The sequence below is a fragment of the Geodermatophilus sp. FMUSA9-8 genome (assembly GCF_037034165.1).
In the GTDB taxonomy this organism is placed as follows: Bacteria; Actinomycetota; Actinomycetes; order Mycobacteriales; family Geodermatophilaceae; genus Geodermatophilus; species Geodermatophilus nigrescens.
Genome location: NZ_JBAGKE010000009.1, coordinates 114,548 through 172,218, shown reverse-complemented (window position 1 = coordinate 172,218; position 57,671 = coordinate 114,548). Strand labels below are relative to the sequence as shown.

The 57,671-nt window shown below is 75.6% G+C and carries 50 protein-coding genes and 3 tRNA genes (2 of these 53 running past the window's edge); 12 read left to right on the top strand and 41 right to left on the bottom strand.

Annotated elements, in window-relative coordinates; all coding sequences use genetic code 11:
- Positions 1-316, bottom strand: the 5' portion of a protein-coding gene (leuD, locus tag WA616_RS18485; RefSeq protein ID WP_336032167.1) for a 3-isopropylmalate dehydratase small subunit. 293 nt of this gene lie to the left of the window's left edge; the window shows 316 of its 609 coding nt (coding positions 1-316); it begins with the start codon at positions 314-316; its stop codon lies off the left edge, out of view.
- Between the two features lie 5 nt (positions 317-321).
- The gene (leuC, locus tag WA616_RS18480; protein WP_336032165.1) at positions 322-1,734 is read right to left on the bottom strand and encodes a 3-isopropylmalate dehydratase large subunit; all 1,413 of its coding nucleotides are present in this window, start codon (positions 1,732-1,734) and stop codon (positions 322-324) included.
- A 58-nt stretch (positions 1,735-1,792) separates the two neighbouring features.
- On the opposite strand from leuC, the gene WA616_RS18475 reads away from it, so the two are divergent.
- Entirely contained in the window at positions 1,793-2,494 is a 702-nt protein-coding gene (locus WA616_RS18475) for an IclR family transcriptional regulator (protein ID WP_336032162.1), read from the top strand.
- A 19-nt stretch (positions 2,495-2,513) separates the two neighbouring features.
- Here WA616_RS18475 and WA616_RS18470 read toward each other — a convergent pair whose 3' ends face one another.
- The 10 genes from WA616_RS18470 to WA616_RS18425 all read right to left on the bottom strand — a co-directional run bounded on the left by WA616_RS18470 (position 2,514) and on the right by WA616_RS18425 (position 10,883).
- Entirely contained in the window at positions 2,514-2,822 is a 309-nt protein-coding gene (locus WA616_RS18470) for a hypothetical protein (RefSeq protein ID WP_336032160.1), read from the bottom strand.
- Positions 2,823-2,835: 13 nt separating this feature from the next.
- Complete coding sequence (locus WA616_RS18465; protein WP_336032158.1) at positions 2,836-4,518, bottom strand: sodium:solute symporter family protein; 1,683 nt, start codon at positions 4,516-4,518, stop codon at positions 2,836-2,838.
- 23 nt (positions 4,519-4,541) lie between these two features.
- Positions 4,542-5,705, bottom strand: coding sequence for a galactokinase (galK, locus tag WA616_RS18460; protein WP_336032156.1), 1,164 nt, complete (start codon positions 5,703-5,705; stop codon positions 4,542-4,544).
- Positions 5,702-6,793: a galactose-1-phosphate uridylyltransferase gene (gene galT, locus WA616_RS18455; protein WP_336032154.1), complete on the bottom strand. Its 1,092-nt coding sequence runs from the start codon at positions 6,791-6,793 to the stop codon at positions 5,702-5,704. Before galT ends, galK begins: the two co-directional genes overlap by 4 nt.
- 133 nt (positions 6,794-6,926) lie before the next feature.
- Positions 6,927-6,999, bottom strand: a tRNA-Glu gene (locus tag WA616_RS18450).
- Positions 7,000-7,097: 98 nt separating this feature from the next.
- Positions 7,098-7,170: transfer RNA gene (locus WA616_RS18445), tRNA-Glu, on the bottom strand.
- Positions 7,171-7,220: 50 nt separating this feature from the next.
- Positions 7,221-7,292: transfer RNA gene (locus tag WA616_RS18440), tRNA-Gln, on the bottom strand.
- A gap of 62 nt (positions 7,293-7,354) precedes the next feature.
- The gene (locus WA616_RS18435; RefSeq protein WP_336032152.1) at positions 7,355-8,602 is read right to left on the bottom strand and encodes a CPBP family intramembrane glutamic endopeptidase; all 1,248 of its coding nucleotides are present in this window, start codon (positions 8,600-8,602) and stop codon (positions 7,355-7,357) included.
- On the bottom strand, positions 8,602-10,074 hold the full coding sequence (gene gltX, locus WA616_RS18430) for a glutamate--tRNA ligase (protein WP_336032149.1): 1,473 nt from the start codon (positions 10,072-10,074) through the stop codon (positions 8,602-8,604). The genes WA616_RS18435 and gltX overlap by 1 nt, the downstream gene beginning before the upstream one ends.
- On the bottom strand, positions 10,071-10,883 hold the full coding sequence (locus WA616_RS18425; protein WP_336032147.1) for a fumarylacetoacetate hydrolase family protein: 813 nt from the start codon (positions 10,881-10,883) through the stop codon (positions 10,071-10,073). The genes gltX and WA616_RS18425 overlap by 4 nt, the downstream gene beginning before the upstream one ends.
- A 55-nt stretch (positions 10,884-10,938) precedes the next feature.
- Here WA616_RS18425 and WA616_RS18420 point away from each other — a divergent pair, with 55 nt between their 5' ends.
- Together WA616_RS18420 and WA616_RS18415 are read left to right on the top strand one after the other, a co-directional pair.
- Positions 10,939-11,319: a VOC family protein gene (locus WA616_RS18420; protein WP_336032145.1), complete on the top strand. Its 381-nt coding sequence runs from the start codon at positions 10,939-10,941 to the stop codon at positions 11,317-11,319.
- A gap of 16 nt (positions 11,320-11,335) precedes the next feature.
- A complete protein-coding gene (locus WA616_RS18415; protein WP_336032144.1) occupies positions 11,336-11,665 on the top strand; it encodes a putative quinol monooxygenase in 330 nt (109 codons plus the stop codon).
- Between the two features lie 57 nt (positions 11,666-11,722).
- On the opposite strand, the gene WA616_RS18410 is transcribed toward WA616_RS18415, so the two are convergent.
- From WA616_RS18410 to serA, 4 genes are all read right to left on the bottom strand, one after another.
- On the bottom strand, positions 11,723-12,634 hold the full coding sequence (locus tag WA616_RS18410; RefSeq protein ID WP_336032141.1) for a DUF559 domain-containing protein: 912 nt from the start codon (positions 12,632-12,634) through the stop codon (positions 11,723-11,725).
- Between the two features lie 138 nt (positions 12,635-12,772).
- The gene (gene cimA / locus WA616_RS18405; protein ID WP_336032139.1) at positions 12,773-14,368 is read right to left on the bottom strand and encodes a citramalate synthase; all 1,596 of its coding nucleotides are present in this window, start codon (positions 14,366-14,368) and stop codon (positions 12,773-12,775) included.
- A gap of 177 nt (positions 14,369-14,545) precedes the next feature.
- The gene (locus WA616_RS18400; RefSeq protein WP_073421770.1) at positions 14,546-15,568 is read right to left on the bottom strand and encodes a 3-isopropylmalate dehydrogenase; all 1,023 of its coding nucleotides are present in this window, start codon (positions 15,566-15,568) and stop codon (positions 14,546-14,548) included.
- Positions 15,569-15,583: 15 nt separating this feature from the next.
- Entirely contained in the window at positions 15,584-17,185 is a 1,602-nt protein-coding gene (serA, locus tag WA616_RS18395) for a phosphoglycerate dehydrogenase (protein WP_336032136.1), read from the bottom strand.
- 171 nt (positions 17,186-17,356) lie between these two features.
- Here serA and WA616_RS18390 point away from each other — a divergent pair, with 171 nt between their 5' ends.
- From WA616_RS18390 to WA616_RS18380, 3 genes are all read left to right on the top strand, one after another.
- Positions 17,357-18,172, top strand: a complete 816-nt coding sequence (locus WA616_RS18390) for a hypothetical protein (RefSeq protein ID WP_336032133.1) — start codon at positions 17,357-17,359, stop codon at positions 18,170-18,172.
- 2 nt (positions 18,173-18,174) lie between these two features.
- Positions 18,175-18,600, top strand: a complete 426-nt coding sequence (locus WA616_RS18385; RefSeq protein WP_336032131.1) for a hypothetical protein — start codon at positions 18,175-18,177, stop codon at positions 18,598-18,600.
- A 120-nt stretch (positions 18,601-18,720) separates the two neighbouring features.
- On the top strand, positions 18,721-19,296 hold the full coding sequence (locus WA616_RS18380; protein WP_336032128.1) for a hypothetical protein: 576 nt from the start codon (positions 18,721-18,723) through the stop codon (positions 19,294-19,296).
- A gap of 66 nt (positions 19,297-19,362) precedes the next feature.
- Here the strand turns inward: WA616_RS18380 and ilvC are convergent, their stop codons facing one another.
- From ilvC to ilvD, 6 genes are all read right to left on the bottom strand, one after another.
- Positions 19,363-20,391, bottom strand: a complete 1,029-nt coding sequence (gene ilvC, locus WA616_RS18375) for a ketol-acid reductoisomerase (protein ID WP_336032125.1) — start codon at positions 20,389-20,391, stop codon at positions 19,363-19,365.
- Positions 20,392-20,434: 43 nt separating this feature from the next.
- Complete coding sequence (gene ilvN / locus WA616_RS18370) at positions 20,435-20,962, bottom strand: acetolactate synthase small subunit (RefSeq protein WP_336032122.1); 528 nt, start codon at positions 20,960-20,962, stop codon at positions 20,435-20,437.
- Between the two features lie 15 nt (positions 20,963-20,977).
- Positions 20,978-22,846 (bottom strand): acetolactate synthase large subunit, encoded by a 1,869-nt coding sequence (locus tag WA616_RS18365; protein ID WP_336032119.1) that lies wholly within the window; start codon positions 22,844-22,846, stop codon positions 20,978-20,980.
- A gap of 247 nt (positions 22,847-23,093) precedes the next feature.
- Positions 23,094-25,778, bottom strand: a complete 2,685-nt coding sequence (locus tag WA616_RS18360) for a putative bifunctional diguanylate cyclase/phosphodiesterase (protein WP_336032117.1) — start codon at positions 25,776-25,778, stop codon at positions 23,094-23,096.
- Positions 25,771-28,476, bottom strand: coding sequence for a putative bifunctional diguanylate cyclase/phosphodiesterase (locus WA616_RS18355; protein ID WP_336032116.1), 2,706 nt, complete (start codon positions 28,474-28,476; stop codon positions 25,771-25,773). Before WA616_RS18355 ends, WA616_RS18360 begins: the two co-directional genes overlap by 8 nt.
- Positions 28,477-28,557: 81 nt before the next feature.
- Positions 28,558-30,261, bottom strand: a complete 1,704-nt coding sequence (gene ilvD / locus WA616_RS18350) for a dihydroxy-acid dehydratase (protein WP_336032114.1) — start codon at positions 30,259-30,261, stop codon at positions 28,558-28,560.
- A gap of 81 nt (positions 30,262-30,342) precedes the next feature.
- On the opposite strand from ilvD, the gene WA616_RS18345 reads away from it, so the two are divergent.
- Positions 30,343-31,215, top strand: coding sequence for a helix-turn-helix transcriptional regulator (locus WA616_RS18345; protein WP_336032328.1), 873 nt, complete (start codon positions 30,343-30,345; stop codon positions 31,213-31,215).
- On the opposite strand, the gene WA616_RS18340 is transcribed toward WA616_RS18345, so the two are convergent.
- Together WA616_RS18340 and WA616_RS18335 are read right to left on the bottom strand one after the other, a co-directional pair.
- Positions 31,197-31,577, bottom strand: a complete 381-nt coding sequence (locus WA616_RS18340) for a PH domain-containing protein (RefSeq protein ID WP_336032112.1) — start codon at positions 31,575-31,577, stop codon at positions 31,197-31,199. The genes WA616_RS18345 and WA616_RS18340 overlap by 19 nt on opposite strands.
- 16 nt (positions 31,578-31,593) lie before the next feature.
- Entirely contained in the window at positions 31,594-32,550 is a 957-nt protein-coding gene (locus tag WA616_RS18335) for a 2-hydroxyacid dehydrogenase (RefSeq protein WP_336032111.1), read from the bottom strand.
- Between the two features lie 65 nt (positions 32,551-32,615).
- Here WA616_RS18335 and WA616_RS18330 point away from each other — a divergent pair, with 65 nt between their 5' ends.
- A complete protein-coding gene (locus tag WA616_RS18330) occupies positions 32,616-33,788 on the top strand; it encodes a PQQ-dependent sugar dehydrogenase (protein ID WP_336032109.1) in 1,173 nt (390 codons plus the stop codon).
- Positions 33,789-33,917: 129 nt separating this feature from the next.
- On the opposite strand, the gene gatB is transcribed toward WA616_RS18330, so the two are convergent.
- From gatB to gatC, 4 genes are read right to left on the bottom strand one after another with little or no spacing between them, the layout of a single operon-like run.
- Positions 33,918-35,429, bottom strand: coding sequence for an Asp-tRNA(Asn)/Glu-tRNA(Gln) amidotransferase subunit GatB (gene gatB / locus WA616_RS18325; protein WP_336032107.1), 1,512 nt, complete (start codon positions 35,427-35,429; stop codon positions 33,918-33,920).
- On the bottom strand, positions 35,426-35,608 hold the full coding sequence (locus WA616_RS18320) for a hypothetical protein (RefSeq protein WP_073421756.1): 183 nt from the start codon (positions 35,606-35,608) through the stop codon (positions 35,426-35,428). The genes gatB and WA616_RS18320 overlap by 4 nt, the downstream gene beginning before the upstream one ends.
- Positions 35,605-37,101, bottom strand: coding sequence for an Asp-tRNA(Asn)/Glu-tRNA(Gln) amidotransferase subunit GatA (gene gatA / locus WA616_RS18315; RefSeq protein ID WP_336032106.1), 1,497 nt, complete (start codon positions 37,099-37,101; stop codon positions 35,605-35,607). Before gatA ends, WA616_RS18320 begins: the two co-directional genes overlap by 4 nt.
- Positions 37,098-37,430 carry an Asp-tRNA(Asn)/Glu-tRNA(Gln) amidotransferase subunit GatC gene (gatC, locus tag WA616_RS18310; RefSeq protein WP_073421754.1) on the bottom strand — a complete coding sequence of 111 codons (333 nt, stop codon included), beginning with the start codon at positions 37,428-37,430 and terminating at the stop codon, positions 37,098-37,100. The genes gatA and gatC overlap by 4 nt, the downstream gene beginning before the upstream one ends.
- A 217-nt stretch (positions 37,431-37,647) precedes the next feature.
- On the opposite strand from gatC, the gene WA616_RS18305 reads away from it, so the two are divergent.
- The 3 genes from WA616_RS18305 (at position 37,648) to WA616_RS18295 (ending at position 41,341) form a co-directional block, all read left to right on the top strand.
- Entirely contained in the window at positions 37,648-38,316 is a 669-nt protein-coding gene (locus WA616_RS18305; RefSeq protein WP_336032103.1) for an ACT domain-containing protein, read from the top strand.
- Between the two features lie 62 nt (positions 38,317-38,378).
- Positions 38,379-40,517 (top strand): HNH endonuclease signature motif containing protein, encoded by a 2,139-nt coding sequence (locus WA616_RS18300; RefSeq protein ID WP_336032101.1) that lies wholly within the window; start codon positions 38,379-38,381, stop codon positions 40,515-40,517.
- A 53-nt stretch (positions 40,518-40,570) separates the two neighbouring features.
- Positions 40,571-41,341: a class I SAM-dependent methyltransferase gene (locus WA616_RS18295; RefSeq protein WP_336032100.1), complete on the top strand. Its 771-nt coding sequence runs from the start codon at positions 40,571-40,573 to the stop codon at positions 41,339-41,341.
- On the opposite strand, the gene WA616_RS18290 is transcribed toward WA616_RS18295, so the two are convergent.
- From WA616_RS18290 to WA616_RS18250, 9 genes are all read right to left on the bottom strand, one after another.
- Positions 41,322-41,717, bottom strand: a complete 396-nt coding sequence (locus tag WA616_RS18290) for a PPOX class F420-dependent oxidoreductase (RefSeq protein WP_336032098.1) — start codon at positions 41,715-41,717, stop codon at positions 41,322-41,324. The genes WA616_RS18295 and WA616_RS18290 overlap by 20 nt on opposite strands.
- 80 nt (positions 41,718-41,797) lie before the next feature.
- Positions 41,798-43,948 carry an NAD-dependent DNA ligase LigA gene (ligA, locus tag WA616_RS18285; protein ID WP_336032097.1) on the bottom strand — a complete coding sequence of 717 codons (2,151 nt, stop codon included), beginning with the start codon at positions 43,946-43,948 and terminating at the stop codon, positions 41,798-41,800.
- A 94-nt stretch (positions 43,949-44,042) separates the two neighbouring features.
- Complete coding sequence (locus tag WA616_RS18280; protein WP_336032096.1) at positions 44,043-45,029, bottom strand: methionine synthase; 987 nt, start codon at positions 45,027-45,029, stop codon at positions 44,043-44,045.
- Positions 45,026-46,093 (bottom strand): tRNA 2-thiouridine(34) synthase MnmA, encoded by a 1,068-nt coding sequence (mnmA, locus tag WA616_RS18275; RefSeq protein WP_336032093.1) that lies wholly within the window; start codon positions 46,091-46,093, stop codon positions 45,026-45,028. Before mnmA ends, WA616_RS18280 begins: the two co-directional genes overlap by 4 nt.
- A complete protein-coding gene (locus tag WA616_RS18270) occupies positions 46,093-47,280 on the bottom strand; it encodes a cysteine desulfurase family protein (protein ID WP_336032088.1) in 1,188 nt (395 codons plus the stop codon). The genes mnmA and WA616_RS18270 overlap by 1 nt, the downstream gene beginning before the upstream one ends.
- Positions 47,277-48,665, bottom strand: a complete 1,389-nt coding sequence (locus WA616_RS18265; RefSeq protein WP_336032086.1) for an MFS transporter — start codon at positions 48,663-48,665, stop codon at positions 47,277-47,279. The genes WA616_RS18270 and WA616_RS18265 overlap by 4 nt, the downstream gene beginning before the upstream one ends.
- 148 nt (positions 48,666-48,813) lie before the next feature.
- Positions 48,814-49,779 carry an electron transfer flavoprotein subunit alpha/FixB family protein gene (locus WA616_RS18260; RefSeq protein WP_336032084.1) on the bottom strand — a complete coding sequence of 322 codons (966 nt, stop codon included), beginning with the start codon at positions 49,777-49,779 and terminating at the stop codon, positions 48,814-48,816.
- Positions 49,780-49,817: 38 nt separating this feature from the next.
- Positions 49,818-50,597, bottom strand: coding sequence for an electron transfer flavoprotein subunit beta/FixA family protein (locus WA616_RS18255; RefSeq protein ID WP_336032081.1), 780 nt, complete (start codon positions 50,595-50,597; stop codon positions 49,818-49,820).
- A gap of 118 nt (positions 50,598-50,715) precedes the next feature.
- Positions 50,716-51,822 (bottom strand): PLP-dependent cysteine synthase family protein, encoded by a 1,107-nt coding sequence (locus tag WA616_RS18250; protein WP_336032079.1) that lies wholly within the window; start codon positions 51,820-51,822, stop codon positions 50,716-50,718.
- A 213-nt stretch (positions 51,823-52,035) separates the two neighbouring features.
- Here WA616_RS18250 and WA616_RS18245 point away from each other — a divergent pair, with 213 nt between their 5' ends.
- Positions 52,036-54,171 (top strand): serine/threonine-protein kinase, encoded by a 2,136-nt coding sequence (locus WA616_RS18245; RefSeq protein WP_336032077.1) that lies wholly within the window; start codon positions 52,036-52,038, stop codon positions 54,169-54,171.
- 4 nt (positions 54,172-54,175) lie between these two features.
- Here the strand turns inward: WA616_RS18245 and WA616_RS18240 are convergent, their stop codons facing one another.
- The 4 genes in view from WA616_RS18240 to WA616_RS18225 are tightly spaced (at most 26 nt apart) and all read right to left on the bottom strand, a layout consistent with a single transcriptional unit that may run on beyond the window.
- Positions 54,176-55,264, bottom strand: a complete 1,089-nt coding sequence (locus tag WA616_RS18240; RefSeq protein WP_336032076.1) for an ABC transporter ATP-binding protein — start codon at positions 55,262-55,264, stop codon at positions 54,176-54,178.
- A complete protein-coding gene (locus tag WA616_RS18235; RefSeq protein WP_336032075.1) occupies positions 55,261-56,154 on the bottom strand; it encodes an ABC transporter permease in 894 nt (297 codons plus the stop codon). Before WA616_RS18235 ends, WA616_RS18240 begins: the two co-directional genes overlap by 4 nt.
- A complete protein-coding gene (locus WA616_RS18230; protein WP_336032073.1) occupies positions 56,151-57,023 on the bottom strand; it encodes an ABC transporter permease in 873 nt (290 codons plus the stop codon). The genes WA616_RS18235 and WA616_RS18230 overlap by 4 nt, the downstream gene beginning before the upstream one ends.
- Positions 57,024-57,049: 26 nt before the next feature.
- Positions 57,050-57,671: the 3' portion of an ABC transporter substrate-binding protein gene (locus WA616_RS18225; protein ID WP_336032072.1), read on the bottom strand. Its footprint extends 530 nt past the window's final position; only the last 622 of its 1,152 coding nucleotides appear in the window; its start codon lies beyond the right edge, outside the window; its stop codon occupies positions 57,050-57,052.

Here is a 57,671-nt window from a genome sequence, read left to right as displayed (position 1 = left end):
AGTTGTTCTTGAAGATGTCGGCGAAGCGCGAGCTGATGACCACGCGGAACCCGCCGTCGAGCAGCGCCCAGCAGGCGTGCTCGCGGGATGAGCCGGTGCCGAAGTCCGGGCCGGCGACCAGGACGGTCGCGTCGGCGTACTGCGGTTGGTTGAGCACGAAGTCGGGCTCGTTGGTGCGCCAGGCGACGAACAGGCCGTCCTCGAAGCCGGTGCGGGTGATCCGCTTGAGGTACTCGGCCGGGATGATCTGGTCGGTGTCGACGGCGCTGCGCCGCAGCGGGGCCGCCGTGCCGGTGTGCGTGGTGAAGGGCTGCATCGGACTCAGACTCCAGCCATCTCGAGGTCGGCGGGGGCGGTCAGCCGCCCGGTGAGCGCGGTCGCGGCGGCGACGGACGGCGACACCAGGTGGGTGCGCCCGCCCTTGCCCTGCCGGCCCTGGAAGTTGCGGTTGCTGGTCGACGCCGACCGCTCCCCCGGCTTGAGCTGGTCGGGGTTCATGCCGAGGCACATGGAGCACCCGGCGCCCCGCCACTCGGCGCCGGCCTCGGTGAACACCCGGTCCAGGCCCTCGGCCTCGGCCTGCTGCTTGACGCCGATGGACCCGGGGACGACGAGCATCCGGGTGTTCGCGTCGATCCGCCTGCCGCGCAGCAGCTCGGCGGCGGTGCGCAGGTCCTCGATGCGGCCGTTGGTGCAGGAGCCGAGGAAGACGGTGTCCACCTCGATCTCGCGCAGCGGCGTGCCGGGGGTCAGGCCCATGTAGGCCAGCGCCTGCTCGGCGGCGCGCCGCTCGTTGTCGTCGGCGAGGTCGGCCGGGTCGGGCACCCGCCCGGTGATCGGCAGGCCCTGGCCGGGGTTGGTGCCCCAGGTGACGAACGGCGCGAGCTCGGCGGCGTCGAGGACGACCTCGGTGTCGAAGGCGGCGCCCTCGTCGGTGTGCAGCGTCCGCCAGTACTCGACGGCGGCGTCCCAGTCGGCGCCCTGCGGGGCGTGCGGGCGGCCCTGCAGGTAGGCGAAGGTCGTCTCGTCGGGGGCGATCATCCCGGCGCGGGCGCCGGCCTCGATCGACATGTTGCAGATCGTCATGCGGGCCTCCATCGACAGGGCCCGGATGGCGCTGCCGCGGTACTCGATGACGTGCCCGGCGGCGCCGTTGGTGCCGATCCGCGCGATGACGGCGAGGATCACGTCCTTCGCCGAGACGCCCTCGGGCAGCTCGCCCTCGACGGTGACCGCCATCTGCTTCGGCCGGTACTGCGGCAGCGTCTGGGTGGCCAACACGTGCTCGACCTCGCTGGTGCCGATGCCGAAGGCCAGCGCGCCGAAGGCGCCGTGGGTGGAGGTGTGGCTGTCGCCGCAGACGATCGTCAGGCCGGGCTGGGTGAGCCCGAGCTGCGGGCCGATGACGTGCACGATGCCCTGGTCGCGGTCGCCCATCGGGGCCAGCCGGATGCCGAACTCGGCGGCGTTGCGGCGCAGCGCCTCGACCTGCGCCCGGCTCACCGGGTCGGCGATCGGGGCGAGGACGTCGAGCGTCGGGACGTTGTGGTCCTCGGTGGCCATGGTGAGGTCGGGCCGGCGCACCGGGCGGCCGGCCGCGCGCAGGCCGTCGAACGCCTGGGGGCTGGTGACCTCGTGCACGAGGTGCAGGTCGATGTAGAGCAGGTCCGGCTCGCCCGCGGTGCTGCGCACCACGTGGGCGTCGTAGACCTTCTCCGCCAGGGTCTTCGGCACGTTCCCTCCAGGTCCCACCGAGCGCACATCCCATTGCGTGGGATGAGAGTATCGCTGTGTGGGACAGCCTAACCCCGTTGCCGTGCTGGACAAAGCAGTGGCCATCCTCCGCGCTGTGGCGCACGAGCCGGCCACCCTCGCCGACCTCGTGGAGCGCGCCGCGCTCCCCCGCGCCACCGCGCACCGGCTGGCCGTCGCCCTCGAGGGCCACCGCCTGCTGCGCCGCACGCCGGCGGGCGCGTGGGCGCCCGGCCCGGCGCTGGCCGAGCTCAGCCACGGCAGCGTCGACCTCGCCCAGGTGGCCGGCCGGCACCTCATCGCCCTGCGCGACGCGAGCGGCGAGAGCGCGCAGTTCTACGTCCGCGAGGGCGGCTCGCGGGTGTGCGTCGCCGCCGCCGAGCGCACCTCGGGGCTGCGCGACACCGTCCCGGTGGGCGCCCGGCTGCCCATGACGGCGGGCTCGGCGGCGCACGCGCTGCTGGCGTTCGCGCCCGCCGAGGAGGTCACCCCGCTGCTGCCCAGCGCGAGCTTCACCGCGCGCACGTTGCTCGACGTCCGCCGGCGCGGGTGGGCGCACAGCGTGGCCGAGCGCGAGGCCGGCGTCGCCTCGCTGTCCGCACCGGTGCGCGACCCCGCGGGCGCCGTCCTGGGCGCGGTCTCGATCTCCGGCCCGGTCGAGCGGCTCGGCCGCCGGCCGAGCCCCGAGGTGGTCGGCGCGGTGCTGGAGACGGCCGCCGCCATCGGCCGCGCCGCGAGCTGACCGGCGGGCCGGACCCCGGCTAGTGCGCCGCGGTCCGGCCGCTGCCGTCGTCCTCGGGGTCCTGCCGGCCGGCCGGCTCCTCGACGACGACCGGCCGCAGCCGCGACCACAGCAGGAAGACCAGGGCGAACACCAGCATCGCGATGCCGGCCCAGAGGTTGGCGTTGGTGCCGCCGGTCTTCTCCTGCTCGGCCGGGGTGTTGCCGAACAGCCCCATCAGGACGAGCACGACGCCGTAGAACCCGATCAGCGCCGCGATGACGTTGCGGACGTCGAACGCGCCCGCCGAGTGCTTCGACCCGCCGGCGCGGGTGGTGCTGCTGCTCATGACCGCACTCCTGTCAGCGGAAGATCACGTTGAGGGCGATGACCATGACCAGCGCGATGCCGGCCAGCTTGGTCGGCGACTGGTACCAGGGCAGCCGGTGGGCGTCGGGGTCGGTGCGCTGCTCCTTGGGCGTCTCGGAGTAGACGAGCCCGGCGAGCTGGGCGACCGGCTTGGGCGCGGTGACCATGCTGACCGCGACGCTCACGACGATGTCGACGACGAACGCCGCGCTCGCCGCGACGAAGCTCGCGCCCTGGCCGCCCAGCGGCAGCACGCCCAGCGACGCCGCCCCGAAGGCGTCCTCGCTGAGGAACGCCACCGCGACCGCGGCCAGCGTGCCCGACACCAGGCCCGTCCAGCCCGCGGTCGGCGTCATCCGCTTCCAGAACATGCCGAGGATGAACGTGGCGAACAGCGGGGCGTTGAAGAACCCGAACAGCGTCTGCAGGTAGTCCATCAGGTTGCTGTAGCCCGAGGCGATGATCGCCGTCCCGATCGCCACCACGGTGGCGCCGACGGTCGCCCAGCGGCCCACCGCCAGGTAGTAGGAGTCGGGCCGGTCCTTCTTCACGTACTGCTGCCACAGGTCGTAGCTGAAGACGGTGTTGAAGGCGGAGATGTTGGCCGCCATGCCGGCCATGAACGCCGCCAGCAGGCCGGCGAGCGCGACGCCGAGCAGGCCGTTGGGCAGGGTGTCGCGGATCAGCAGGAGCAGCGCGTTGTTGTAGTCGAAGTCGGGGTCGGCGCTGGCCCGCGCGGCGGCGACGTCGTCGACCAGGACCGTCGCGATGATGCCCGGGATCACCACGATGAACGGGATGAACATCTTCGGGAAGGCGCCGATGATCGGCGTGCTGCGCGCGGCGGACATCGACTTGGTCGCCATGGCGCGCTGGACCTCGACGAAGTTCGTCGTCCAGTAGCCGAAGGACAGCACGAAGCCCAGGCCGAAGACGATGCCGATGACCGACAGCACCGGGCTGCCGATGCCCGACAGCTCGGTGGCCGGCCAGGAGGTGAGCTCCTCGCCGCGGCCGGCGCCGCGGACCTCGTCGATGAGCCCGCCGACGCCGCCGACGCGGTGCAGGCCGATGAGGGTCAGCGGCAGCAGCGCCGCGACGATCACGAAGAACTGCAGGACCTCGTTGTAGATCGCGGCCGACAGCCCGCCGAGGGTGATGTAGCTGAGCACCACGGCCGCGGCCACGATCAGCGACACCCACAGCGGCCAGCCCAGCAGCGCGTTGACGATGGTGGCCAGCAGGAACAGGTTGATGCCGGCGATGAGGATCTGGGCGACGGCGAAGCTCAGCGCGTTGACCAGGTGGGCGCCGGTGCCGAACCGGCGGCGCATGAACTCGGGGACGCTGCGGACCTTCGACCCGTAGTAGAAGGGCATCATCACCACGCCGAGGAACAGCATGGCCGGGACCGCGCCGATCCAGAAGTAGTGCATGGTGCTCATGCCGTACTGGGCGCCGTTGGCCGACATGCCGACGATCTCGACGGCGCCCAGGTTGGCGGAGATGAACGCCAGGCCGGTCACCCACGCGGGCAGCGACCGGCCGGACAGGAAGAAGTCCAGGCTGTCGGAGACCCGCCGCCGCGCGGCGAGTCCGATCAGCAGCACGACGGCGAAGTAGGCGGCCACCAGCAGGTAGTCGACGAACCCGGCGTCCAGTCTCAGATCGCCCACTCAGGCCTCCACTCGGTTGTGCGTCACTGCAGCCGCCGGGCGCCCGCTGCGGGGACCACGACGTAGGAACGGGGGGCGCCGGCGCGCTCGGCGACGGCGGCGGACACGGCCTCGACGGCGCCGGCGTCGACCAGGGCGACGGCGCTGCCGCCGAAGCCGCCGCCGACCATCCGGGCGCCGTACGCGCCGGCGGCCAGCGCGGCCTCGACGACGGCGTCGAGCTCGGGCACCGACACCTCGAAGTCGTCGCGCAGCGAGGCGTGCCCGGCGGTGAGCACCGGGCCGGTCCCGCGCGGGTCGGCGCCGGCGCGCAGCAGGTCGACCACCTCGGCCACGCGGGCGTCCTCGGTGACCACGTGCCAGGCCCGGCGCAGCAGCACCGCGCCCTCGTCGGTGCCGTCGTCGAGGGCGGCCAGCGCGTCGGTGCCGGGCAGGTCGCACAGGTAGTCGACGCCGAGCCGGCGGGCGGCCTCCTCGCACTGCCGCCGGCGCTCGCCGTAGCCGCTCTCGGCGTGGCTGTGCGTGGTGCCCGAGTCGACGACGAGCAGCGCCAGCCCGGCGGCCTCGAGGTCGAGGGGCACCTGGTCCCAGGAGCGGTCGCGGGTGTCGAGGTGCAGCGCGTGCCCGGCGGTGCACAGCACCGAGGCGGACTGGTCGAGGATGCCGGTGGGGGCGCCGACGAAGTCGTTCTCGGCCCGCCGGGCGACGTCGACCAGGTCGTCGGGACCCCAGCCGAGGCCGAGCAGGTCGCGCACGGCGAGCGCCACGGCGCACTCCAGCGCCGCCGACGACGACAGCCCCGCGCCGGCCGGCACGTCGCCGTCGACCAGCAGCGACAGCCCGCCGGCGGCCGCTGCGCGCACCTGCTCCACGACGCCGGCCGGGTAGCCGGCCCAGCCGCCGGGGGTGCCGGGCGCGAGGTCGGCGACCGCGACGTCGGCGTCCTCGCCGGGGTGCTGCGCGGAGACGAGGACCAGCCGGCCGTCGTCGCGGCGGGCGGCCGCGGCGCGGACGGTGTGCGGCAGGGCGACCGGGAGCACCGAGCCGCCGTTGTAGTCGGTGTGCTCGCCGATCACGTTCACCCGGCCGGGCGCGGCCCACACGCCCTCGGGGGCGGCGCCGAAGCGGGCGGCGAAGGCCTCCGCCGCGCCGGCCGCGGCCTCCTCGTCGGGGAGCACCCCGCTCACGGGACGACCACCGCCCGCAGCTGCTCGGCGACGTCCTCGGGGTTGGTGTCGGTGATGAACGCGCCCATGCCCGACTCCGAGCCCGCCAGGTACTTGAGCTTGCCGGGGGCGCGGCGCAGCGAGAACAGCTGCAGGTGCAGCCACCAGTCCTCGCGGCCCTCCCGCACCGGCGCCTGGTTCCAGGAGGCGATGTAGGGCATCGGGGTGTCGAAGCGGTGCGCGAACCGGCCGAGGACGTCGAGGTAGAGCGCGGCCAGGTCGTCGCGCTGGGCGTCGTCGAGGGCCGGCAGGTCGGGCACCCGGCGGGTGGGGAACAGCTGCACCTCGTAGGGCCAGCGCGCGGCGGCGGGCACGAACGCGACCCAGGAGTCGTTGGCGGCCACCACGCGCGGGCCGGTGCGCTCGGCCTCGACGACCTCGGCGAACAGGTCGCCGCCGGTGGTCTCGCGGTGCCGGCGCACCGAGGCGAGCACCCGCTCCACGCGCGGGGTCACGAACGGGTAGGCGTAGATCTGCCCGTGGGGGTGCGAGAGCGTCACCCCGATCTCCTCGCCGGAGTTCTCGAAGCAGAACACCTGCGCGACGCCGTCGATCGCCGACAGCTCCGCCGTCCGCTCGGCCCAGACGTCGACCACCAGCCGGGCGCGGTCGCGGCCGAGGCCGGCGAAGTGCTGGTCGTGGTCGCTGGTGAACAGCACGACCTCGCAGCGCCCGAAGCCGGGGCGCAGCTCGGCGAACGGGGCGCCGGGGGCGGTGGGCGGCACGTCGGTGTCGACCCCGGTGGCCAGCGACGGGAAGCGGTTCTCGAAGACGACGACCTGGTAGTCGCCGTCGGGCACCTCGCTGGGCCGGCCGGGCCGCGAGGGGCACAGCGGGCACTGGTCGGCGGGCGGCAGGAAGGTGCGCGTCTGCCGGTGCGCCGCGACGACGACCCACTCGCCGAGCAGCGCGTCGTAGCGCAGCTGCGACCGGGTGCTGACCGGCGGGAGGTCCCGGGTGTCCTCGGCGTCGTGGGCGGCGGTGCTGCCGTCGGCGTCGAAGTAGAGGATCTCCCGGCCGTCCGCCAGCCGGCGAGTCGTCCGGTTCACCGTTGCCGCGCCTCCGTTCCCGGCCCGAGGAGGGGCCCCGGGAACGCTACGTCCGCTGGCGATCATGGGCCACTCGGGGGGCCCGGGAACGCAGCAGGGCCCCCGGCCGGGAGCCGGGGGCCCTGCTGTGGTGTAGCCCCGAAGGGATTCGAACCCTCGCTACCGCCGTGAGAGGGCGGCGTCCTGGGCCGCTAGACGACGGGGCCGGACGAGCACGATTCTGCCACACCACGGCGGCCGCCCCGTGGCAGGGGCCCGGGAACGGCGAGAGCCCCCGGTCCGGGGACCGGGGGCTCTCGGTGCGTAGCCCCGAAGGGATTCGAACCCTCGCTACCGCCGTGAGAGGGCGGCGTCCTGGGCCGCTAGACGACGGGGCCGTGCAGTGGTGCGGGTCGTGCGGTGGTGCTGAGGAGGTGGTGCTTCCTCGCTGGGGTACCAGGACTCGAACCTAGACTAACGGAGCCAGAATCCGTCGGGCTGCCAATTACCCCATACCCCAAGGTCTTGGCCGGCACCTCGCGGCGCCGGGGAGAACGATACCCGACGTCCCCGCGGGACGTGTCACCACCCCCCGGCCCGCGGGTCGCCCGAGGGGACGCGCAGGTCGAGGGCGGGGGTGAGCACCTCCGGGCGGAGCCGCCGGCGCGAGGTCGCCACCAGCGCCACGTAGGCGCCCATGGCCACCAGCGAGACCGCCAGCGACAGCAGCCCGATGCCGGCGGGGAGCTCCTGGGTGGCCACGCCGTCGCCGAGCGAGCCGGCCAGCAGGAAGACCAGCACGTTGTTGACCGCGTGCAGCACGATCGCCGCCTCCAGCCCGCCGGTGAGCCACACGACCGCCGAGGCGGCCAGGCCGAAGGCGAACCGGTCGAGGAAGGTGGCGACGTCGCCGGGCGCGTGCGCCAGCGAGAACAGCGCCGCGGTGAGCACCGCCGCCGTCAGCGCCCCCGCCCGCGGGTCGCGGACCCACCCGGCGACCGCCTGGCTCAGGTACCCGCGGAACACGTACTCCTCGGCCGCCGACTGCAGCGGCGTGGTGAGCACCACGACGAGCAGCAGCCAGAGCAGGTCGTCGACCGGCCCGGTGGCCTCGGCGTCGCCGAACGCGAAGCCGAGCACCACCGACAGGGCGATGCCGACGCCGAGGGTCGCCAGCGCGCGCAGCGTGTACGGGGCGAACAGCCGCCAGCGCAGCCGCGCCAGCACCGACGACGACCAGCCCGGGCGCATCCCGTGCGCGACGGCCCACAGCAGCCAGACGATCGGGATCGCGACGATCAGCGAGAGGTTGGTCACGAGCAGGACGCCGGGGTCGACCAGGTCGAGCAGCGCCAGGTCGGGCTCGATGCCGGTGAGCAGCACGAGCAGGACGACGACGAACGCGGCCACCGAGTAGGCGACGACGAACAGCAGCAGGCCCAGCAGCGGCCGCCACCACGCCCAGTCCCGCGAGCGCATGGCCCGCAGGAAGGGCACCGGCTCGTCGTGCGGCGGGGTGCCCGGCGGCGGCGCCAACCGCAGCCCCGGCGGCAGCGGCCCCGGCCCGGACGCGCCGGGCGGGTACGCGCCGTGCGGCACCGGCACCGGCACCGGCAGCGGCCCCGGGCCGGCCGGCCCGTGCGGGCCCGGCGGCAGGGGCACCGGGCCGAGCGGCCACGGCACCGGGCCGGCGGGCGCGCCGGCCCAGTGCGGGGCGTCCGCGCCGAGGAGCCCGGGCACCCGCGGCGGCGCCGCGTAGGGCCCGGTGGGCGGCGGGCCGGTGTACGGCTCGTCGGCGGCCCAGGGCGCCGGGCCCTCCGGGGCGGTCATCAGCGCGCGGTGTGCTCGCGGGCGGCCTCGAGGCGGCGCACCGTCCGCTCCCGGCCGAGCAGCTCGATGGACTCGTAGAGCGGCGGGGACACCGTGCGGCCGCTGACCGCGACCCGCACCGGCCCGAACGCCTGGCGCGGCTTGCGGCCCAGCCCCTCCACGAGGGCGTCCTTGAGCGCCTGCTCGATCGCCGGCGTGCTCCACTCGGGCAGGTCGCGCAGCGCGGTGGCCGCGGCGGCGAGCACCTCGCCGTCCTCGGGGCGCAGGTTCTTCGCCGCGGCGGCGGGGTCGACCTCGACGTCCTCGGTGAACAGGAAGCCGAGCAGCCCGACGACGTCGGACAGCACCACCGTGCGCTCCTGGGCCATCGGCGCGATGGCCCGCAGCACCCGCTCCTGCTCGGCCGTCGGCGGGTCGGCGACCAGCCCGGCGCCGGCGAGGACAGGCAGTACGGCGGCGACGTAGTCGTCGGCGGGCAGCGCCCGCACGTGCTGGGCGTTGATCGCCTCGGCCTTCTTGACGTCGAAGCGGGCGGGGTTGGCGCTCACCCGCGTGACGTCGAAGGCCGCGGCCATCTCGGCCATGGAGAACACGTCGCGGTCCTCGGCGATGGACCAGCCCAGCAGCGCCAGGTAGTTGGCGAAGCCCTCGGGCAGGAAGCCGCGCTCGCGGTAGACGTCGACGTTGGACGTGGGGTCGCGCTTGGACAGCTTCTTGTTGCCCTCGCCGGTGACGTAGGGCAGGTGGCCGAAGCGCGGGGTGCCGGCGGCGACCCCGACGTCCTGCAGCGCGGCGTAGAGCGCGAGCTGGCGGGGCGTGGAGGGCAGCAGGTCCTCGCCGCGGAGCACGTCGGTGATGCCCATCAGGGCGTCGTCGACGGGGTTGACGAACGGGTACAGCGGCGCGCCGTTGGCCCGGACGACGACGAAGTCGGGCACCGAGCCCGCGGCGAACCGCACCTCGCCGCGGACGAGGTCGGTCCAGGCGAGGTCCTCGTCGGGCATCCGCAGCCGCAGCACCGGCTCGCGGCCCTCGGCGCGGAGGGCGGCCTTCTGCGCGTCGGTGAGGAACCGGTCGGCGTTGTCGTAGCCGAGCTTGGGGTCCTGCCCCGCGGCCAGGCGCCGCGCCTCGACCTCCTCGTTGGTGGAGAAGGACTCGTAGAGGTGCCCGGCCTCGAGCAGCGTCGCGGCGACCTCGCGGTAGACCTCCGAGCGCTCGGACTGCCGGTAGGGGCCGTGCGGGCCGCCGACCTCGGGGCCCTCGTCCCAGTCCAGGCCGAGCCAGCGCAGGCTGTCGAGCAGGTGCCGGTAGGACTCCTCGGAGTCGCGGGCGGCGTCGGTGTCCTCGATGCGGAAGACGAACGTGCCGCCGGTGTGCCGCGCGTGCGCCCAGTTGAACAGCGCGGTGCGCAGCAGGCCGACGTGCACCATGCCCGTCGGCGAGGGGCAGAAGCGGGTGCGGACGTCCGTCATCGCGCGCCGCCCGCCGTGGAGGCGGTGTCGGCGCCGCTGACGCCGTTGGTCAGCGAGCCCAGGCCCTCGATCGCGCACTCGACGCGCTGACCGGGCCGGATCGGGCCGACGCCCGCCGGGGTGCCGGTGAGCACGACGTCGCCGGGCAGCAGCGTCATGACCTGCGAGATGTAGGAGACCAGCGTGGGGACGTCGAACAGCAGCTGGCTGGTGCGCCCGGCCTGGCGCTGCTCGCCGTCGACGGTGCAGGTGATCTCCAGGTCGGCCGGGTCCTTGCCCAGGCCGCGCAGGTCGGTCTCGATCCACGGGCCGAGCGGGCAGAACGAGTCGAAGCCCTTGGCGCGGGTCCACTGCCCGTCGGCCTTCTGCATGTCCCGCTCGGTGACGTCGTTGCCGATCGTGTAGCCGAAGACGCTGCCCGGGACCTGCTCCGGGGTGAGGTTGCGGGCGCCGCGGGCGCCGATGACGACGGCGAGCTCGACCTCGTGGTGCACGTTGGTGCTGCCGGCCGGGATGCGGATGGCGTCGCCGGGGCCGATCACCGACGTCGAGGGCTTGAGGAACAGCAGCGGGCGCTCGGGGGCGTCGCCGGTGTTCATCTCCTTCACGTGGTCGGCGTAGTTCTTGCCGACGCAGACGACCTTGCTCGGCAGGATCGGCGAGAGCAGCCGGACGTCGGCCTGGGCGAAGCGCTGGCCGGTGAAGGAGATCGTGCCGAACGGGTGGCCCTCGATCTGGGCGACCTGGCCGTCGCCGTCGAGGACTCCGAAGGACATGCCCGAGGGCGAGGCGAAGCGGACGATGCGCACGGGGTCGAGGCTACTGACCCCGCGCGCGCCCGCCGCCCGCCCTACGGTGACCGGTGTGGCCTGCCGCCTGAGCGAGATCGTCGTCGACAGCCGGGACCCCGAGGCGCTCGCCGCCTGGTGGGCGCAGGTGCTCGGCTACCGGGTGCTCGGGCGCGACGAGGACGGCGCCGTGGAGATCGGCCCGGAGGCCGGCTTCGGCGGCCCGGCGCCCACGCTGGTCTTCACCCCGGTGGAGCACTGGGAGCCCGCCAAGCCGCGGCTGCACCTCGACGTCAACGCCACCGACCGCGACCAGGACGCCGAGCTGCAGCGGCTGCTCGACCTCGGCGCCACGCGCGCCGACGTCGGCCAGACCGGCGAGGAGTCCTGGCACGTGCTCGCCGACCCGGAGGGCAACCCGTTCTGCCTGCTGCGCCGCCGTCTCGACCCGCTGTGACACCGAGGAGAGTCCCGTGATCCTGATCGTCATCAAGTTCCCCGTCCGGCCGGACCGGATCGACGAGTTCCGCGCCAAGGCCGACGAGTACGCCGCGGCGGTGAACGCCGAGGAGGGCAGCCTGTTCTTCGAGTGGTCGCGCAGCGTGCTCGACCCGAACACCTTCGTCTGCATCGAGGGCTTCCGGGACTCCGACGCCGGCGCCTCGCACGTGGCCACCCCGCACGCGAAGGCCGCCTTCGACTGGATGTCGGACCTGGTGGCCGAGCAGCCGCAGATCATCTACGTCGACGAGCCGTCGGTGCCCGGCTTCGGCCCCATGGGCGAGGTCCAGCCGAGGAGCTGACCCGCCGACGGGCGACAGCGTGCGCGGAGGTGCAGCACGGACCGCGATGGGTGCACGTCAGCGCACGCCGTCGCCGCCCAGCAGCCGCCGCCGGGCCCGGTACACCGCCAGGACGTCGCGCCGGCACTCGTCGGGAGCGGTCGTGAGCCGGCGGTAGCCGTAGCGCAGGGTCTGCCAGCCGGCGGTCGCGACGAGCGAGTCGCGGCGGATGTCGGACTCGCGCCGGTCCCTCGAGCCGTGCCAGGCGGCGCCGTCCATCTCCACCGCGAGCAGCGCGTCGTCGTAGGCGGCGTCCAGGAAGAAGGTCGCGCCGCCCACCGTGAGCCGGCGCTGCTGCGTGAACGGCGGCATGCCCGGCGCCCGGAGCACCTGGAGGCAGCCCCAGATCTCCAGCTCGCTGCGGCAGCCGTCGGCCAGCAAGCCGACCAGCGCCGCGAGCTCGGCCCGCCCCCGCAGCCGGGTGCTCCGCTCCAGCTCGTACGCCAGGTCGGCGGGCCGGCAGAGCCGCTGCCGGACGGCGGTGATCGCGGCGGCGCGGACGTCGGTGCGCGTCGGCGGGCCGGCGCCCCAGGAGTCGACGACGGCCCGCTCGACCGACGTCACCGGGAGGCCGCCCGCCCGGCGCCGGTCGGCGACCGCCGCCGCGTTCCGGTGCACCACCACACCGGACGGCCCGCGCGCGCTGCGGCCGTCCGCGACCGTCACGTGCACGGGGCCGGGCGGCGGCGCGAGGAGCTCCCACAGCGCCAGCGCCGTCCCGTGGCTGGCGACGGCACCGCGTCCGGCCAGAGCCGCGGCCACCCGCACCCGCCACCGCTGCGCCGCGGCGGGGGTGGCCAGGACCCCGGGCGCCAGGCGCACGAGGCGGCTCCCGGTGACCCAGGTGGACAGGGTCCGTGCGCTGATGTGCCGGAGCAGCTCCGCGCGGGTGGCCCAGCCCTCCGGGCCGACGACGAGGTCCACGTCCATGCCCGTGACCCTGCGGGCCGGTCACGCCGACGGTCGCATCCCCACCGGATCTGTGGACGGACGGCGACACCGTGCGCGGAGGTGCGGTCGAGCGCGCCGGGGCCGCACCTCGGCGCACGCTGTCGGGCAGCGACGCGCCTACCGGCAGTGGACGGCGTAGGTGAGCGCGTCGACCAGCGCGTGCCAGGAGGCCTCGACGATGTTGTCGTGGACGCCGACGGTGGTCCACTCCCCCACGCCGTCGGTGGTGTCGACCAGTACCCGGGTGGTGGCGCTGGTGCCGCCCTTCCACCCGAGGATGCGGACCTTGTAGTCGGCCAGCGAGACGTCGGCGAGGCCCGGGTGGCGGCCGACCAGCGCCTGGCGCAGCGCGTTGTCCAGCGCGTTGACCGGGCCGTTGCCCTCGGCGGTGCTGATGACCCGCTCGCTGCTGCCGTCGTCGTTGGGCAGGTGCACCTTCACCGTCGCCTCGCTGACGACCACGCCGTTGCCCCAGTGCTCGACCGTCGTCCGGTAGCTCTCCAGCCGGAACAGCGGCGCGGGCGCACCCGGGAGCTGGGAGCGCAGCAGCAGCTCGAAGGAGGCGTCGGCCGCCTCGAACGACCAGCCGTCGGCCTCCAGCACCTTCACCCGGTCGACGACGCGGCCCACGACGTCGGCGTGCCCGTCGAGGTCGACGCCGAGTTCGCGGCCCTTGAGCTCGACCGACGCCCGGCCGGCCATCTCGGTGACCAGGATGCGCATGTCGTTGCCGACGACGGCCGGGTCGAGGTGGTTGTAGAGCTCGGGGCTGACCTTGATCGCGCTGGCGTGCAGGCCGGCCTTGTGCGCGAACGCCGACGCCCCGACGAAGGGCTGGTGGTCGTCGGGCGCGATGTTCGCGAGCTCGGCGATCGCGTGGCTGACCCGCTGGAGCTCGGCCAGGCACTCCGCGGGCACCACGGGCAAGCCCATCTTGGTCACCAGGTTGGCCACGAGCGCGAACGTGTCGGCGTTGCCCGCCCGCTCGCCGTAGCCGTTGGCGGTGCCCTGGACGTGCGTCACGCCGGCCTCGACGGCGGCCAGCGAGTTGGCGACCGCGCAGCCGGTGTCGTCCTGGCAGTGGATGCCCAGCCGCCCCTCGACCCGCGAGCGCACGTCGGCCACGACCCGGCCCACGCCCATCGGCAGCATGCCGCCGTTGGTGTCGCACAGGACGCCGACCTCCGCGCCCGCGCCGAACGCCGCGCGCAGCACCGCGACGCCGTAGTCGGGGTCGGCGGCGTAGCCGTCGAAGAAGTGCTCACAGTCGACGAACACCCGCCGGCCGTGCGCGACCAGGTGGGCCACGGTGTCGGCGACCATCGCGAGGTTCTCCTCGAGCGTGGTGCGCAGCGCGTCGCGGACGTGCCGGACGTCGGACTTCGCGACCAGGCAGACCACCGGCGTCTCCGCATCGAGCAGGGCCCTGACCTGCGGGTCGTCCTCCACCCGGACGCCGGCCTTGCGGGTGGCGCCGAACGCCACGAGCACCGCGTGCCGCAGCTTGAGCTCGGTGCGCGCGCGGGCGAAGAACTCGGTGTCCTTGGGCAGCGCCCCCGGCCAGCCGCCCTCGATGTAGCCGACGCCGATCTCGTCGAGCAGCCGCGCGACGGCGAGTTTGTCCGCGACGGAGAAGCTGATCCCCTCGCGCTGGGCGCCGTCGCGGAGCGTCGTGTCGAAGACGTGCAGGTCGGTGCCGAGGTCGGTGGCCACGGGCTCTCCCGGGGGTTCGACGCCGATCAGGCCCCTCACACGAAGAAGACCCCCCGGGAACGGGAGGTCGGCGCGCGGTCGGGGGTGCTGACCGCGCGCTAGACGATGATGAGGGTGGTGCCGGGGACGTGCATCGCCGCGGAGTCTAACCCCGCGGCGACGCGCCGCTCAGCCCCGTCAGCCTCCCGCGAGGGCGGCGAGCCGGTCGCCGACCTCCGCGGTGCGCACCTGGGCGCGCGGGTCGCGGGTGGACAGGTCGAAGGCGACGGCGGCGTTCACCTTGCGGGCGAGGTCGGCGTGGCCGAGGTGGTCGAGCAGCAGGCCCACCGACAGCACGGTCGCCGTCGGGTCGGCGATGCCCTGCCCGGCGATGTCGGGCGCGGAGCCGTGCACCGGCTCGAACATCGACGGGTTGGTGCCCGAGGCGTCGAGGTTGCCGCTGGCGGCGAGGCCGATGCCGCCGGTGACCGCGGCGGCGACGTCGGTGACGATGTCGCCGAAGAGGTTGTCGGTCACGATGACGTCGTAGCGGCCCGGGTCGGTGATGAAGAACATCGACGCGGCGTCGACGTGCTGGTAGGCGACGGTGACCTCGGGGAACTCGGCGGCCACCTCCTCGACGGTCCGCGACCACAGCGACCCGGCGTGGGTGAGGACGTTGGTCTTGTGGATGAGCGTGAGGTGCCGGCGCGGCCGGGCCGTGGCGCGCTCGAAGGCGTAGCGGACCACCCGCTCGACGCCGAACGCGGTGTTGAGGCTCACCTCGGTGGCCACCTCGTGCGGGGTGTCGCGGCGCAGCACGCCGCCGTTGCCCACGTAGGGGCCCTCGGTGCCCTCGCGCACGCACAGCATGTCGATCTCGCCGGGCTCGGCCAGCGGGCTGCGGACGCCGTCGTAGAGCTTGGCCGGCCGCAGGTTGACGTGGTGGTCGAGCTCGAAGCGCAGCCGCAGCAGCAGCCCGCGCTCGAGGATGCCCGGCGGCACGCTGGGGTCGCCGATGGCGCCGAGCAGGATGGCGTCGTGCCCGCGCAGCTCGTCGAGCACGCTGTCGGGCAGCAGCTCGCCGGTGCGCTGCCAGCGGGCGGCGCCCAGGTCGTAGGGCGTCGTCTCGAGGCCGGGGGCGACCGCCCCGAGGACCTTGAGGCCCTCGGAGACGACCTCCGGGCCGATGCCGTCTCCCGCGATCACAGCCAGGCGCATGGCGAGGACCCTAGGTCAGCGGGGGTCGAGGTCGGCGGAGCGGGCCTCGCGCGCTCCGATGCGGCCGGCGATGTCGGCCAGCAGCTCGGGGGCGACCGGGCTGTCGACGACGACGGCCATGAGCGCCTCGCCGCCGCGCGTGGTGCGGCTGACCTGGGCGCCGGCGATGTTGACCCCGGCCTCCCCCAGCGCCGCGCCGACGGTGCCGACGACGCCGGGCCGGTCGGTGTAGACGAAGAACAACAGGTGCCCGGACAGGTCGAGGTCCATGTCGAAGCCGTCGACCTCGACCAGCTTGGGCACCTGGTTCTTGCCGAACAGGGTGCCCGAGACGCACACCTCGCGGCCGTCGGCCATCGCCCCGCGCACCCGGACGAGGTTGCGGTAGTCGGGGCTCTCGACGTCGCTGGTCAGCGCCACCTCCAGGCCGCGCTGCCCGGCCAGCAGCGGCGCGTTGACGTAGGTGACCTGCTCCTCGACGACGTCGGCGAAGACGCCCTTGAGCACGGCCAGCTGCAGCACCGAGTCGTCGAACTCGGCGAGCTTGCCGCGCACGTCGACGGTCAGGGACTGCGCGAGCCCGCCGGCGACGGCGGTGAAGACCGTGCCCAGCCGCTCGGCCAGCGGCAGGCCGGGGCGCACGTCCTCGGCGACGACGCCGCCGGCCTGCACGTTGACCGCGTCGGGCACGAACTCGCCCTGCAGTGCCAGGCGGACCGAGTGGGCGACGGCGGTGCCGGCCTTGTCCTGCGCCTCCGTGGTGGAGGCGCCCAGGTGCGGGGTGACGACGGTGGTGGGCAGGCCGAACAGCGGGCTGTCGGTGGTGGGCTCGGTGGCGAACACGTCGATGCCGGCGGCGGCGACCTGGCCCGAGCGCAGGGCGTCAGCGAGCGCCGCCTCGTCGACCAGCCCGCCGCGGGCGGCGTTGACGACGATCACCCCGCGCTTGGTGGTGGCCAGCTGCTCGGCGCCGATGAGTCCGAGGGTCTCCGGGGTCCTCGGCAGGTGGACGGTGATGAAGTCGGCCTCGCGGAGCAGCTCCTCCAGCGACACCATCCGGACGCCGAGCTGCGCGGCGCGGCCGGGCTGGATGTAGGGGTCGTAGGCGATCAGCGTGGTGCCGAAGGCGGCCAGCCGCTGCGCGACGAGCTGGCCGATGCGGCCCAGCCCGACGACGCCGACGACCTTCCCGCTGACCTCGACGCCCGTGAACCGCGACCGCGCCCACCGGCCCTCGCGCAGCGACGCGTCGGCGGCCGGGATCTGCCGGGCGGCGGCCAGCAGCAGCGCGACGGCGTGCTCGGCCGCGCTCACGATGTTCGACGTCGGGGCGTTGACCACCAGGACGCCGCGCTCGGTGGCCGCGGCGACGTCGACGTTGTCCAGGCCGATGCCGGCGCGGGCGACGACCTTGAGCTCCGGGGCGGCGGCGAGGGCCTCGGCGTCGATGCGCGTCGCGCTGCGGACCAGCACCGCGGCCGCGTCGGCGAGGGCCGGCAGCAGGGCCGCGCGGTCGGCGCCGTCGACGTGGCGGACCTCCACGTCGGAGCCGAGCACCTCCAGGACGCTCGGCGCCAGCTGCTCGGCGATCAGGACGACGGGCGCGCTCCGGTTCACGGGGGTACAGCCTAGGGACGCGCAGGTCACGGGGCGGGGTCACGGGGCGGGCACGCGGCGCCCCACGGGCCCCAGCACCGGCCCCCGCCGGGTGGCTCGCTTGATGTGGGTAGGGGTGCCCCGCATCCTGGCCGCGACCAGCCGGCACCAGCCGGCGACCCGGAGGAGACCATGACCGACTTCAGCAAGGACAGCGGCGGGGCCTCGGCCTCCGGCCAGGGCGGCTCCCAGGACCCCCAGCAGGCGGGCCCGTACGGCGGGCAGCCCCAGGGCCAGCCGTACGGCCAGCAGCAGGGCCAGCAGGGCTACGGCCAGACCCAGCCCTACGGCCAGCAGTACGGCCAGCAGGGGTACGGCCAACAGCCCCAGCAGTACGGGCAGCAGTACGGGCAGCAGTACGGCCAGCAGGGTTACGGGCAGCAGGGGTACGGCCAGCAGCCCCAGCAGTACGGGCAGTACGGCCAGGACCCGCAGTACGGCCAGTACGGCTACGCCCAGCAGTACGGCGCCGGCGCGGTGCCGGCCAAGCCCGGCGGCGTGGTGACGGCGGCGGTCCTCGGCTTCGTCTTCGGCGCCATCGGCGTGCTGCTGAGCTTCCTGCTCCTCTTCGCCGGGGCCGTGGCCAGCGGCGCCGGCGGCGGGCTGAACGACGAGATCCCCGGCTTCGGCGCCGTCGCCGGCGCGGTCGGCGGGGTGATCCTGGTCTTCGGCCTGGTGGTGCTGATCTGGACCGTCGTCATGATCTGGGGCTCGGTGTGGGCGCTGTCCGGCCGCAGCCGGGTCATGCTGCTCGTCGGCGGCTCCATCGCGCTGGCCTTCACCCTGCTCGGCTTCATCGGCAACCTGTCGGACGCCGACACCGCGGGGGCCGGCGGGATCATCACCAGCCTGCTGTTCTTCCTCGCCGCGCTGGCGATCGTCGTCCTGCTGTCGCTGAAGCCGGCCGCCGCGTTCTTCGCCGCGCACCGCGCCCGGCGCGGCCGCTGACGATGTCCTCGGGTGCGCCGGGTGGGGACGGGCCGGGGCGCGGCGGGCGCCCCGTCCCGCGCCCGGCCCCGCTGCTCGTCGCGACGCTGCTCGGCTTCCTGCTCGGCCTCTGGGCGCTGCTGTACGCGGCGCTGCTGTTCTCGGCGGCCCGGGCCGACGGCGTCCTCGCCGCGATCGCGGCCGTGTGGCTCGGCATCACCGTGCTGTGCGTGGCGGGCGGCGTGCAGGCGCTGACCGGGCGGGGCGGCCGCCTGCTCGCGGCCGGCGGCCTGGCGGTCGCCGCCCTGTCGCTGCTGGGGGTCGTCACCTCGGTCATGGACGGCACCCTCGCCGTGTGGCCGCTGGTCCTGGCGGCGGCCGGCGCGGGCGTCGTCGTGCTGCTCAACCGGCCGGCGTCGCGGGAGTTCCTCACCCGGCCCCGCGCCTGACCTCCCCGCGTCTGACCTGCACCGATCCCCCGCCCGGGCGACGACCCGGGCCGCCGCCGGCCCCTACACTGCGCCGTCGACCGCCGACCCGGCGCGCCGGCCCTCCCGGAAGGAACCCCCATGACAGGCCCCAGCTTCGACAAGGACTCCCCCTACGGGGGCCAGCCCGCGCCGGGTCAGCCGCCCTACGGCCAGCAGCCCGGCTACGGCCAGCAGCAGCCGTACGGCCAGCAGCCCTACGGCCAGCCGCAGCCGTACGGCCAGCAGCCGGGCGGCTTCGGCGGCCCCTCCCCCTACGGCGCGCCGGCCGGCAAGCGCCCGGGCGTCGTCACCGGCGCCGCGGTCGTCGGCATCGTCTGGGGCGGCCTCGGCACGCTGTTCGGGATCATCAGCCTGTCGCTGGCCTTCCAGATCAACGCGCTGGTGGGGCTGCTCGTGCTCCTGTCGACCGCGCTGTCGATCGGCCTGCTCGTCGGCGGCATCCAGACGCTGCAGGGCAAGTCGCCGCGGCTGCTGCTGCTCATCAGCTACGTGGCCATCGGGATCAACGTGATCTCGCTGCTCCTGTCGCTGATCAGCGACGGCGCCTCGGCGGCCAACGGCCTGCTCGGGTTCATCCTGCCGGTCGTCGTCGTGGCGCTGCTGCGCCAGCCGCAGGCCCGGCAGTACTACGCCTCGCGCGGCATCAGCTACTGATCCCCGCACGCACGCGAACGGCCCCCGCTGCCATCGGGCAGCGGGGGCCGTTCGCGTGTGCGGACGCTACGAGCGGGCGGCGGTACCGGCGTAGTCGTCGGCGCTGGACACCCAGCTCATCAGGCCGCGCAGCTTGCGGCCGGTCTCCTCGATCGGGTGCGCCTCGGCCTCGGCGCGGCGGCGCTTGAAGTCCGGCGCGCCGGCGTCCTGGTCGGCGATAAAGGCGGCGGCCCAGGAGCCGTCCGTGATCGCGGCGAGGACCTCCTTCATCGACTCCTTGACGCGGGCGTCGATGACCTTCGGGCCGGAGGTGTAGTCGCCGTACTCGGCGGTGTCCGACACCGACCAGCGCTGCTTGGCGATGCCGCCCTCGTACATGAGGTCGACGATCAGCTTGAGCTCGTGCAGGCACTCGAAGTACGCGATCTCGGGCTGGTAGCCGGCCTCGGTCAGCGTCTCGAACCCGGCGGTGATCAGCGCGCTCGCGCCGCCGCACAGGACGGCCTGCTCGCCGAACAGGTCGGTCTCGGTCTCCTCGGCGAACGTCGTCTTGATGACGCCGGCGCGGCTGCCGCCGATGGCCTTCGCGTAGGACAGCGCGAGCTGCAGGGCCTGCCCGCTGGCGTCCTGCTCGACGGCGACCAGGCAGGGCACGCCCTTGCCGTTCTCGAACTCGCGGCGCACGAGGTGGCCGGGGCCCTTGGGAGCGACCATCGCGACGTCGACGCCGGCCGGGGGCTTCACGTAGCCGAACCGGATGTTGAAGCCGTGGCCGAAGAACAGCGCGTCGCCGTCCTGCAGGTTGGGCTCGATCGACTCGGTGTAGAGGGTCCGCTGCACGTGGTCGGGCGCCAGGACCATCACCAGGTCGGCCTCGGCGGCCGCCTCGGACGGGGTGACGACCCGCAGGCCCTCGGCCTCGGCCTTGGCCCGGCTCTTCGAGCCCTCGGGCAGGCCCACCCGGACGTCGACCCCCGAGTCGCGCAGCGAGAGGGCGTGCGCGTGCCCCTGGCTGCCGTAGCCGATGACGGCGACGGTGCGCCCCTGGATGATCGACAGGTCGGCGTCGTCGTCGTAGAAGATCTCGGCGGCCATGCGGTGGTGCTCCTTCGGTCGGTTCTCTGAGGGGGTCTGGGGATCAGGCGGTGCGGTCGACCGGCCGCAAGGTACCGGCGCCGCTCATCGAGCGCGGTCCGCGGCCCAGGGCGACGGTGCCCGACTGGGCCATCTCCTTGATGCCGAGCGGGGCGAGGACCGCGAGCAGGGCCTGCAGCTTGTCGGGGGTCCCGGTGGCCTCGAGGGTCACCGTGTCGGTGTTGACGTCGACGACGCGGGCGCGGAAGAGCTCCGCGGTCTGCAGCACGGTGGTCCGCTCGGCCAGCGGCGCGCGGACCTTGACCAGCAGCAGCTCGCGCTGGACGGCGGCGCCGCCGTCGAGCTCCACGATCTTGATGACCTCGACCAGCTTGTTCAGTTGCTTGGTCACCTGCTCCAGCGGGGCGGACTCCGCGTCGACGACGATCGTCATGCGGGACAGGTCGGGGTTCTCGGTCGGGCCCACGGCGAGCGACTCGATGTTGAACGCGCGCCGGCTGAACAGCGCCGAGACGCGGGCCAGGACACCGGACTTGTTCTCGACGAGGACCGACAGGGTGTGGCGGGTCATCTCTGCGTCGTCCCCTCAGACCTGGTTCTCGCCGAAGACCGGGCGCAGGTCGCGCGCGGCCAGGATGTCGTCGTTGCTGGCGCCCGCGGCGACCATCGGCCACACCTGGGCGTCGGCGCCGACGACGAAGTCGATGACGACGGGGGCGTCGGTGATCGCCATGGCCTTCTCGATGACGGCGTCGACGTCGGCCTCGGTCTCGCAGCGCAGGCCGACGCAGCCGAGCGCCTCGGCGAGCGCGACGAAGTCGGGGATGCGCACCGGCTTGGGCGTGCCGTCGGCGTTGCGCGCGTGCAGCCTCGTGTTGGAGTAGCGGCCCTCGTAGAAGAGGGTCTGCCACTGCCGGACCATGCCGAGGTTGCCGTTGTTGATGACGGCGACCTTGATCGGGATGCCCTCGATCGCGCAGGTGGCGAGCTCCTGGTTGGTCATCTGGAAGCAGCCGTCGCCGTCGATCGCCCACACCGTGGTGTCGGGGCAGCCGTACTTGGCGCCCATCGCCGCGGGCACGGCGTAGCCCATCGTCCCGGCGCCGCCGCTGTTGAGCCAGGTGCCCGGCTTCTCGTAGCGGATGAACTGCGCGGCCCACATCTGGTGCTGGCCGACGCCGGAGGTGTAGATCGCGTCGGGGCCGGCGATCGCGCCGAGCCGCTCGATGACGTACTGCGGCGACAGCGAGCCGTCCTCGGGCCGGTCGTAGCCCAGCGGGTAGCGGTGGCGCCAGTCGTCGAGCTGGGCCCACCAGGCGGTGAGGTCGGCGCGGCGGCCGGCCTCGTGCTCGGCGCGCAGGGCGGTCACCAGCTCGGCGATCGTCTCCTTCGCGTCGCCGACGATCGGCACGTCGGCCTTGCGGTTCTTGCCGATCTCGGCCGGGTCGATGTCGGCGTGCACGACCAGGGCGCCGGGCGCGAAGGTCGACAGCTGCCCGGTGACGCGGTCGTCGAAGCGGGCGCCGAGGGCGACGAGGACGTCGGCCTTCTGCAGTGCGGTGACCGCGGCGACGGTGCCGTGCATGCCCGGCATGCCCAGGTGCTGCGGCGAGCTGTCGGGGAAGGCGCCGCGGGCCATGAGCGTGGTGACGACGGGCGCGCCGGTGAGCTCGGCCAGCTCGGCGAGCTCGGCGGTGGCGGAGGCCTTGAGCACGCCGCCGCCGACGTAGAGGACCGGGCGGCGAGCGCCGGCGATCAGCGCGGCGGCCTCGCGGACCTGCTTGCCGTGCGGACGGGTGGTCGGCTTGTAGCCGGGCAGGTCCAGCCGCGGCGGCCAGGCGAAGTCGGTGCGGGCCTGCAGCACGTCCTTGGGGATGTCGACCAGGACCGGGCCGGGGCGGCCGGTGGCGGCGAGGTGGAAGGCCTCGGCGATCCGCTGCGGGATCTCGGCGGGGTCGGTGACCAGGAAGTTGTGCTTGGTGATCGGCATCGTGATGCCGCGGATGTCGGCCTCCTGGAAGGCGTCGGTGCCGATCGCGGCGCTGGGCACCTGCCCGGTGATCGCGACGATCGGGACCGAGTCCATGTAGGCGTCGGCGAGCGGGGTGACCAGGTTGGTCGCGCCCGGGCCGGAGGTGGCCATGCAGACGCCGACCCGGCCGGTGGCCTGCGCGTACCCCGTGGCGGCGTGGCCGGCGCCCTGCTCGTGGCGGACCAGGACGTGGCGCACGCGGGAGTCGAACAGCGGGTCGTAGGCCGGCAGGATCGCCCCGCCGGGGATGCCGAACACCACGTCGACGCCGACCGCCTCGAGCGAGCGGACCAGGCTCTGGGCGCCGGTGATGCCGGTCGCGGGGAGGGCGGCGGACTCGGCGGTCGAGCGGGCCGTCGTCTCGACACCGGTGAGCGCCTCGGCGGCCTCTCGGGTGGCGGACTCGCTCGGGGTCGTGGTCATGGGGGGCGTCTCCTGGGCCGGACGTGCGGGGAGGGTGCGGTCGGGTGCCTGCTCGGGCAACAAAAAACCCCTCGTGCCACGGGCACGGAGGGGTCAGCGCGTCGGTCGGGCGACCGGCGCGCTAGGCGAGTACGAGGAGCAGGCAGGCGGAGGGCACGACCACACTGTGCGCCTCCGCCGTCGGGACGTCAACCAGCCCGTCCCACACCGTGGGACCGTGTCGAGCGGAACCTGGGACGGCGGCCCGCTACGGGACGGCGACCACCCCGGGACCGCCGACCAGTGCCGGGTCGAACCCGTCGACCCGGTCGGCCAGGTCCGCTGCGGGCACCGGCCGGCCGATGTGCCAGCCCTGCAGGAAGCGGCAGCCCAGCGCGGTGAGCACCTCCAGCTGGGCGCGGGTCTCCACGCCCTCGGCGACGACGTCCATGCCGAGCGTGCGGCCGAGGTCGACGACGCTGCCGACGAGGGCGGCCACGCGTGGGTCGGTGTCGATGCCGGAGACGAAGCCGCGGTCCATCTTGAGCACCTGGACGGGCAGCCGGGCGAGGTAGGCCAGCGACGAGTAGCCCTTGCCGAAGTCGTCGAGGGAGACCACGCAGCCCAGCGCGGACAGCTCGGCGAGCTCGGCCAGCAGCCGCTCGTCGTCGTCCATGAGGACGCTCTCGGTCACCTCGACCATGAGCAGGTGCGCCGGCAGCCCGGAGCTCTCCAGCGCGCGGGTGACGTCCTCGACCAGGCAGCGGGCCTGCAGGTGGCGCACGGAGATGTTGACGCCGAGCTTGAGGTCGCGGCCGCCGGCGACGAGGCGCGCGTGCTCGGCGGTGGCGGTGGCGAGCACCCAGCGCTGCAGCGGCACGATGAGCCCGTCGTCCTCGGCCAGGCCGATGAACTCCTCCGGCGGCACGGGGCCGAGCCCGGGGTGGTCCCAGCGCACCAGCGCCTCGACGCCGAGGACGCGCCGCTCCTCCGCGCCGGCGACCGGCTGGTAGACCAGCCGCAGCTCGCCGCGGGCGATCGCGCCGGGCAGGTCGCGGGCCAGCCGGCTGCGGCGGGCGGACTCCTCGACGAGGGCCTCCCCCGACGCCCGGACGCCGTTCTTGCCCTGCGCCTTGACGGTGCGCAGCGCGAGGTCGGCCTCCCGCACGGTGGCCGAGGCGTCCGCGCCGGACAGCACCTCGGTGACGCCGACGCTGGCCGACACCCGCAGCACGGGGCCCGCGGTCTCCGGCTCCCCCGGCGCGGCGTGCCGGCTGGTGCGGTCGAGCGTCGCGACCAGCCGCTCGGCCAGGGCGAGGGCCTCGTCGGGGCCGCCGTCGACGACGAGGGCGAACTCGTCGCCGCCGAGCCGGGCCACCAGGTCGGTGCCGCGCGCCTCGGCGCGCAGCGCGGCCGCGACCTCGACCAGCAGCCGGTCGCCGGCGTCGTGGCCGGCGAGGTCGTTGACCGCCTTGAACCCGTCGAGGTCGACGAGCAGCACGCAGGCCCGGGCGCCGCGGCCGGCGCGGGCGAGGGCGCCGTCGAGGGCGGCCATGAACCGGGCGCGGTTGGGCAGGCCGGTGAGCGAGTCGGTGTAGGCCAGCCGCTCGAGCTCGCGGTGGCTGGCGCGGCGCTCGGTGACGTCGCGCAGGTGCAGCACCAGCCCGTCGCCGGTGCGGCGGCCGCCGGTGCGGGCGGCGCCGGACACCTCGACCTCGCGCCACGCGCCGTCGGCGGTGCGCAGCCGGCCGGTGGCGGGCAGGCCGTCGGGGGCGCCGTCGCGCAGGGCCGCGGCGACCCGGACGACGAGGTCGCGGTCCTGCTCGTGCAGCAGCCCGACGAGCAGGCGGCCGCGGAGGTCCTCCTCGGGGCGGCCGAGCTGGGCCTCGACCGCGCCGGTCGCCGAGGTCACCCGCCCGGCGGCGTCGAGCTCGACGGTGACGGCGTCGCCGCTGTGCACCAGCGCGCGGAACCAGCCCTCGGTGCGCTCGAGGCGGCGGGTGAGCCGGGCGGCGTCGAGCACCCAGGACAGGGTGCGGACCGCGGCCAGCAGGAGCAGGACGGTGGCGGCGCCGGCCTCGGCGGCGTGCAGCGGCCGCCCCGCGACGACGCCGGCGGTCAGCCCGACCAGGGCGGCGGTGGCGGCGCCGTGGGCGAGCACGCCCCCGCGCAGGGGCAGCGCCCGCCGCGACCCCGGCGGGAAGTCGGCGGCCGGCGCGGGACGGTCGGCGGCGGCCGCGCCCAGGGCGGTGCCGAGCATGGCGAGCCACGCGAGCACGGTGACCACCCCGGCGACCGGTGCGGCGTCCTCGGCCGTGCGGCCGGCCGCGCCGCCCAGGGCGACCACCGCCATCGCCACGAAGGAGGCGAGCAGCCAGCCGGCGGCGCGGCGGCGGTCCTCCGACACCGCGGTGAGGGTGACCAGGCCGATGCCGCACAGGACGGCGCCGACCAGCGGGTAGCCGACGGCGATCAGGCCCTCGGCGGGGCCGCGGACGGCGGCCAGCAGGTCGGCGAGCAGGACGTCGCCCAGCAGCGCGACGGCGATGGTGACGACGAGGCCGTCGAGCACCACGCGGGTGCCCAGCCGGCGCTCGGCCCGCGGTGGCAGGAGCAGCACGGCGGCCGACACCGCGACCGGGACGGCGAGCAGGGCGGGCAGGTCCTCGACCCCGCCCGCGCGGAGGTCGCGGTCCGGCCGGGCCAGGGCGAGCACCTGACCGAGCGCGAGCAGCGCGCCGGCGGCCGCGAGCGCCTGCCAGGGCCGGCGGGCGGTGCGGGGCAGGCGGGCGGCGCGGCGGGCCAGCACGGCGGCGGCCGCACCGGAGCCGAGCGCGAGCGCGGCCGGGACGAGCCGGGCGGCCGCCTCCGCCCCGGACAGCTGCAGCGCGGTGGTGCCGGCCCCGAGGACGGCGAGCAGGACGACGACGGCGCGGGTGGCGGCGTCAGGCACCGGACGCCTCCCGCAGGACGGAGGAGTCGACGGTCTCCCCGGCGATCAGGGTCGCGGCCGGGCCGGCCGAGGAGCCGACCAGCCCCGGCCACAACGCGCCGGCGTTCTCGCGCAGCACCTGCGCCAGGTCGGCGGCCGGCAGCGGGCGGGCGAGCAGGAAGCCCTGCGCGAAGCCGACGCCGAGACCGCGCAGCACGCCGAGCTGGGCCGGCGTCTCCACACCCTCGGCCACGACGTCGAGACCCAGCGAGCGGCCGATGGTGACCATCGACTCGCACAGCGCCCGGCTGTCCCGGTCGCGGTCGACGCGGGAGACGAACGCGCGGTCGAGCTTGACGACGTCGATGGGCAGGCGGGTCAGGTGCAGCAGCGACGAGGAGCCGGTGCCGAAGTCGTCGAGGGCGACGTGCACGCCCATGAGGCGCAGCGCGGCGATGTCGCCGTCGACGGCGGTGCCGGCCGCGCGCACGGTGGCCTCGGTGATCTCGAGGACCAGCCGCTCGGGCCCGAGGCCGGAGTAGCGCAGCGCGCCCGCGACGTCGTCGACCAGGGTGCGGGCGGCGACGTGCGCGGCGGAGATGTTGACGCCCAGCCGCAGCGGGACGCCGTCGACGGCGGGCAGCCCGGCGACGGTGGTGGTGGCCTCCCGGAGGGCCCAGCGCTGCAGCTCGGCGATGACGCCGGCCCGTTCGGCGACGGGCACGAACTCCCGCGGCGGGACCTCGCCGAGCTCGGGGTGCCGCCAGCGCAGCAGCGCCTCGACGCCGGTCACCCGCTGCTCCCCCATCGACACGATCGGCTGGAACGCCAGCCACAGCTCCCCGCGTGCGGCGGCGCCGGCGACGTCCTCGCGCAGCCGGTCGCGGCGGGCCGCGGCCGCGCCGAGCTCCGGGGTCCACACGGTGGCCCGGGCCCGCCCTGAGGTGCGCGCGGCGGCGACGGCGAGCTCGGCCCGCGCGGTCAGACCGGCGACGTCGAGGCCGTCCTCGGCGACGACGACGCCGACGTCGGCGGTGAGGTCGAAGACGCCCGCGGGCGTGGTCACCGGCTGCTCGAGCGCGGCGAGGCAGCGGTCGGCGAGCAGGGCGGCGGTGTCGGCGTCGCCCTCGGCGAGGATGCCGAAGGTGCCGCCCACGGTGCGGGCCACGACCTCCTCGCCGCGGGTGGTGGCGCGCAGCCGGCGGCCGAGCTCGACCAGGACGGCGGTCACGGTGTCGCGGCCGGCGTGCTCGCGGACGTCGTCGAGCCCGCGGACGTCGACGAGCAGCACCGCGTGGCCGGCGCCCGTGCCGGTCAGCGCGGCCTCCCAGCCGGCCCGGTTGGGCAGGCCGGTGAGGGCGTCGGTGTAGGCGACCTCGGCGAGGGCGCGCTCGCGGGCCTCGCGCTCGGTCACGTCCCGGCAGTGCAGCACGACGGAGCCGACCGCGGCCTCGTCGCGCAGGTCGGCGACGCTGGCCTCCAGGTGCCGGGTGCCGCCGTCGGCGCTGCGGACGCGGAGGGTCAGCAGGCCGGGCACCCCGGCGGGGCCGGCGAGCAGCCGGCGCAGCGCGGCGGCGTCGGCGGGGTCGACGGTGCCGGGGCGGGCGGTGCCGCCGGTGAGCAGGTCGCGGCCGGCCAGCTCGGCGGGCGTGGTGCCCAGCAGGTCGGCCAGCGCCGCGGAGGACCAGCCGACGCGCAGCCGGCGGTCGAGGACGAGCACGGCCTCGCGGGTGGACTGCAGGAGCTTGCGGAAGTACGCCTCGTCCGAGCGCAGGCGGGCGCCGCGCTGGTGGTCCTCGCGGGCGGTGACCCAGCGGTGCGCCGCCGACAGGGCCACGCACAGCAGCGCGCCGGCGAGGGTGACCCGGCTGGGCCGGACGCCGAACGCGAGCGGGCCGACGACGACGCCGACCACGGCGACGAGCGCGAGCTGGGGCAGGACCGAGCGGAGCTGGACGGCGCGGCCGCTGGAGGCGGCGGTCGAGGAGGAGGCGGCGGCGTCGCGGAGGCGGGCCAGCACGACCAGCGCCAGCCCGAGCACCACGGCGATCCGGGTGGCGGCGACGAGGTGGGGCGCGCCGAGCAGCGCGGCGGAGGTGGCGGCGCCGCGGCCCAGGCACAGCAGCACCAGGCCGCCGAGCAGCACCGCGGCCATCCCCTGGCGGTGCGCCGCCACGGAGCCGAGGACGGTGAGCGCGGCGGCCATGACCGCGCCGGTCGCGGCGACGGCGGCGCCGAGCACCAGCTGGGCGCCGACGGTCAGGCCGGCCCAGCTGTTGCCCGGGCCGACCAGCAGCAGCTGCATGACCACGACCGCGGCGGTGCCGAACAGCGCCAGCTCGAGCGACGTGCGCGAGCAGGTGCGGCGCAGGCCGGAGCGCCCGGCCATGTGCAGCAGCGCGACGACGGTGACGGCGTAGCCGGGCACGGTGGGCAGCCAGCGCAGCACGACCTGCTGCAGCACCGTCTCGGGCTGCAGGACCGCGCCCACCGCGAGCGCGAGGACGGGGAACAGCGGGGCGAGGGCGAGCAGCCGCCACGGCCGGTCGCCGGCCGCGCCCGAGCGGCTCGTCGCGAACAGCACGGCCGCCGTCGCCACCCCGGCGAGGGCGGCGACGGCGTCGCCGAGCGGGGTCAGCGGCGGGACGAGCGCGGCGAGCACGCACGCCGCCGCGGCGGGCACGGCAGCCGCGAGCAGCCACCTGGTCCGTCTGTCCACAGTCCCGGTGTCGGCACGGCGGGCGGGCCGGAACAGCGCGGGGCGCCGCCGCTCACCCCATCGGGGGGACTCCCCCGGGTCTCAGCCGCAGATGGCGCCGTTCGCCGCGGAGCCGACGAGCTTGGCGTACTTGCCGAGGACCCCGGTGGTGTAGCGCGGCGGCAGCGGCTGCCAGTCCTGGCGGCGCCGGGCGAGCTCGTCGTCGTCGACCAGCAGGTCCAGCGTGCGGGTGGTCAGGTCCAGCCGGATCCGGTCGCCGTCGCGGACGAGCGCGATCGGGCCGCCGTCGGTGGCCTCGGGCGCGACGTGCCCGACACACAGGCCGGTGGTCCCGCCCGAGAAGCGGCCGTCGGTGAGCAGCAGGACGTCCTTGCCCAGGCCCGCGCCCTTGATGGCGCCGGTGACGGCGAGCATCTCGCGCATGCCCGGGCCGCCGCGCGGCCCCTCGTAGCGGATGACGACGACGTCGCCGCTCCGCAGCGTGCCCTCGGTGACGGCGTCCATGGCGCCCTGCTCGCCGTCGAAGACCCGCGCGGTGCCCTCGAAGACCTCGGCGTCGAAGCCGGCCGACTTGACCACTGCCCCCTCGGGCGACAGCGAGCCGCGCAGGATGGTCAGGCCCCCGGTCTTGTGGATGGGGTTCTCCATCGCGTGCACGATCGTGCCGTCGAGGTCCGGCGGGGCGATCTCGGCGAGGTTCTCGGCCATCGTCTTGCCGGTCACGGTGAGCGCGTCGCCGTGCAGCAGGCCGGCGTCGAGCAGGGCCCGCAGCACCACCGGGACGCCGCCGACGCGGTCGATGTCGGTCATGACGAACCGGCCGAAGGGCTTGACGTCGGCCAGGTGCGGGGTGCGGTCGCCGATCCGGTTGAAGTCGTCGAGCGTGAGGTCGACCTGCGCCTCGTGCGCGATGGCCAGCAGGTGCAGGACGGCGTTGGTGGAGCCGCCGAGCGCCATGACGACGGTGATGGCGTTCTCGAACGCCTCCCGGGTCATGATCTGGCGGGCGGTGATGCCCTTGCGCAGCAGGTTGACCACGGCCTCGCCGGAGGCGACGGCGAACGCGTCGCGGCGGCTGTCGGGGGCCGGCGGGGCGGCGCTGCCGGGCAGCGCCATGCCGAGCGCCTCGGCCACGCTGGCCATGGTGTTGGCGGTGTACATGCCGCCGCAGGAGCCCATGCCGGGGCAGGCGGCCCGCTCGACGGCGGTCAGCTCGTCCTGGGTGATCAGCCCGCGGGCGCAGGCGCCGACGGCCTCGAAGACGTCGATGATCGTGAGGTCGTCGCGGTCGCCGAGCTTCCCGGGCAGCGTCGAGCCGGAGTAGAGGAAGACGCTCGCGAGGTCCAGCCGCGCGGCGGCCATGAGCATCCCGGGCAGCGACTTGTCGCAGCCGGCGAGCAGCACCGAGCCGTCGAGCCGCTCGGCGAACATGACCGTCTCCACCGAGTCGGCGATGACCTCGCGGCTGACCAGCGAGGCACGCATGCCCTCGTGGCCCATGGAGATGCCGTCGGAGACGGAGATCGTGCCGAACTCCAGCGGAAACCCGCCGGCGGCGTGCACGCCCTCCTTCGCCCGCTTGGCCAGCCGGTCGAGGGAGAGGTTGCAGGGGGTGATCTCGTTCCAGGACGAGGCGACGCCGATCTGCGGCTTCTCCCAGTCGTCGTCGCCCATGCCGACGGCGCGCAGCATCGCGCGGGCCGGGGCCCGGGTGATGCCGTCGGTCACCTCGCGGCTGCGCGGCTTGACGTCGGCGGTGGTGCGGGGCTCGTCCACGGTGGTCACGGACGACGAGGGTAGGCGCGTTCGGGAGGCCGTCCCAGACGCGGCTGATACTGGTAGCGCCACCACCACCGAGGAGCACCGCTGTCCGCCACCGCCCGTCGTGAACTCGCCGACTTCCTGCGCTCCCGGCGCGCCCAGCTCGACCCGCGCGACACCGGACTGCCGGCCGGGGGCGCGCGGCGCACACCGGGGCTGCGCCGCGAGGAGGTCGCGCTGCTCTCGGGCGTGAGCTCCACCTGGTACACGTGGCTGGAGCAGGGCCGCGACATCCGGCCCTCCCGGCAGGTGGTCGACGCGCTGGCCGCCACCCTCCGCATGACGCCGGCCGAGCACGGCTACGTGCTGCGGCTGACCGGCCACGGCGGCGCCGCCCCCGGTGACCCGGGCGACGGCATGCCCGGCCACGTGCAGCGGCTGCTCGACGCGCTGGGCCCCTCTCCCGCCTACGCCATCACCGCCGACTGGACGATCGCCGGGTGGAACCGCGCCTACGAGCGGCTCTACCCCGGCGTGGCCGCCGTCGCCCCGGACCGGCGCAACCTGCTGGAGCTGGTCTTCACCGACCCCGCCGTGCGGGCGCTGCTCGGCGACTGGGACACCGACAGCCGCCGGTTCCTCGCCCAGTTCCGCGCCGAGGTGGGGCCGCGGCTGGCCGACCCGCCGGTGGTCGACCTGGTCACCCGGCTGGAGGCGGCGAGCCCCGCGTTCCGCGCCGGCTGGGCCAGCCACGACGTCGACCGGTTCACCTCCGCCGAGCGGCGCTTCGAGCACCCGGAGGTCGGCACGCTGCTGCTCGAGCACCACCAGCTCGCGCCGGCCGACGCGCCGGGTCTGCAGGTCGTCGTCTACACCGCGGCCGCGGGCAGCGAGACCGCCGCGCGGCTGGCCCGGCTCGCCGGCCCGGCCGCGGGTCAGGCCGCCGGACAGGCCGCCGGTCAGGCCGCCGGGGGCTGAGGCACCTCGAAGCGGCCGCCGGACCAGCCGGCCAGCCGCGGCAGGTCGCGGGCGCGCAGCACCGGCAGCGCCACCTCGCCGCCGCCGCGGGTGACCAGCCGCAGCCGCGCGTTGCGCACGACGCGGATCCCGGCCAGGTCGTCCCACGGCACGCGGCGCTGCCCGAGCACGCCGCGGGTGGTGATGGCCTCGTCGTCGACGTCGACGCCCACCCGCAGCACCCACACCGCGGCGGCCAGCGGCAGCAGCAGGACGAGCGCGGCCCACGGGGAGGCCGCGGCGAAGGGCAGCACGCAGACGGCCAGGAAGACGACGGGGACGAGGGCGACCCGGCTCAGCCGCATCCGCGCATGGACAGCCACGTCCGCCGATGATCCCTCAGTAGTCGCCGACGACGTCGGTCAGCGGCTCGCCGGCCAGCACCCGCCGCAGCTGGGCGAGCACGGTCTCCTGCGCGCGGGCCCGCGTCTGCGGCACCGCGCCGCCCACGTGCGGGGTGAGCAGCAGCCCCGGCGCCGTCCACAGCGGGTGGCCCTCGGGCAGCGGCTCGGGCTCGGTGACGTCGAGGGCGGCGCGCAGGCGGCCGGAGGTGAGCTCGGCGACCAGCGCGTCGGTGTCCACGACCACCCCGCGGGCGGCGTTGACCAGCAGCGCGCCGTCCGGCATGGCGGCGAGGAACGCGGCGTCGACCATGCCGGTGGTCTCGGCGGTGACCGGCACGATGAGCACGACGACGTCGGCCGACGGCAGCAGGTCCGGCAGCTCGTCGGTGCCGTGGACGCCGTCGCGGGCGGTGCGGCCGACGTAGGTCAGCTCGGCGTCGAAGCCGGACATCATCGCGCCGATCCGGCGGGCGATGTCGCCGGCGCCGACGACGAGCACCCGCGCGCCGACCAGCGAGCGGTGGGTGCCGGGCGCCCAGCGGCCGGCGTCCTGCGCGCGGACGAACTCCGGCAGGCCGCGCTGCGCGGCGAGGGTGGCGGCGAGCACCCACTCCGCCGTCGACGGGGTGTGCGCGCCGCGGGCGTTGCACAGCACGACGCCGTCGGGCAGCCGGCCGGTGAACCGCTCGGCGCCGGCGCTGAGCAGCTGCACCAGGCGCAGGTCGGGCAGCGCGGCGAGGAACGCCTCGTCCGGCTGCGCGCCGCCGAAGGCCGGCACCCACACGCGCGCGGCCGCGACCTCGCCCGTGGGCGGGCCGTCGTCGGGGGTGAGGTGTGCGCGCACCCGCGGGTCGAGGGCCGCGACGGCGTCGGCCATCTCGCGCGAGGGCACGAGGACGGTCAGCGTCTCGTCGGGGCCGGCGATGTCGGTGCCGCGGATCTCGGGTGCCACGGGGTCCGAGCGTAGGCAGCCGCGCTCCACCCGGCCGCACCGTGCCCGGCCGTACTGTGGGTCGGGTGAGGCGGCAGCGGGGGCGGCGGGCGGCCGGCGCCGCGTGCGCGGTGGCCCTGACCCTGGTCCTCGCCGGCTGCGGCGAGGAGGGCTACGAGCCCAGCGGCCCGTTCCGGCCGCTGCCGGAGGGCGCGCCCCCGGAGGTCGGCCCGCCCACGGAGTCCTCCCCCGCCCCGGCGCCCGGCGACCCCGCCGACCCCGGCTCCGGTCAGGGCGGCGGCGACCCCAACGTCGTCGCCTCCGGGCTCACCGTGCCCACCGGCCTGGTCGTGCTGCCCGACGGCAGCGCCGTGGTCGGCGAGCGGGAGACCGGCCGGCTGCTGCAGGTCTTCCCCGACCGCTCGCCGGCCCGCGAGCTCATGGTGGTGCCCGGCGTCGACACCGGCGGCGACGGCGGCCTGCTCGGCCTCGCGCTCTCGCCCACCTTCGACGAGGACGGGCTGTTCTACGCCTACGTGTCGACGGCGACGGACAACCGCGTCGTCCGCTTCCCCATCGGCGGCACCCCCAACCCGGTGTTCACCGGCATCCCGCGCGGCGAGACGCACAACGGCGGCGGGCTGGCGTTCAGCACCGACGGCACGCTGCTCGTCGGCACCGGCGACACCGGCAACCCGGCGCTCGGGCAGGACCCGGCGTCCCTGGGCGGCAAGGTGCTGCGCATCGACGTCTTCGGGCGGCCGGCCAACGCCGCCGGGCCGGTGTTCAGCAGCGGCTTCGCCGACGTCACCGCGATCTGCCCGACCGCCGACCTGCCCTCGACGATCTACGCCGTCGACGAGTCGGCGGCCGGCCCCGACGAGCTCAACGAGCTGTCGGAGGGCACCGACCACGGCTGGCCGACCGCCGGCGGCGGCACGATCGAGCCGGTGTTCGAGGTGGACAACGCCGCGGGCGGGCTCGGTGGCTGCGCCGCCGTCGGCACCACGGTGTTCCTCGGCACCCTCGACGGGCAGCAGGTGACCGTCGTCCAGGTCGACGGCGAGGGCACCGTGAGCGAGGAGCCCGAGCAGCTGCTCACCGGGCGCTACGGCCGGCTGCGCACCGTCGTCCTCGACGGCGAGGGCGCGCTGTGGATCACCACGTCCAACCGCGACGGGATCGGCACGCCCGCCGAGGACGACGACAAGGTGCTGCGCATCCTGCCGCCGTCCTCGACCGGCAACTCGCCGCTGTGACATCGCGGTCCTCCCGGACCGCACCGCGGCCACGTGCGGTCCCCGGCCCGCGCTGAGCCCTGACGTCGCACCCGTCGCGGGACCCTCCGGGTCCCCCTCGGGCACGACACGGCGGCGAGCCGCCGGGGGTCAGCCCCCGACCACCCGCTCCTCGAGCATGCGGCGCACGGTGGCGGCGTCGGCCTGGCCGCGGGTGGTCCTCATGACCGCGCCCACGAGCGCGCCGAGCGCCTGGACCTTCCCGCCGCGCACCTTCTCCACGACGTCCGGCGCGCCGGCGATCGCGGCCTCGACGGCGGCGACCAGCTCGTCGGACTCCCCTATCACCGCCAGGCCGCGGGCCTCGACGACGGCGCGCGGGTCGCCCTCGCCGGCCAGCACGCCGTCGAGCGCCTGGCGGGCCAGCTTGTCGTTGATCGTGCCCTCGGCCACCAGCGCGGTCAGCTCGGCGACCTGGGCCGGGGTGACGGCGAGGTCGGCGAGCTCGACACCGGCGTCGTTGGCCCGGCGCGCCAGCTCCCCCAGCCACCACTTGCGGGCGTCGGCCGGCGTGGCCCCGGCGGCGACGGTCTGCTCGACCAGCCCGAGCGCCCCGGCGTTGACCAGCCAGGTCAGCTCGGTGGCCGACAGGCCCCACTCCTCCTGCAGCCGGCGGCGGCGGGCGGCGGGCAGCTCGGGCAGGCCGGCCGCCAGCTTCTCGATCCACTCGGCGTCGGGCGCGAGCGGCACGAGGTCGGGCTCGGGGAAGTACCGGTAGTCGGTGGCCTCCTCCTTGCTCCGCCCGGACGAGGTGCTGCCGGTGTCCTCGTGGAAGTGCCGGGTCTCCTGCACGACCCGCCCGCCCGCGTCGAGGACGGCGGCCTGGCGGCGCATCTCGTAGCGCACCGAGCGCTCCACCGACCGCAGCGAGTTGACGTTCTTGGTCTCGGTGCGGGTGCCCCACTCCAGGCTGCCGATCGGCGCGAGCGAGGTGTTGACGTCGCAGCGCAGGCTGCCCTGCTCCATCCGGACGTCGGAGGCGCCGAGGGCCTGGATGATCTCGCGCAGCTCGGTCACGTAGGCGCGGGCGACCTCGGGGGCCTTCGCGCCGGCACCGGCGACCGGGCGGGTGACGATCTCGACCAGCGGGATCCCGGCGCGGTTGAAGTCGACCAGCGAGTGGTCGGCGCCGTGGATGCGGCCGGTGGCTCCGCCGACGTGCAGGTTCTTGCCGGTGTCCTCCTCGAGGTGCACCCGCTCGATCTCCACGCGGTAGGTCTCGCCGTCGACCTCGACGTCGAGGTGCCCGGCGGTGCACAGCGGCTCGTCGTACTGGCTGGTCTGGAAGCCCTTCGGGATGTCCGGGTAGAAGTAGTTCTTCCGGGCGAAGCGCGACCAGGACGCGATCCGGCAGCCCAGCGCGAGGCCGATGCGGATCGTCGACTCGACGGCGGCGGCGTTGGCCACCGGCAGCGAGCCGGGCAGGCCGAGGCACACCGGGCAGGTCTGCGTGTTGGGCTCGGCGCCGAAGGTGGTCGCGCAGCCGCAGAACATCTTCGACTCGGTGCCCAGCTCGACGTGGGTCTCCAGGCCGATGACCGGCTCGTACCGGGTGAGGACGTCGTCGAACTCGACCAGGGTCTCGCTGCGGGTCTCGCTCACGGGGTGGGGTCTCCCTTCGGGGCGGTGCTGCGCCCGGTCAGCCAGGCGCCGACGCCGGTCAGCAGCCCCAGGACGATGAAGACGGCGAACACCGCGCGGCCGGTGGTCAGCCAGAGCACGAGCCCGGCGAGGACGACGAACGCGGTCAGGCCCCAGGCGGCCTTGAGGGCGCCGTTCACGCGGCACGCCCCGCGAGGCGGTCGGTGAGCGGCGCGCCCTGGGCGGCCTCGACGGCGGCGGCGACGCGGTAGCAGCGGTCGTCGGCCAGCGCGGGCGCCATCACCTGCAGGCCCACCGGCAGGCCGTCGGACAGGCCGCACGGCACCGAGATCGCCGGGACGCCGGCGAGGCTCGCCGGCAGGGTGCACAGGTCGGCGGCGTACATGGCCAGCGGGTCGTCGACGCGGGCGCCGATCGGCCAGGCCACCGTCGGGCTGGTGGGGCTGACCAGGACGTCGACGCCGCCGTCGAAGGCGGAGGTGAAGTCACGGTTGATCAGCGTCCGGACCTTCTGCGCCTGCCCGTAGTAGGCGTCGTAGTAGCCGGCCGACAACGCGTAGGTGCCGAGGATGATCCGGCGCTTCACCTCGGGGCCGAAGCCCTGCTCGCGGGTGAGCGCCATGACCTCGTCGACGTCGCGGCTGCCGTCGTCGCCCACGCGGATGCCGAACCGCATGCCCTCGAAGCGGGCCAGGTTCGACGACGCCTCGCTCGGCGCGATCAGGTAGTACGCGGGCAGCGCCAGCCCGAACGACGGGCAGGACACCTCGCGCACCTCGGCGCCGGCGGCCTCCAGCAGCGCGACCGCCTCGGCGAACCGGTCGAGCACGCCCTGCTCGTAGCCCTCGCGGGCACCCTCGCCGCCGAGCTCCCGGACGACGCCGACGCGCAGGCCGGCCAGGTCGCCGGTGGCGCCGCGGCGGGCCGCCTCGACGACGGTGGGGACGGGCGCGTCGATGCTCGTGGAGTCGCGCGGGTCGTGGCCGCCGATGGCCTCGTGCAGCAGGGCGGCGTCCATGACCGTGCGGGCCATCGGGCCGGCCTGGTCGAGGCTCGAGGAGAAGGCGATGAGGCCGTAGCGCGACACCGAGCCGTAGGTCGGCTTGTGCCCGACGAGCCCGGTGACGGCGGCCGGCTGCCGGATCGAGCCGCCGGTGTCGGTGCCGAGCGCGAGCGGCGCCAGCCGGCCGGCGACCGCGGCGCTCGACCCGCCCGAGGAGCCGCCGGGGATCCGGTCGTGGTCCCAGGGGTTGCGGGTCGGCCGGTAGGCGGAGTTCTCGGTGGAGGACCCCATGGCGAACTCGTCCATGTTGGTCTTGCCGAGCATCACCGTGCCGGCCTCCTGCAGCCGGGTGGCGACGGTGGCCGAGTACGGCGGGCGCCAGCCCTCGAGGATCCGCGAGCCGCTGGTGGTGGGCACGCCCTCGGTGACGAAGACGTCCTTGAGCGCCACGGGGATGCCGGCCAGGCCGGTGCCGGCGGTGCCGGAGGCGTCGATCTCGGCGGCGCGGGCGAGCGCGGCGTCGTCGTCGACGAAGAGGTAGGCGCCGAGGGCGCCGTCCTCGGCGGCGATCCGGTCGAGGTGCGCGCGGGTGACCTCCACGGCGGAGGTCTCGCCGGCGGCCAGCGCCGCCTGCAGCTCGACGGCGGTCAGGGCGGTGAGGTCGCTCACTCCTCCTCCCCCAGGATGCGCGGGACGCGGAAGCGGTCGTCCTCGGCGGCGGGGGCGCCGGCCAGGACGACGTCGCGGGGCAGGCTCGGCGTGGCGACGTCGGGCCGCAGCACGTTGGTCAGCGGGACGGCGTGCGTGGTGGGGGCGACGTCGCCGGCGTCGGCGCGCTGCACCTGGGCCACCGCGTCGAGCACCGCCCCGAGCTGGCCGGCGAAGCGGTCGAGCTCCTCGTCGGTGACGGCGAGCCGGGCCAGTCGCGCGAGGTGCGCGATGTCCTGGCGGCCGAGGGCGGGCGTCGCCCCGCGGTCGGGGGTGGACTCGGTGCTCATGCTGGGGCGGGACTCCTGTCGTCGGCGCCGCGCCGGCGCCAGGGACGCAACCCGTTCAGCCTACGCGGCGGCGGCGCGGCCGCTCCGACCGCCGAGGGGACGCATCCCACGTCCCGGGTCCCGCGTCGCACCTCGACCCGGGACCCGGCCATGGGGGAAGCTGCCTACTCGATCGACGCGGATCGTCCTGCACCTCGACGTCGTCAGCGGAGGAACCGTGTCCTATCTCCTGCGCCTGGTGGTCCCCGACCGGCCCGGCCTGCTGGGTGCCGTGGCGACCGCGCTGGGCACCGCGGGGATCGACATCGTCTCCGTCGACGTGCTCGAGCGCGGGGGCGGCGTCGCCGTCGACGACATCGTCGTCGACCTGCCGCCCGACCGGCTGCCCGACAGCCTGATCACCGCCGCGCAGGCGGTGCCCGGCGTGCAGGTGGAGTCGCTGCGGCCCTTCGCCGGGCCGCTGGACACCCACCGCGAGCTCGACCTGCTCGAGGCGCTGGCGCGGGCGGCCGAGGGCACCGCGGTGAAGCTGCTGGCCGCCGAGATGCCGCGGGTGTTCCACGCCGGGTGGGCAGCCGTGCTGCAGGCCTCCGGCGACGGCTCGGCCGTGGTGCTCGCCGCCTCCGACGCCGCGCCCGCGCTGGAGGGCATGGCGCTGCCGTGGCTGCCGCTGTCCTCGCCGCTGCTGCTGCCCAGCGAGGACGACTGGGTGCCCGAGCGCTGGCAGGAGATGGCGATCGAGATGATGGCCGCCCCCTTCGGCGCCCCCGACACGGCCGTGCTGCTGGGCCGGTCCGGCGGGCCGGCGTTCCGCCGGTCGGAGCTGCTGCGGCTCACGCACCTCGCGGGCATCGCGACGTCGGTCGCCCACCTGCCGCCAGTCTGACCTGCGGGTTCGTCCGTCCACAGGGGTTGTTCGCGTCCCTGTTCGAACGTATGATCGAACACGTGACGACGGTCCTGTCCGCTCCCGCCGGGGCGCCTGCCGTGGGGTGGGCGTCCGGGCCGCTGGGGCTGGTGCAGGCCGCCGATCGTGAGGTGTCGCGGCAGTCGGCGTTGCGGTACCGGGCGGTGGCGGCGTTCGCGCTCTCCCGTCCTGCGTCGGTGGACCGGCCGCAGGGCACGCGCGGGGCGATGGCCGCCGACCGGTGGGCGGCGCGGCCGGAGCTGCTGCGGTCGGTGAGCGAGTGGGCCACCCAGGAGCTGTCGATCGCCCTGTCGTTGACCTCGACGGCGGCGGAGAACCTGCTGACCACCTCCCTCACCCTGGTGCACCGGCTGCCGGCGACACTCGACGCGCTGGAGGCCGGGGCGGTGCACGCCGGGCACGTGGCCGCGATGGTCGACCACGTGGCGCCGGTCGCCGACGACACGGTGCGCGCCGCGCTGGAGCGGGACCTGCTGGCCTGGTCCGCCCGGCGGGGGACGGTGTGCACGCCGGCGCAGCTGCGGGACAAGGCCCGCCGCGAAGTGCTCAAGCGCAAGGCCCGCTCCGCCGCCGAGGACCTCGCGCGGGCGATCAGGCGGCGCGGACTGTCCTGCCGGCCGGATCAGTGCGACGGGATGAGCGTGGTGTCGGCGCTGCTGACGACGCCCGAGGCGGCGGCGCTGATGGCGGCGCTGGGCGCGTACGCCGATGCGCTGCCTGACGACGGGCGCACCCGGGGGCAGAAGATGGCCGACGCCCTGCTGGACCTGGTGCTGCGGCCCGGGGAGAACGGGCTGTCGCCGGTGCAGGTGGTGCTTAACGTGGTCGCTCCGGTCGGGGCGCTGCTGGGCGGTGACCAGCCGTGCGAGATCGACGGCCAGGTCGTCCCCGCCGAGGTCGTCCGCGCGCTCCTCTCCGCCCTCACCGGCGCCCGCGTCACGACCGTCGAGGACACGACCGCCGAGGGCGCCATGCCCGAGGACGCCGCGGCACCCGCCGAGGACGCTGTGCCCGAGGACGCCGCGGCACCCGCCGAGGACGCTGTGCCCGAGGACTCCGCGCCGGCGGGCGCGGACACCGCCGAGACCACCGCCGCGGGTGAGCGACCAGCGCCGGTGGAGACGGACGGCCCCGGGGCGGACGACACCGCCACCGAGCAAGTCGCCACAGCCGAGCACGCCACGGCCGAGGTCGCCACGGCCCTCGGCACGGCCGAGGGCGTCAGCCTGGTCAAGGGCGAGGACCCGCTCCGCGGCCTGAGCGACGCCGCCATCGCCCAGCACATCGCCGAACTGGAGGCCGACGCCGCCTGGTGGGCCGAGATCGAACGCCGGGTCGCCACCGGCGAGCTCTACGCCGACCTCGACCCCGCGCTCGATGACGACCCCGGGCCACCACCCGGATGGTCACCACCGTGCGGGGACCTCGATCCCGACGACCCGGGCGAGCCCCGGCCCGACACCCCGCCAGCACCCCGACCCGCGCCCGACGGGTGGTGGGCGCGCGCCGATGACGCCGTGAACGACGCCGGCGCCGCGCTGCTCGACGCCGAGCAGGCGATCGGCCGCGCCCGCCGCCTGGTGGCCACCGCCGAGCGGGCCGACACCGCCGACGAGACCGCCTGGGCCGCCAGTCCCGCCGGGCGGGTCACCGCCGCGGCCGACGCGGTCACCGCACTCACCGCGGCCACCGACGACGCCCGCCTCGACCTCGCCGACCTGCTCGACCGCACCGCCGGCGGCGGCCTCGCTGACCGGCCGCGCATCGCCGTCACCCACGCAGTCACCGGCGCCCTGGTGGCCCTCACCGACCTGCCCGACCTCCGCCGCGCCACCCGCGCCGGCACCGGCCTCGCCACGCCGAGCGGGACCGACCGCTACCGGCCCGGCGCCGCCCTCGACCGGCACGTCCGCGCCCGCGACCGCCGCTGCCGCTTCCCCGGCTGCCGCCGACCCGTCCCCAAGCGCGGCGAACTCGACCACGCCACCCCCTGGCCGCTCGGGCCCACCACCGCAGCCAACCTCACCGGCTTCTGCACCGGCCACCACCGCGGCAAGCACCAGGCCCCCGGCTGGACCCACACGCTCCACCCCGGCGGCACCCTCACCGTCACCACGCCCAGCGGCCTCACTGCGAGCACGGAGCCCCCGCCCTGGTGAGGGCGCCGAAGAGGGCTCACCCTCCGCCCCGGCGCGGGTTCACGGTGACCGGCATGGCCGTCGACCACTTCGCCGGGCCCGTCGCCGAGCACTACGACGAGTCCTCCGCCGCGATGTCCGCGCCCGCGGTGGTCGACCCGGCGGTCGACCTGCTCGCCGACCTGGCCGGCGACGGCGCCGCGCTCGAGTTCGGCATCGGCACCGGCCGGCTCGCCCTCCCGCTCAGCGCACGCGGCGTCCCGGTGCGCGGCATCGATCTCTCCCCCGACATGCTCGCCCGGCTGCGGGCCCAGCCCATCGCCGAGCGGATCGGCGTCACGGTCGGCGACTTCGCCACCAGCCGGGCCGAGGGGACCTCAGCGCTGGTCTACCTGGTGTTCAACACGGTGATGGACCTGACCAGCCAGGACGAGCAGGTCGCCTGCTTCACCGACGCCGCGCGCCACCTGGCGCCGGGCGGGCACGTCGTCGTCGAGGTCGGCGTCCCGGACCTGCAACGGCTCCCACCCGGCGAGCGCGCCCGCCCGTTCTCCGTCTCGGCCGACCGGCTGGGCGTCGACGAGTACGACGTCGCCGAGCAGCGTCTCGTCTCGCACCACTGGACGCTCACCGGCGGCCACCCCGAGGCGCGGTCCATCCCGTTCCGCTACGTCTGGCCCGCCGAGCTCGACCTCATGGCGCGGCCCGCCGGCCTCAGGCCCGCCGGCCGCTGGGCGGACAGGCACCGCCGGCCCTTCACCTCGGACAGCCGCACGCACGTCTCCGCGTGGCGGAAGCCGGGGGAAGGGCCGGAGGAACCGCGGGTCAGCCGCGCGGCGAGGTGACCTTGTCCGCGCTGATCCGCACCATCAGGCGCACCTGGTCCCGGCCGCCGAACCACGGGTACGGCCCGCCGATGTAGCGCTGCGCGAGCTCGTCGATGTGCTCGCGCGCGCGCTCCTCGGTCACCTCGACCACGCGGCCGCGCACCTCGAAGTAGCGGCTCGGGTCGTCGGGGTCGGCGACGTTGAGCGACACCCGCGGGTCCCGCTCGACGTTGCGCACCTTCTGGTGGCCCCGGACGGTGTTGATCAGGACGTCGCGCCCGTCGGTGTCGACCCAGGTCTGGGTCAGCTGCGGCGACCCGTCGGGCATCAGCGTCGCGAGGAAGCAGGGGCTGGGACGGCGGAGCAGGTCGAGCAGGGCATCGGGCAGCGACACGCGGGGTCCTTCCGGAGCGGGTGGACCCCGCCCCTACCCCCGCATCGGGCCTCCCCGAACGCGCGCGGACGGCGGACGGGTCACTCCGCCGCCGGCTCGCTCCCGTCGCCGATCGTGGCCACCGCGCGCGCCGCCTCCGGCCCCTCGTCGAGCAGCACCCGCAGGCCGTCGTCGTCGAGGACCGGCGCCTTCACCTGCACGGCCTTGTCGTACTTGCTGCCCGGGTCGGCGCCGACCACCACGAACCCGGTCTTCTTCGACACCGAGCCGGTCACCTTGCCGCCGCGCTCCTGCACCGCCGCGATCGCCTGGTCGCGGGACAGGTCGCGCAGCGAGCCCGTGATCACCACGGTGACCCCGGTGAGCGGCCCCGGCGGGGCGTCCTCCCCCGCGTCGGCCAGCCGCACGCCCGCGCGCCGCCACTTCTCCACGACGCCGAGGTGCCAGTCGACGGCGAACCAGTCGCGCACCGAGCGGGCGATCGTCGGCCCCACCCCGTCGGCCGCGGCCAGCTCCTCCTCCGAGGCGGCCATGATCCGGTCGAGCGAGCGGAAGTCGCGGGCCAGGGCCTGCGCCGCCGTGGGGCCCACGTGCCGGATCGACAGCGCGACCAGCACCCGCCACAGCGGCACGTCCTTGCGGGCCTGCAGGTTGGTCAGCAGCCGCTGCCCGTTCGCCGACAGGCTGCCGTCCTTCTTGGTGAAGAAGGCGGTGCGGCGCAGCGCGTCCTCGGTCAGGTCGAAGACGTCGCCCTCGTCCTCCAGCAGGTGCTCGGCGAGAAGCGCGATCGCCGCCTCGTAGCCGAGCACCTCGATGTCGAAGGCCCCGCGCCCGGCCACGTGGAAGACGCGCTCCCGCAGCTGTGCGGGACACGAGCGGGCGTTCGGGCAGCGGATGTCGGCGTCGCCCTCCTTCTCGTGCCGCAGCTCGGTGCCGCACTCGGGGCAGTGCGTCGGCATGACGAACTCGCGCTCGTCGCCGGTGCGCGCGGCGACCACCGGCCCGAGGATCTCCGGGATCACGTCGCCGGCCTTGCGCAGGACGACCGTGTCACCGATCAGCACGCCCTTGCGCCGCACCTCGCTCGCGTTGTGCAGCGTGGCCAGCTGCACCGTGGAACCGGCCACCTTCACCGGCTCCATGTACCCGAACGGCGTCACCCGCCCGGTGCGCCCGACGTTCACCCGGATGTCGAGGAGCTTGGTCGTGGCCTCCTCCGGCGGGTACTTGAACGCGATCGCCCAGCGCGGCGCCCGCGCCGTCGACCCCAGCCGCCGCTGCAGCGAGACCTGGTCGACCTTGACGACGACGCCGTCGATCTCGTGCTCCACCGAGTGCCGCTGCTCGCGGTACCGCTCGACGTACGCCCACACCGCCTCGAGGTCGCCGACCACCTCGTACCGGCTGCTCACCGGCAGCCCCAGCGCGCGCAGCCGCTCGTAGGCCTCCGACTGCCGCTCCGGCTCGAAGCCGCGCCGCGCGCCCAGCCCGTGCACGACCAGCCGCAGCGGCCGGGACGCGGTGATCCGCGGGTCCTTCTGCCGCAGCGAGCCCGCGGCGGCGTTGCGCGGGTTGGCGAACGGCGCCTTGCCCTGCTCGACCATCCCGGCGTTGACGTCGGCGAAGCCCTCGATCGGGAAGTAGATCTCGCCGCGCACCTCGAGCAGCTCGGGCAGGTCGTCCCCGGTCAGCTGCTGCGGGACGTCGGCCATCGTGCGGACGTTCGCCGTCACGTCCTCGCCGGTGGTGCCGTCGCCGCGGGTGGCCGCCCGCACCAGCCGGCCGTTCTCGTACACCAGCGCCACCGCGACGCCGTCGACCTTCAGCTCGCACAGCCAGCTCACGCCCGCCCCGGCGTCGCGGGTGACCCGCCCGGCCCACGCCGACAGCTCGTCGCTGTCGAAGACGTTGTCGAGGCTCTGCATCCGCTCCAGGTGCTGCACCGGCGCGAACGTGGCCGTGAACCCGCCGTTGACCTTCTGGCTCGGCGAGTCGGGCGTGACCAGCGCCGGGTGCGCGGCCTCGAGGGCCTTGAGCTCGGCCATCCGCTCGTCGTACTGCCCGTCGCTGACCAGCGGCTCGTCGCGCACGTAGTACGCGAAGGCGTAGCGGTCGAGCTCCTCGGAGAGGTCGCGGTGGCGGGTGCGCGCGTCGTCGGGGACCTGCGTGAGGTCCTCCCGGTCGGCGACCGCGGCGACCTGCGGGGCGTCCAGCTCGGCGTCGGTGCTCACGCCGGAGACGGTATCCGCCGCCTCCGACGGCGAACCGGTCGTTCCCCCGGCCGGGTCGGCGGCCCGGTCACGCGGCAGGGTCACTGCGGCAGGGTCACTCCGGCAGGAGGTACCGCGCCGCCTCGCGCACGTGCGTCATCGCCGCCCGCGCGTACGCCGGCGAGGCGCCCGCCAGGCCGCACGACGGGGTGAGCGTCACCGCGGCGTGCAGGTCGTCGGCGGGGAAGCCGAGCTCGCTCCACCACGCCCGCAGCCGCGACGCCGTCGCCTTCGCCTGCGGCAGCGCGGAGTCGGTGCCGGGGACGACGCCGGGCAGCAGGTGCACCCCCGCGTCGACGGCGGTGCCGAGCGCGTCGAGGTCCTGCACCAGGCCCAGGTCGAAGGACAGGGCGGCGGCACCGGCCGCGCGCAGCAGGTCCAGCGGCACCCGCGGCGCGCAGCAGTGCACGACCACCGGCCCGGGCAGCGCACCGACGACGGCCCCGAGCTCCGCCTCGACGTCGGGCGCGGCCACCGCGGGCAGCCGGCCGAAGCCGCTCGCCGTCGGCAGGGCGCCCTGCAGCACCGCGGGCAGCGACGGCTCGTCGAGCTGGACGACGACCTGCGCGCCGGGCACCCGGGCGCGCACCGCGGCCACGTGCGCGGCGATGCCCTCGGCCAGCGACTGGCCCAGGTCGCGCCGGGCGCCCGGGTCGACGACGGCCCGCTCCCCGCGCTCGCGCTCCAGCGAGGCGGCCAGCGTCCACGGGCCCGCGGCCTGCACCTTGAACGGCCCGGAGTGGCCCTCGGCGACGTCGTGCAGGGCGTCGAGGTCGCGGGCCAGCAGCTCCTGCGCCCGGCGCAGGTCCACGCCCCCGCGCGGCACCAGCCGCCAGCCGGCCGGCGTCAGGTCGACGGCGAGGTCGACCAGCAGCGCGGCGCTGCGCCCCACCAGGTCGGCGCCGGGCCCGCGGGCCGGCAGCTCGGGCAGGTGCGGCAGGCCCGGCAGCTCGCCGAGCACCACCCGCAGCGCCTCGGCCGGGTCCGTCCCCGGCACCGACCCCACGCCGGTGGCCCCGCCCCAGGTCAGCGGCTCGCTCACGCGCGGACCGTCCCCTGGCCGAGCACCAGGTCACCGCGCACCGGGTCGGGCGCGTACAGCACCGCCGACTGCCCGGGCGCCACGCCGCGCTGCGCGTCCGCCAGCGCGAGCACCAGCCCGCCGTCGGGCGCCGCGGTGACCTCGCAGGCCACCGGGGCGGAGTGCGCCCGCAGCTGCACCTCGGCGCGCAGCGGCAGCACCGGCGGCTCCCCCGTCCAGGTGGGCGGCGCCGTGCGGACGACGTCCACCCCGGCCAGCTCCGCCGTCCCGACCGTCACCGTGCGGGTGACCGGCTCGATCGACAGCACGTACCGCGGCCGCTGGTCGCCGACGGCGATGCCGAGGCCGCGCCGCTGGCCCACGGTGAACCCGTGGGTGCCCTCGTGCGTGCCCACGGTCGCCCCGGTGGCGGCGTCCACGACCGGGCCGGGAGCCGACCCGAGCCGGCGGGTGAGGAAGCCGCGGGTGTCGCCGTCGGGGATGAAGCAGATGTCGTGCGAGTCCGGCTTGGTGGCGACGGCGAACCCGCGCTCGGCGGCGATCGCGCGCACCCGCTCCTTGGTCATCGACCCGAGCGGGAACCGGGCGCCGGCGAGCTGCCCGGGCGTGAGCACGCCGAGCACGTAGGACTGGTCCTTGGCCGCGTCGACCGAGCGCCGCAGCCGGCCGTCCTCCAGCCGCGCGTGGTGGCCGGTGACGACGGCGTCGAAGCCCAGCGCCAGCGCCCGGTCGAGCACCGCGGTGAACTTGATCCGCTCGTTGCAGCGCAGGCACGGGTTGGGCGTGCGGCCGGCGGCGTACTCGGCCACGAAGTCGTCGACGACGTCCTCGGTGAACCGCTCGGCGAGGTCCCACACGTAGAACGGGATGCCGAGCTCGTCGGCGACCCGGCGGGCGTCGTGGGCGTCCTCGACGCTGCAGCAGCCGCGGGCGCCGCTGCGCAGCGTCTGCCGGTCGGGCGAGAGCGCCAGGTGCACGCCGGTGACGTCGTGGCCGGCGTCGACGGCCAGCGCGGCCGCGACCGCCGAGTCCACGCCCCCGCTCATGGCGGCGAGCACGCGCATCAGCGGCCCATCCCCGCGCGACGGGCGCGCTCCACCACCGGGGCGATGACGGCCAGCAGCGCGTCGACGTCGTCGTCGGTGCTCGGCGAGCCCAGGCTGAACCGCAGCGAGCTGCGCGCCCGGTCGGCCTCGGCGCCGACCGCGGTGAGCACGTGGCTGGGCCGGGCGACGCCGGCGCTGCACGCCGAGCCGGTGGAGCACTCGATGCCGCGGGCGTCGAGCAGCATGAGCAGCGCGTCGCCCTCGGCGCCGGGGAAGGACAGGTGCGCGTTGCCCGGCAGCCGCCCGGGCCCGCCGGCCACGACGTCGTCGAGCGGGGGGCCGTTGAGCTGCGCGTCGGGCACCTGCTCGAGCACCCCGGCCACCAGCCGGTCGCGCAGCGCGGCCAGCCGGGCGGCCCGCTCGGGCCGCGCGGCGACGGCGGTGGTGGCCGCGACGGCGAGACCGACGATCGCCGGCACGTCGAGGGTCCCGGAGCGGACGTCGCGCTCCTGGCCGCCGCCGTGCAGCAGCGGCACGCACTCGGCGTCGCGGCGCAGCAGCAGGGCGCCGGCGCCCATCGGACCGCCGAGCTTGTGCCCGGTGAGGGTGAGCGCGTCGACGCCGCTGGCACCGAAGTCGACCGGCACCTGACCCACGGCCTGCACCGCGTCGGTGTGCAGCGGGACGCCGGCGGCGTGCGCCACCTCGGCCAGCGCGGCGACGTCGCTGACCGTGCCGATCTCGTTGTTGGCCCACATCACGCTCGCGACCGCGACGTCGGTGCCGTCGCCGAGCGCGTCGGCCAGCGCGTCGGGCGTGACCCGGCCGGTGGGCTCCAGCCGCAGCCAGGTGACCTCGGCGCCGTCGTGCTTGGCCAGCCACTCGGCGCTGTCGAGGACGGCGTGGTGCTCGGCCGGGCTGACCACGAGCCGGCGACGGCGCTGGTCGGCGTCCCGCCGCGCCCAGTACAGGCCCTTGACCGCGAGGTTGTCGCTCTCGGTGCCGCCGCCGGTGAACAGCACCTCCGACGGCCGGGCGCCCACGGCCTCGGCGAGGCGCTCGCGGCCCTGCTCGGCGGCCCGCCGGGCGGCGCGGCCGCTGGCGTGCAGCGACGAGGCGTTGCCGACCCGGCCCCACTGCTCGGTCATGGCGGCCAGCACCTCGGGGAGCACCGGCGTGGTGGCCGCGTGGTCGAGGTAGGTCACCGGCCCAGGTTAGTCGCGCACGACGGATCCGCCGCCGGCGCGACCGTGCGCCCGGCCACCCGGGCGGTCAGCAGCGCCGGGACGGTCAGGACGGCGACCGCGGCGAGCACGGCCGGCCACAGCGGCCCCCCGGCGTCGGCGGCGCCGGCCACCAGCACGCCCGAGAGCCCGACGCAGATCGCCGACGCGGTGGCGTCGGAGATCTGCAGCGCGGCGGAGTTGGCCCCGCGCTCGGCCTCCGGTGACTGGTCGAGCAGCAGCACCCCGACGCTGGGCATGCCGAGCCCCATCCCGACCCCGGCGAGACCCCACGTCAGGTAGGCCGGCCAGCCGCCCAGGGCGGGGACCGCGACGGTCGCCGTGGCGGCCACGCCGACGGTGAGCACCAGGGCCCCCAGCCGGAGCACCCGCTGCCGGGGGACGTCGGGCCGCCGGCCCTGCAGCTGTGCGGCGACCACCCAGCCGACCGCGCCCGCGGTCAGCGGCAGCCCGGCGGTGGCCGCGCTCCACCCGTGCTGCTCGGTCAGGACGAACGGCAGCAGGGCGTCCATGCCGAAGAAGGCCCCGGCCAGCAGCCCGCGGGACGCGACGACGGCGGGGATGCCGCGGCGGGCGCGCACGGTGCCGCGCGGCAGCAGCCGGCGCAGGCCCGCGGCGAGGGCGGCCGTCCCGAGGACGGCGATGCCGGCGGCGGCGAGGTCGAGCCGCTGCGCGGCGTACTGCAGCGCGGCGATGCCGGCGCCGGCCAGCAGCGCCCACCCGGCCCGGCTCCGCCACGGCGCCGCGTCCGCGGGCGGGGTCCCGCCGGGCGCCCCGGTGAGGAGCAGCACCAGGCCGGCCGCGACGAGCGGCACCAGCCCGAGGAAGACCGCCCGCCAGCCGACGTGCGTGGTCAGCAGGCCGGCCGCGAGCGGCCCGAGCAGCGCCGGCAGCACCCAGCCCGCGGCGAAGGCGCCGAACAGGCTGGGGCGCAGCCGGGAGTCGTAGGCCTGCCCGGCGACGACGTAGAGCAGCACGATGACCACCCCGGCGCCCAGCCCCTGCACGGCGCGGCCGAGGACGAGCACGGCCATGTGCTGCGCGAGGCCGGCGACGACCAGGCCGGCGGCGAACACCACCACGCCCGCGAGGACGCCCGGTCCCGGGGGACGGCGGTCCCCCACCTCGCCGCCGAGCACCATCCCGACGACCGAGGTCACCAGGAACGCGCTGAACGTCCACGCGTACCAGGCGACGCCGTCGAGCTCGGCGACGGCGCGCGGCATCGCCGTCCCGACCGCCATCGCCTCGAAGGCGACCAGGGTGACCAGCGTCAGCAGGCCGACCGTCGTCCGCCGGTGCGCGGCGTCCCAGATGCTCGCCGCCGCCACGTCCCGCCCGCCCACCGGTCCCCCTGTCCCTCTACGAGTGCCCCGAACGCCGACGGGCGCCGACCCCCGGGAGGGGGTCGGCGCCCACGGAACGTGATGGAACGGCCTCCCTGCAGGGTCCCGCGGCGAGCTCGCGAGCCGTGAGGGGCAGGGAGGTCCTTCGTCAGCCCCTGCGGCCCTTGATGAGCTCGGTGGCCTGCGGGGCGACCTGGAACAGGTCGCCGACGACGCCGAAGTCGGCCAGCTCGAAGATCGGGGCCTCGGGGTCCTTGTTGACGGCCACGATGGTCTTCGAGGTCTGCATCCCGGCGCGGTGCTGGATCGCACCGGAGATGCCGACGGCGATGTAGAGCTGCGGCGAGACGGTCTTGCCGGTCTGCCCGACCTGGAAGCTGTGCGGGTAGAAGCCGGAGTCGACGGCGGCGCGCGAGGCACCGACGGCGGCGCCGAGCGAGTCGGCCAGCGCCTCGATGATCGAGAAGTTCTCCGCGCTGGCCACGCCGCGGCCGCCGGAGACGACGATCGAGGCCTCGGTCAGCTCGGGGCGGTTGCTCTTCTGCTCGACGACCTTGTCGACGACGCGGGTGAGCTTGGCCTGCTCGGAGAGCTGGACCTGCACCGGGACCTCCTCACCGGCGGCCGGCGCCGGCTCGGGGGCGACGGAGTTGCCGCGCAGCGTGTAGATCGGCGTCCCGACGGTGACCTTCGAGTGCACGATCTGCGCGCCGGCGAAGACCACCTGGGTGGCGGTGCCGTCGGCGGCGATCTCGGTGACGTCGGTCAGGAAGCCGCTGCCGGTCTTGAGCGCGAGCCGGCCGGCGACCTCCCGGCCCTCCGGGGAGGACGGGATGACGACGGCGGCCGGCGAGACCTGCTGCACCAGCTGGGCCAGCACCTCGGCCTTGGGGGCGACGAGGAACTCGTCGATCTCCGGGGACTCGGCGACGTAGACCTTCGCCGCGCCGTACTGGGCGAGCTGCTCGCGGGTGCCGCCGAGGACACCGGGGCCGCCGGCGACGACCGCCGAGACCTCACCGAGTGCCCGCGCGGCGGTGAGCGCCTCGAGGGTGCCCTTGCGGACGGTGCCGTCGGCCGGGTTCAGCTCGACGAGGACCAGGACCTCTGCCATGGGTGTTCAGTCTCCTCTTCGCTTCGATCCGGGCCGGGTCAGACGAGCTTCTGCTCGGCGAGGAAGCCCACGAGCTTCTGAGCGCCGTCGCCCTCGTCGGTGACCTTCACGCCCTCGCCCTTCGGCGGACGGCCGGAGAAGTCCACGACCTGGCTGGTCGCCGTGGCGAGGCCGACGGCGGAGGGGTCGACGCCGAGGTCGGCCAGGGACTTGGTCTCCACCGGCTTCTTCTTGGCGGCCATGATCCCCTTGAAGGAGGGGTAGCGCGGCTCGTTGATGGTGTCCCAGGTGGACACGATCGCCGGCAGCGGCGCCTCGAGCGCCCAGAAGCCGCCGTCGGTCTGCCGCTCGACCTTGACGGTCGAGCCCTCGACGGTGAGCTTCTGCGCGCCGGACAGCTGCGGGAGGCCGAGCCGCTCGGCGAGCAGCGCCGGCATGACCGCGACCTGGCCGTCGGTGGACGTGGCGCCGGTGAGCACCAGGTCGTACTCCATCTGCTGCAGCGCCGCGGCCAGGACCCCGGAGGTCTGGATCGCGCACGAGCCGTGGATCGCGTCGTCCACCACGTGGACGGCCTTGTCCGCGCCCATCGACAGGGCCTTGCGGATCGCGTCGGTGGCCGAGGCGGGGCCGACGGTCAGCACGGTGACCTCGCCGCCCTCGCGGTCGCGGACCTGCAGTGCCTCCTCGATCGCGTACTCGTCGATCTCGTTGATGACGTTGTCCGCGGTGGCGCGGGCGACGGTGTTGTCCGACGGGTCCAGCGAGCGCTGGGTGCCGGAGTCGGGGACCTGCTTGACCAGAACGACGATGTTCATCGCCAGACCTACCTCCGCGATCGGTCATGGGGGACGCGGGCCCGCGGCCCGCCTGGCTCCGATAGTGGAGGTTACTGCGGGGTAACGGAGCGCCGGACCGGGGTGCGGGTGAGGCCCGTCACGCCGGGAAGCGGCCGGTCGCGGCGAACTCGTCCAGTACCGCGGAGTACGGCGCGAGGTCCAGCCCGCGGGACGCCACCCAGGCGTCGGAGTGGTACGTGTGCGCGTACCGCTCGCCGCCGTCGCACAGGAGGGTGACGACGCTGCCGGTGCGGCCCGCCGCGACCATCTCGGCGACCAGCCGGAACGCGCCCCACAGGTTGGTGCCGGTCGAGCCGCCGGCCCGCCGGCCGGTCGCCCGCTCCAGGTGCCGCACGGCGGCCAGCGAGGCGGCGTCGGGCACGCGGATCATCCGGTCGACCACCGAGGGCAGGAACGACGGCTCCACGCGCGGCCGGCCGATCCCCTCGATGCGCGAGGCGGTGCCGGTGGTCCACCCCGGCTCGTCCTCCACCCAGCCGGGGAAGAACGCCGACCCCTCCGGGTCGACGACGGCCAGCCGGGTCGGGTGCCGCCGGTAGCGCAGGTAGCGGCCGAAGGTCGCGCTCGTGCCGCCGGTGCCCGCGCCGACGACGACCCACTCCGGCACCGGGTGGCGCTCGAGGGCCATCTGCTCGAACACCGACTCGGCGATGGTGTTGTTGCCGCGCCAGTCCGTGGCCCGCTCGGCGTGGGTGAACTGGTCGAGGTAGTGGCCGCCGGTCTCGGCGGCCAGCCGGCGCGCCTCGTCGTACATCGCCGACGCGTCGTCGACGAACGCGCAGCGCCCGCCGTGGAACTCGATGAGCGCGACCTTCTCCGGGCTGGTGGAGGCCGGCATCACCGCGACGAAGGGCAGGCCCAGCATCCGGGCGAAGTACGCCTCGCTCACCGCCGTCGACCCGCTGGAGGCCTCGACGACGGTGCTGCCCTCGGTGATCCAGCCCGAGCACAGCGCGTGCAGGAACAGCGAGCGGGCCAGGCGGTGCTTGAGGCTGCCGGTCGGGTGCGTCGACTCGTCCTTCAGGTACAGGTCGACGCCCCACTCCGGCGGCAGCGGGTAGACGAGCAGGTGGGTGTCGGCGCTGCGCACCGCGTCGGCCTCGACGGCGGCGATCGCCCGCTCCACCCACGCGCGGCCGGCGGGGTCGGAACGGTCGACGTCGCCGGTGCCGGGGTGCTCCACCCGGCCATCCTCGTGCAGGCCGGCCGGACGGCGGCGCGCACCCTCCGTCGCGGCGGGGTGGCGCAGCGGCGGGACGCGGCGGTCCGACCGGGCGGGGAGCCGGCGCCGGGCGGACGCGGCTCCCGGCGGGACGCCGCGGTCCCTAACCTCCCGGCGACCCGGACGTCCACGCCCGGCCGCGGTCCGCGGGCCGGGCAGCCGAGGAGCGCGCCCATGCCCCGCGAGTTCGGCCGCTACGTCCTGGAGGAGATGATCGGCGCCGGCGGCATGGGCGAGGTGTGGCGGGCCCGCGACACCCGCTTCGACCGGCTCGTGGCCCTCAAGCTGCTGCCCGAGGCGCTCAACCACGACGCGGAGTTCGCCCAGCGCTTCCGCCGCGAGTCGCACGTCGCCGCCCGGCTGCGCGAGCCGCACGTCGTCCCCATCCACGACTTCGGCGAGATCGACGGCCGCCTCTACATCGACATGCGGCTGGTCGACGGCCGCGACCTCGGCGCGATCCTGCGCGACGGGCCGCTGCCGCCCGCGCGGGCGCTGGCGCTGCTGTCCCAGGTCGCCGAGGCGCTCGAGGCCGCGCACGCCGACGGCCTGGTGCACCGCGACGTCAAGCCGAGCAACGTGCTGGTCACGCCGAACGACTTCGTCTACGTCGTCGACTTCGGCATCGCCCGGTCGGTGGGCAGCACGCGGACGTCGCTGACCATCACGGGCGCCACCGTCGGGACGCTGGACTACATGGCGCCCGAGCGCTTCACCGACCAGCCGATCGACGGCCGGGTCGACGTCTACTCGCTCGCCTGCGTGCTCGCCCAGACGCTGACCGCGCGCAAGCCCTTCGGCGGCGAGGACCTGCCGGCACTCCTCTACGCGCACCTCTACGCCGAGCCGCCGCGTCCCAGCGACGTCGTGCCGGGGCTGCCGCCCGGGCTCGACGACGTCGTCGCGCGCGGGATGGCCAAGCGGCCCGAGGACCGCTACGCCACCCCCACCGCCCTGATCGCGGCGGCCCGGGAGGCGCTGCGGGACGGCGCGGGGAAGGCCCCGCGGGAGGCGCCGGCGCGGACCGTCCCGGCCGCCGGGCTGCCGGGCGCGGCACCCACCGTCCTCGGCGTGCACTCGCGCGACGGCGCGCACAGCTCCGTGCAGCCGCTCGGCCCGCCGCCGGGAGCGGTGCCGCCGGGGCCGGTGCAGCCGGGGCCGGTCCCGGCCGGCCGGCCCGCCCGCCGCGGCCGTGCCCGCCGCGCCGCCCTGGCCGCCGCGGCCGCGCTCGTGCTCGCCGCAGGCGGCCTCACCTGGTGGCTGTGGCCGGACGGGTCGGCCGGCAGCGCGGCCACCGGGAGCACCGCCACCGACGACCCGCACGGCGACCACACGACCGCGCCCGCCCCGTCCGGCGCGCCGACCCGCCCGAGCGCCGAGCCCGAGGCCAGTGTCGCGGTGCCCACGCAACTCGGCGACCCGATCCCGGTCCCGCCCACGCCGGGGTTCATCGCCGTGGCGCCCAACGGGCGGTACGCCTACATCGCCCACCGGGACGAGGGCGTGGTGAGCGTGCTGGACACCAACTCCCTGCAGCCGGTGTCCACCATCCGGATCGACGCCGGGCCGCCGCAGTTCATCACCTTCTCCCCCGACGGCGCCCGCGCGTACGTGACCGTCACCAACCCGCCCGACTACACCGAGAACGCCGTCGTCTACCTCGACACGGCCACCAACCGGCCGCTGGACACCGTGCCGGTCGGTCTGCGCCCGTACGCGCCGCAGACCTCCCCCGACGGCGCGCTGCTGTACGTGCCGCTGCACGACGAGGGGCGGGTCGAGGTGCTCGACACCGAGCGAGCCGTGGAGGTCGACTCCTACGAGGTGCCGGCCAACCCGCACTGGATCGCCGTCTCCGAGGACGGCACCCGCGCCTGGACCGCCAACCACGAGTCCGACGTGCTCTCGGTGCTCGACCTCACCGACGGCGGCCGGGTGCTCGACACGGTCCCGGCGGGCGACTCGCCGCACAGCGTCGCCATCTCCCCCGACGGCAGCCGGGTGGCGGTCGTCGCCTTCGACAGCAGCGAGGTGTACGTCGTCGACACCGCGACCGGCGTCGAGGTGGCGCGCGGCCCGGTCGGGGCCCGGCCGCAGGACGTCACCTGGGCACCGGACGGCCGGCGCTTCTACACCGCCGACGTCGACGGCGACACGATGTCGGTGGTCGACGCCGAGACGCTCGCCGTGACCGCCAGCCCGCGCACCGGCGACGGCCCGACCAGCGTCGCGGTCTCCCCCGACGGCGAGCGGGCCTACGTCACCAACCTCAACGACGCGACGGTCGTCGTCTACGAGCTCGGGGCCTGACCCCTCAGTCCGCGGACGCGGGCTCCACGAGCACCGGCCGCTCGGCCGGCGTGACCGTCACCGCGGTGCCGGGGGTGAGGCCCTGGCTGTCGGCGCTCGCGACGTCGGCCTGCACCTCCACGCCGTCGGGCAGCGCGACCGCCAGGCGGGTGGTGGCGCCGGAGAACGTGCGGGTGACCACGCGGCCGGCGCCGTCCGGGTCGGCGGCCACGGTGAGCGCCTCGGGGCGGACCAGCGCGGTCGCGGGGCCGGCGGGCGGGGTGGCGCCGAGGACCTCGCGGCGCACGCCGAGGAACTCCACGTCGCCGTCGCCGAGCTGCGCCGGGATCCGGTTCATCGTGCCGACGAAGCCGGCCACGAACGCCGTCGCCGGGCGCTCGTAGAGCTCGTCGGGCGAGGCCACCTGCTCCAGCCGCCCGGCGCGCATGACCCCGACCCGGTCGGCCACCGACAGGGCCTCGGCCTGGTCGTGGGTGACGAACACCGTGGTGGTGCCGAGCTCGAGCTGGATGCGGCGGATCTCCTCGCGCAGCTGCACGCGCACCTGGGCGTCGAGCGCCGACAGCGGCTCGTCGAGCAGCAGCACCTGCGGGGCGACGGCGAGCGCGCGGGCCAGCGCCACCCGCTGCTGCTGCCCGCCGGAGAGCTGGTGCGGGTAGCGGCCGCCGCGGTCGGCGAGCCCGACCAGCTCGAGCAGCTCGGCGGCCCGGCCCGCGCGCTCGGCCTTGTCCCGTCGGCGCACCCGCAGGCCGTAGGCGACGTTGTCGGCCACGGTCATGTTCGGGAAGAGGCTGTAGGCCTGGAACACCATGCCGACGTCGCGCTTGGCCGGGGGCAGGCCGGTGACGTCGCGGCGGTCGAACCGGATCCGGCCGGAGTCGGGCACCTCGAACCCGGCGATCGCCCGGAGTGCCGTGGTCTTGCCGCAGCCCGAGGGGCCGAGCAGGGCGAGGAACTCCCCGCCGGCGATCTCCAGGTCCAGGCCGTCGAGGGCGAGCACCGACCCGTAGCGGCGGGTCAGCCCCTCGAGCCGGACGGCGACGCCCGGCGCCTCCCGGAGGTCGGCCGGCGCGGCCGGTCGGACGGCGGTCATGCGGGGTCCTCCTCGCGGCGCCGGCGGTCCAGCGCGGAGATGAGCAGCAGCAGCGCCCAGGTGAGCAGCAGGGACAGCACCGAGACCGCGACCGACAGCCGCGGCTGGGAGCCCGAGATGCGCACGATCCAGGTGGGGAAGGTCTCGAAGCCGAGGATGTTGGCGACGGTGAACTCGCCGATCACCAGGGCGAGGGTGATGAAGGCGGCGTTGAGCACCGACGTGCGCAGCACCGGCAGGACGACGGTGAGCATCAGCCGCGGCCACGAGGCGCCGAGCACCCGCGCCGCCTCGGTGAGCGTGCGCAGCTGCGCGCCGCGGACGCCGGCGTCGAGCGCGCGGTAGACGAACGGCAGCGCCAGCACGACGTAGACGAGCACCAGGATCCACGGCAGCGCCGGCTCCTGGAGCGCGAAGAACGCCTCGGCCAGCGGGGTGCCGTAGAAGTGGTCGGGCGCCCAGGCGAGCACGCTGCGCACGCCGACCACCAGCGCGATCGGCGGCAGCAGCAGCGGCACCAGGGTGAGCAGCTCGACCACCGGCCGCCAGCGCGGCAGCCGCAGCTCCACGAGCACCACCGTGGGCACCATGAGCAGCAGCGCGATGACCACGGTGAGCACGCCGAGCAGCAGCGAGCGGCCGAGGTTCTCGGCGAAGCCCTCCGCCGTCGGGATGCCGGTGTAGACGTCGGCGGTGATCCCGTCGCGGCTGCGCAGGGTGAACCACGTCGAGGCGGCCAGCGGGACGAGGAAGTACAGGCCGAGGACGGCGAACACGGCCCAGCGCCACCAGCCCCGGCCGCGGCGGGCGGGACGCACCGGCGTCTCCGGCTCCACCCCGCCGGCGCCGGCGACCGCCGCGGTGGACAGCCCGGCGGAGGTGGCGCTCACGCGAGCCACCGCGACGCGCGCCGCTGCACCCAGGTGTAGAAGACCATCACCAGGCCGACGAGGACGACCATGCCCAGCGCCAGCGCCTTGCCGAGGTTCTCCGCGCCGACGATCACGTTGCTCGACAGCGAGTCGGCGATCTGCAGCGTCACCAGCGGCACGCTGCTGCCCACCAGCGCCCGGGCGGTGGCGTAGGCGGCGAACGCGGAGGCGAACAGCAGCACCGTGGCGCCGAGCACCGGCGGGGCGAGCACCGGCCCGCCCACGTGCCGCCAGTACTGCCAGCGGCTCGCGCCGAGCACCTCGGCGGCCTCCCGCCACTGCGGCCGCAGCGCCTCGATCGCCGGGACGATCGTCAGCACCATCAGCGGGACCAGGAAGTAGAGGTAGACCAGCGCCAGGCCGGTCATCGAGTACAGCGAGAAGCCGTCGAGACCGAGCGGGCCGGTGAGCACCGCGGTGACCACGCCCTGCGTGCCGATCGTGGCGATGAAGGCGAACGCCAGCGGGATCCCGCCGAAGTTGGCCAGCACGCCGGACGCGGTGAGCACCAGGCGGCGCAGCAGCCGGCCGCGGCGGCTGGTGACGACGGCGAACGCGAGCGCCAGCCCGAGCACGGCGCCGAGCACCGCGGTGATCGCCGACAGCCGCAGGCTCCCGGCGTAGGACCGGGCGTAGGCGCCCTCGGCGATCGCGCCGAGGTTCGCCGTCGACCAGGACTCCTCGAAGGTGACCGGGTCGACCGCGCGGAAGGCCTCGACGGCCAGCACGCCGACCGGCAGCAGCAGGAAGACCGCGACGTAGAGCAGGAACGGCACGATCCCCAGCAGGGGCAGCAGACGCCCGCGCCGGCGCCCCCGGGGGGACACCGGCGCGGGGCTCTCGACGACGGTGCTCAGCCCGAGATCTCCTGGTTCCAGCGGGTGGCGACCACCTGCTGCGCGGCGGTCTCCTGCTCCTGGGTCGGGAACTCCGCGGTGCCCTCGACCGGCGGCAGGGCGGCGAGCGCCTCGGCGTCGGCGGTGCCGGCCTCCTCCATCGCGGCCTGCCGGACCGGGCGGGCGCCGCCGACCAGGTAGAGGTTCTGGCCGCGGTCGGAGTAGAGGAACTCCTGCCACAGCCGCGCGGCGGCCGGGTGCGGGGCGTAGGCGCTGATCGCCTGGCTGTAGTAGCCGCCGAACAGCCCGTCGCTCGGGACGGCGACCTGCCACTCGACGCCGTCGGCGGCGAGCGTCTCCGTCAGGCCGGCGTTGAGGTAGTCCCAGTCGATGGCCAGCGGCGTCTCACCGCTCTGGATGGTGGCCGGGGTGATCTCGACCGGGTTGAAGTTGCCGGCCTCCTTCACCTGGGCGAAGAAGTCGATGCCCGGGCCGATGTCGTCGAGGCTGCCGCCGTTGGCCAGCGAGGCCGCCCAGACGCCGGCGAACGCGGCCGCGGCCTGGGTGGGGTTGCCGTTGAGCGCGACCTGGCCCGCGTACTGCGGGTCGAGCAGGTCGGCGAAGCTGGTCGGGCACTCG

What these genes read in the sequence shown, in the direction of transcription:
- ilvN (WP_336032122.1), bottom strand. Translation starts at nt 20,962, where the DNA reads ATGACCCGCCACACCCTGTCGGTCCTCGTCGAGAACAAGTCCGGTGTC.
- WA616_RS18240 (WP_336032076.1), bottom strand. Translation starts at nt 55,264, where the DNA reads ATGACCGCCGTCCGACCGGCCGCGCCGGCCGACCTCCGGGAGGCGCCG.
- WA616_RS18365 (WP_336032119.1), bottom strand. Translation starts at nt 22,846, where the DNA reads ATGACCACGACCCCGAGCGAGTCCGCCACCCGAGAGGCCGCCGAGGCG.
- WA616_RS18255 (WP_336032081.1), bottom strand. Translation starts at nt 50,597, where the DNA reads ATGAACATCGTCGTTCTGGTCAAGCAGGTCCCCGACTCCGGCACCCAG.
- WA616_RS18245 (WP_336032077.1), top strand. Translation starts at nt 52,036, where the DNA reads ATGCCCCGCGAGTTCGGCCGCTACGTCCTGGAGGAGATGATCGGCGCC.
- WA616_RS18380 (WP_336032128.1), top strand. Translation starts at nt 18,721, where the DNA reads ATGACAGGCCCCAGCTTCGACAAGGACTCCCCCTACGGGGGCCAGCCC.
- ilvC (WP_336032125.1), bottom strand. Translation starts at nt 20,391, where the DNA reads ATGGCCGCCGAGATCTTCTACGACGACGACGCCGACCTGTCGATCATC.
- WA616_RS18390 (WP_336032133.1), top strand. Translation starts at nt 17,357, where the DNA reads ATGACCGACTTCAGCAAGGACAGCGGCGGGGCCTCGGCCTCCGGCCAG.
- WA616_RS18295 (WP_336032100.1), top strand. Translation starts at nt 40,571, where the DNA reads ATGGCCGTCGACCACTTCGCCGGGCCCGTCGCCGAGCACTACGACGAG.
- WA616_RS18260 (WP_336032084.1), bottom strand. Translation starts at nt 49,779, where the DNA reads ATGGCAGAGGTCCTGGTCCTCGTCGAGCTGAACCCGGCCGACGGCACC.
- WA616_RS18470 (WP_336032160.1), bottom strand. Translation starts at nt 2,822, where the DNA reads ATGAGCAGCAGCACCACCCGCGCCGGCGGGTCGAAGCACTCGGCGGGC.
- WA616_RS18435 (WP_336032152.1), bottom strand. Translation starts at nt 8,602, where the DNA reads ATGACCGCCCCGGAGGGCCCGGCGCCCTGGGCCGCCGACGAGCCGTAC.
- WA616_RS18410 (WP_336032141.1), bottom strand. Translation starts at nt 12,634, where the DNA reads ATGGACGTGGACCTCGTCGTCGGCCCGGAGGGCTGGGCCACCCGCGCG.
- gltX (WP_336032149.1), bottom strand. Translation starts at nt 10,074, where the DNA reads ATGACGGACGTCCGCACCCGCTTCTGCCCCTCGCCGACGGGCATGGTG.
- WA616_RS18400 (WP_073421770.1), bottom strand. Translation starts at nt 15,568, where the DNA reads ATGCGCCTGGCTGTGATCGCGGGAGACGGCATCGGCCCGGAGGTCGTC.
- gatC (WP_073421754.1), bottom strand. Translation starts at nt 37,430, where the DNA reads ATGAGCACCGAGTCCACCCCCGACCGCGGGGCGACGCCCGCCCTCGGC.
- WA616_RS18385 (WP_336032131.1), top strand. Translation starts at nt 18,175, where the DNA reads ATGTCCTCGGGTGCGCCGGGTGGGGACGGGCCGGGGCGCGGCGGGCGC.
- mnmA (WP_336032093.1), bottom strand. Translation starts at nt 46,093, where the DNA reads ATGCGCGTGCTCGCCGCCATGAGCGGGGGCGTGGACTCGGCGGTCGCG.